The 55,826-nt window shown below is 65.2% G+C and carries 53 protein-coding genes (1 of these 53 running past the window's edge); 34 read left to right on the forward strand and 19 right to left on the reverse strand.

The window, feature by feature from the left end:
* From HALO32_RS08800 to HALO32_RS08810, 3 genes are all read left to right on the forward strand, one after another.
* Positions 1–1,223, forward strand: a 1,223-nt coding sequence (locus tag HALO32_RS08800; RefSeq protein ID WP_151443419.1) for a M48 family metalloprotease, incomplete at its 5' end; no start/stop codon positions are given.
* A gap of 40 nt (positions 1,224–1,263) precedes the next feature.
* Entirely contained in the window at positions 1,264–1,692 is a 429-nt protein-coding gene (locus HALO32_RS08805; RefSeq protein ID WP_151443420.1) for a VOC family protein, read from the forward strand.
* A gap of 70 nt (positions 1,693–1,762) precedes the next feature.
* On the forward strand, positions 1,763–2,545 hold the full coding sequence (locus HALO32_RS08810) for an LptM family lipoprotein (RefSeq protein WP_151443421.1): 783 nt from the start codon (positions 1,763–1,765) through the stop codon (positions 2,543–2,545).
* A gap of 119 nt (positions 2,546–2,664) precedes the next feature.
* On the opposite strand, the gene HALO32_RS08815 is transcribed toward HALO32_RS08810, so the two are convergent.
* Positions 2,665–2,871: a cold-shock protein gene (locus tag HALO32_RS08815; protein ID WP_151443422.1), complete on the reverse strand. Its 207-nt coding sequence runs from the start codon at positions 2,869–2,871 to the stop codon at positions 2,665–2,667.
* Between the two features lie 301 nt (positions 2,872–3,172).
* Here HALO32_RS08815 and HALO32_RS08820 point away from each other — a divergent pair, with 301 nt between their 5' ends.
* Together HALO32_RS08820 and HALO32_RS08825 are read left to right on the forward strand one after the other, a co-directional pair.
* Positions 3,173–3,598: an NINE protein gene (locus HALO32_RS08820; RefSeq protein WP_192576475.1), complete on the forward strand. Its 426-nt coding sequence runs from the start codon at positions 3,173–3,175 to the stop codon at positions 3,596–3,598.
* 4 nt (positions 3,599–3,602) lie between these two features.
* On the forward strand, positions 3,603–4,247 hold the full coding sequence (locus tag HALO32_RS08825; RefSeq protein WP_151443423.1) for a LysE family translocator: 645 nt from the start codon (positions 3,603–3,605) through the stop codon (positions 4,245–4,247).
* Between the two features lie 138 nt (positions 4,248–4,385).
* On the opposite strand, the gene HALO32_RS08830 is transcribed toward HALO32_RS08825, so the two are convergent.
* The gene (locus HALO32_RS08830) at positions 4,386–6,326 is read right to left on the reverse strand and encodes a transglycosylase SLT domain-containing protein (RefSeq protein ID WP_151443424.1); all 1,941 of its coding nucleotides are present in this window, start codon (positions 6,324–6,326) and stop codon (positions 4,386–4,388) included.
* Between the two features lie 159 nt (positions 6,327–6,485).
* On the opposite strand from HALO32_RS08830, the gene HALO32_RS08835 reads away from it, so the two are divergent.
* The 8 genes from HALO32_RS08835 to sixA all read left to right on the forward strand — a co-directional run bounded on the left by HALO32_RS08835 (position 6,486) and on the right by sixA (position 14,794).
* Complete coding sequence (locus HALO32_RS08835) at positions 6,486–6,854, forward strand: YkvA family protein (protein ID WP_151443425.1); 369 nt, start codon at positions 6,486–6,488, stop codon at positions 6,852–6,854.
* Positions 6,855–6,896: 42 nt separating this feature from the next.
* On the forward strand, positions 6,897–7,394 hold the full coding sequence (locus HALO32_RS08840) for a PaaI family thioesterase (RefSeq protein ID WP_151443426.1): 498 nt from the start codon (positions 6,897–6,899) through the stop codon (positions 7,392–7,394).
* Positions 7,387–7,857 carry a PaaI family thioesterase gene (locus HALO32_RS08845; protein ID WP_151443427.1) on the forward strand — a complete coding sequence of 157 codons (471 nt, stop codon included), beginning with the start codon at positions 7,387–7,389 and terminating at the stop codon, positions 7,855–7,857. The genes HALO32_RS08840 and HALO32_RS08845 overlap by 8 nt, the downstream gene beginning before the upstream one ends.
* An 87-nt stretch (positions 7,858–7,944) precedes the next feature.
* Positions 7,945–9,849, forward strand: coding sequence for a molecular chaperone HtpG (gene htpG, locus HALO32_RS08850; RefSeq protein ID WP_151443428.1), 1,905 nt, complete (start codon positions 7,945–7,947; stop codon positions 9,847–9,849).
* 243 nt (positions 9,850–10,092) lie between these two features.
* Positions 10,093–11,664, forward strand: coding sequence for a Re/Si-specific NAD(P)(+) transhydrogenase subunit alpha (locus HALO32_RS08855; protein WP_151443429.1), 1,572 nt, complete (start codon positions 10,093–10,095; stop codon positions 11,662–11,664).
* Between the two features lie 16 nt (positions 11,665–11,680).
* Positions 11,681–13,123: an NAD(P)(+) transhydrogenase (Re/Si-specific) subunit beta gene (locus HALO32_RS08860; RefSeq protein WP_151443430.1), complete on the forward strand. Its 1,443-nt coding sequence runs from the start codon at positions 11,681–11,683 to the stop codon at positions 13,121–13,123.
* A gap of 113 nt (positions 13,124–13,236) precedes the next feature.
* Positions 13,237–14,304 carry an NAD(P)H-dependent glycerol-3-phosphate dehydrogenase gene (locus tag HALO32_RS08865; RefSeq protein WP_151443431.1) on the forward strand — a complete coding sequence of 356 codons (1,068 nt, stop codon included), beginning with the start codon at positions 13,237–13,239 and terminating at the stop codon, positions 14,302–14,304.
* Positions 14,297–14,794, forward strand: a complete 498-nt coding sequence (gene sixA, locus HALO32_RS08870; protein ID WP_225809870.1) for a phosphohistidine phosphatase SixA — start codon at positions 14,297–14,299, stop codon at positions 14,792–14,794. The genes HALO32_RS08865 and sixA overlap by 8 nt, the downstream gene beginning before the upstream one ends.
* Here sixA and HALO32_RS08875 read toward each other — a convergent pair.
* Positions 14,787–15,734, reverse strand: coding sequence for an AEC family transporter (locus tag HALO32_RS08875; RefSeq protein ID WP_151443432.1), 948 nt, complete (start codon positions 15,732–15,734; stop codon positions 14,787–14,789). The two genes, sixA and HALO32_RS08875, sit on opposite strands and share 8 nt — an antisense overlap.
* Before the next feature lie 232 nt (positions 15,735–15,966).
* On the opposite strand from HALO32_RS08875, the gene HALO32_RS08880 reads away from it, so the two are divergent.
* Genes HALO32_RS08880 through HALO32_RS08890 form a run of 3 tightly spaced genes read left to right on the forward strand, consistent with a single transcriptional unit; the run spans position 15,967 to position 18,738 of the window.
* Positions 15,967–16,779 carry an alpha/beta fold hydrolase gene (locus HALO32_RS08880; RefSeq protein ID WP_151443433.1) on the forward strand — a complete coding sequence of 271 codons (813 nt, stop codon included), beginning with the start codon at positions 15,967–15,969 and terminating at the stop codon, positions 16,777–16,779.
* Positions 16,776–17,633: an alpha/beta fold hydrolase gene (locus HALO32_RS08885; RefSeq protein ID WP_151443434.1), complete on the forward strand. Its 858-nt coding sequence runs from the start codon at positions 16,776–16,778 to the stop codon at positions 17,631–17,633. Before HALO32_RS08880 ends, HALO32_RS08885 begins: the two co-directional genes overlap by 4 nt.
* A 28-nt stretch (positions 17,634–17,661) precedes the next feature.
* Positions 17,662–18,738 carry a patatin-like phospholipase family protein gene (locus tag HALO32_RS08890; protein WP_151443435.1) on the forward strand — a complete coding sequence of 359 codons (1,077 nt, stop codon included), beginning with the start codon at positions 17,662–17,664 and terminating at the stop codon, positions 18,736–18,738.
* Positions 18,739–18,770: 32 nt separating this feature from the next.
* Here the strand turns inward: HALO32_RS08890 and HALO32_RS08895 are convergent, their stop codons facing one another.
* Positions 18,771–19,349, reverse strand: a complete 579-nt coding sequence (locus HALO32_RS08895) for a Smr/MutS family protein (protein WP_151443436.1) — start codon at positions 19,347–19,349, stop codon at positions 18,771–18,773.
* Between the two features lie 160 nt (positions 19,350–19,509).
* Here HALO32_RS08895 and prmB point away from each other — a divergent pair, with 160 nt between their 5' ends.
* From prmB to phaC, 5 genes are all read left to right on the forward strand, one after another.
* The gene (gene prmB, locus HALO32_RS08900; protein WP_151443475.1) at positions 19,510–20,424 is read left to right on the forward strand and encodes a 50S ribosomal protein L3 N(5)-glutamine methyltransferase; all 915 of its coding nucleotides are present in this window, start codon (positions 19,510–19,512) and stop codon (positions 20,422–20,424) included.
* 30 nt (positions 20,425–20,454) lie between these two features.
* Positions 20,455–21,540, forward strand: coding sequence for a chorismate synthase (aroC, locus tag HALO32_RS08905; protein ID WP_151443437.1), 1,086 nt, complete (start codon positions 20,455–20,457; stop codon positions 21,538–21,540).
* 57 nt (positions 21,541–21,597) lie between these two features.
* Positions 21,598–22,029 carry a DUF6489 family protein gene (locus HALO32_RS08910; RefSeq protein WP_151443438.1) on the forward strand — a complete coding sequence of 144 codons (432 nt, stop codon included), beginning with the start codon at positions 21,598–21,600 and terminating at the stop codon, positions 22,027–22,029.
* 133 nt (positions 22,030–22,162) lie between these two features.
* Positions 22,163–22,606, forward strand: a complete 444-nt coding sequence (locus HALO32_RS08915; RefSeq protein WP_151443439.1) for a phasin family protein — start codon at positions 22,163–22,165, stop codon at positions 22,604–22,606.
* Between the two features lie 142 nt (positions 22,607–22,748).
* Entirely contained in the window at positions 22,749–24,572 is a 1,824-nt protein-coding gene (phaC, locus tag HALO32_RS08920) for a class I poly(R)-hydroxyalkanoic acid synthase (RefSeq protein WP_151443440.1), read from the forward strand.
* A gap of 109 nt (positions 24,573–24,681) precedes the next feature.
* On the opposite strand, the gene lnt is transcribed toward phaC, so the two are convergent.
* The 5 genes from lnt to miaB form a co-directional block, all read right to left on the reverse strand.
* A complete protein-coding gene (gene lnt / locus HALO32_RS08925) occupies positions 24,682–26,151 on the reverse strand; it encodes an apolipoprotein N-acyltransferase (RefSeq protein WP_225809871.1) in 1,470 nt (489 codons plus the stop codon).
* A gap of 27 nt (positions 26,152–26,178) precedes the next feature.
* Entirely contained in the window at positions 26,179–27,048 is an 870-nt protein-coding gene (locus HALO32_RS08930) for an HlyC/CorC family transporter (RefSeq protein ID WP_151443442.1), read from the reverse strand.
* Positions 27,045–27,545, reverse strand: a complete 501-nt coding sequence (ybeY, locus tag HALO32_RS08935) for an rRNA maturation RNase YbeY (protein WP_151443443.1) — start codon at positions 27,543–27,545, stop codon at positions 27,045–27,047. Before ybeY ends, HALO32_RS08930 begins: the two co-directional genes overlap by 4 nt.
* Positions 27,542–28,639 carry a PhoH family protein gene (locus HALO32_RS08940; RefSeq protein WP_151443444.1) on the reverse strand — a complete coding sequence of 366 codons (1,098 nt, stop codon included), beginning with the start codon at positions 28,637–28,639 and terminating at the stop codon, positions 27,542–27,544. The genes ybeY and HALO32_RS08940 overlap by 4 nt, the downstream gene beginning before the upstream one ends.
* A 76-nt stretch (positions 28,640–28,715) precedes the next feature.
* Entirely contained in the window at positions 28,716–30,059 is a 1,344-nt protein-coding gene (miaB, locus tag HALO32_RS08945) for a tRNA (N6-isopentenyl adenosine(37)-C2)-methylthiotransferase MiaB (RefSeq protein ID WP_151443445.1), read from the reverse strand.
* A gap of 374 nt (positions 30,060–30,433) precedes the next feature.
* Here miaB and HALO32_RS08950 point away from each other — a divergent pair, with 374 nt between their 5' ends.
* Both HALO32_RS08950 and HALO32_RS08955 read left to right on the forward strand, forming a co-directional pair.
* Positions 30,434–31,063, forward strand: coding sequence for a TIGR04211 family SH3 domain-containing protein (locus HALO32_RS08950; protein ID WP_151443446.1), 630 nt, complete (start codon positions 30,434–30,436; stop codon positions 31,061–31,063).
* A 22-nt stretch (positions 31,064–31,085) separates the two neighbouring features.
* Entirely contained in the window at positions 31,086–31,709 is a 624-nt protein-coding gene (locus HALO32_RS08955; protein ID WP_151443447.1) for a class I SAM-dependent methyltransferase, read from the forward strand.
* Between the two features lie 6 nt (positions 31,710–31,715).
* On the opposite strand, the gene HALO32_RS08960 is transcribed toward HALO32_RS08955, so the two are convergent.
* A complete protein-coding gene (locus HALO32_RS08960; protein ID WP_151443448.1) occupies positions 31,716–32,306 on the reverse strand; it encodes a YajG family lipoprotein in 591 nt (196 codons plus the stop codon).
* A gap of 122 nt (positions 32,307–32,428) precedes the next feature.
* Here HALO32_RS08960 and HALO32_RS08965 point away from each other — a divergent pair, with 122 nt between their 5' ends.
* The 3 genes from HALO32_RS08965 to HALO32_RS08975 all read left to right on the forward strand — a co-directional run bounded on the left by HALO32_RS08965 (position 32,429) and on the right by HALO32_RS08975 (position 33,964).
* Positions 32,429–32,854, forward strand: a complete 426-nt coding sequence (locus tag HALO32_RS08965) for a GNAT family N-acetyltransferase (protein ID WP_151443449.1) — start codon at positions 32,429–32,431, stop codon at positions 32,852–32,854.
* Between the two features lie 106 nt (positions 32,855–32,960).
* On the forward strand, positions 32,961–33,659 hold the full coding sequence (rpe, locus tag HALO32_RS08970) for a ribulose-phosphate 3-epimerase (RefSeq protein WP_151443450.1): 699 nt from the start codon (positions 32,961–32,963) through the stop codon (positions 33,657–33,659).
* An 8-nt stretch (positions 33,660–33,667) separates the two neighbouring features.
* Positions 33,668–33,964: a GIY-YIG nuclease family protein gene (locus HALO32_RS08975; RefSeq protein WP_225809872.1), complete on the forward strand. Its 297-nt coding sequence runs from the start codon at positions 33,668–33,670 to the stop codon at positions 33,962–33,964.
* A 26-nt stretch (positions 33,965–33,990) separates the two neighbouring features.
* Here HALO32_RS08975 and HALO32_RS08980 read toward each other — a convergent pair whose 3' ends face one another.
* Complete coding sequence (locus HALO32_RS08980) at positions 33,991–35,289, reverse strand: NAD(P)/FAD-dependent oxidoreductase (RefSeq protein ID WP_151443451.1); 1,299 nt, start codon at positions 35,287–35,289, stop codon at positions 33,991–33,993.
* A 107-nt stretch (positions 35,290–35,396) separates the two neighbouring features.
* On the opposite strand from HALO32_RS08980, the gene HALO32_RS08985 reads away from it, so the two are divergent.
* From HALO32_RS08985 to trpC, 5 genes are all read left to right on the forward strand, one after another.
* Positions 35,397–36,086, forward strand: a complete 690-nt coding sequence (locus HALO32_RS08985; RefSeq protein WP_151443452.1) for a phosphoglycolate phosphatase — start codon at positions 35,397–35,399, stop codon at positions 36,084–36,086.
* Positions 36,087–36,344: 258 nt separating this feature from the next.
* Positions 36,345–37,838: an anthranilate synthase component I gene (trpE, locus tag HALO32_RS08990; protein ID WP_151443477.1), complete on the forward strand. Its 1,494-nt coding sequence runs from the start codon at positions 36,345–36,347 to the stop codon at positions 37,836–37,838.
* 69 nt (positions 37,839–37,907) lie between these two features.
* A complete protein-coding gene (locus HALO32_RS08995; protein WP_151443453.1) occupies positions 37,908–38,492 on the forward strand; it encodes an anthranilate synthase component II in 585 nt (194 codons plus the stop codon).
* Positions 38,493–38,522: 30 nt separating this feature from the next.
* Entirely contained in the window at positions 38,523–39,542 is a 1,020-nt protein-coding gene (trpD, locus tag HALO32_RS09000) for an anthranilate phosphoribosyltransferase (protein ID WP_151443454.1), read from the forward strand.
* A gap of 8 nt (positions 39,543–39,550) precedes the next feature.
* The gene (trpC, locus tag HALO32_RS09005) at positions 39,551–40,357 is read left to right on the forward strand and encodes an indole-3-glycerol phosphate synthase TrpC (RefSeq protein ID WP_151443455.1); all 807 of its coding nucleotides are present in this window, start codon (positions 39,551–39,553) and stop codon (positions 40,355–40,357) included.
* Between the two features lie 58 nt (positions 40,358–40,415).
* On the opposite strand, the gene HALO32_RS09010 is transcribed toward trpC, so the two are convergent.
* The 5 genes from HALO32_RS09010 to ydiJ all read right to left on the reverse strand — a co-directional run bounded on the left by HALO32_RS09010 (position 40,416) and on the right by ydiJ (position 50,284).
* Positions 40,416–40,616 (reverse strand): DUF2905 domain-containing protein, encoded by a 201-nt coding sequence (locus tag HALO32_RS09010; RefSeq protein WP_151443456.1) that lies wholly within the window; start codon positions 40,614–40,616, stop codon positions 40,416–40,418.
* A gap of 59 nt (positions 40,617–40,675) precedes the next feature.
* Positions 40,676–42,760 carry a TonB-dependent receptor family protein gene (locus HALO32_RS09015; protein WP_151443457.1) on the reverse strand — a complete coding sequence of 695 codons (2,085 nt, stop codon included), beginning with the start codon at positions 42,758–42,760 and terminating at the stop codon, positions 40,676–40,678.
* A 12-nt stretch (positions 42,761–42,772) separates the two neighbouring features.
* Positions 42,773–45,937, reverse strand: a complete 3,165-nt coding sequence (locus tag HALO32_RS09020; protein ID WP_151443458.1) for an efflux RND transporter permease subunit — start codon at positions 45,935–45,937, stop codon at positions 42,773–42,775.
* Between the two features lie 15 nt (positions 45,938–45,952).
* Positions 45,953–47,017, reverse strand: coding sequence for an efflux RND transporter periplasmic adaptor subunit (locus HALO32_RS09025; protein WP_225809873.1), 1,065 nt, complete (start codon positions 47,015–47,017; stop codon positions 45,953–45,955).
* A gap of 105 nt (positions 47,018–47,122) precedes the next feature.
* Entirely contained in the window at positions 47,123–50,284 is a 3,162-nt protein-coding gene (gene ydiJ / locus HALO32_RS09030) for a D-2-hydroxyglutarate dehydrogenase YdiJ (protein WP_151443459.1), read from the reverse strand.
* Positions 50,285–50,495: 211 nt separating this feature from the next.
* On the opposite strand from ydiJ, the gene serS reads away from it, so the two are divergent.
* Complete coding sequence (gene serS, locus HALO32_RS09035; RefSeq protein ID WP_151443460.1) at positions 50,496–51,773, forward strand: serine--tRNA ligase; 1,278 nt, start codon at positions 50,496–50,498, stop codon at positions 51,771–51,773.
* Positions 51,774–51,779: 6 nt separating this feature from the next.
* On the opposite strand, the gene HALO32_RS09040 is transcribed toward serS, so the two are convergent.
* Positions 51,780–52,553 carry an SIMPL domain-containing protein gene (locus HALO32_RS09040; RefSeq protein WP_151443461.1) on the reverse strand — a complete coding sequence of 258 codons (774 nt, stop codon included), beginning with the start codon at positions 52,551–52,553 and terminating at the stop codon, positions 51,780–51,782.
* 125 nt (positions 52,554–52,678) lie between these two features.
* Between HALO32_RS09040 and HALO32_RS09045 the strand changes: the two genes are divergently transcribed.
* Positions 52,679–53,773, forward strand: coding sequence for an AI-2E family transporter (locus HALO32_RS09045; RefSeq protein WP_151443462.1), 1,095 nt, complete (start codon positions 52,679–52,681; stop codon positions 53,771–53,773).
* A 78-nt stretch (positions 53,774–53,851) separates the two neighbouring features.
* On the opposite strand, the gene trxA is transcribed toward HALO32_RS09045, so the two are convergent.
* Positions 53,852–54,175 carry a thioredoxin gene (trxA, locus tag HALO32_RS09050; protein WP_151443463.1) on the reverse strand — a complete coding sequence of 108 codons (324 nt, stop codon included), beginning with the start codon at positions 54,173–54,175 and terminating at the stop codon, positions 53,852–53,854.
* A 232-nt stretch (positions 54,176–54,407) separates the two neighbouring features.
* On the opposite strand from trxA, the gene cysB reads away from it, so the two are divergent.
* Positions 54,408–55,379: an HTH-type transcriptional regulator CysB gene (cysB, locus tag HALO32_RS09055; RefSeq protein ID WP_151443464.1), complete on the forward strand. Its 972-nt coding sequence runs from the start codon at positions 54,408–54,410 to the stop codon at positions 55,377–55,379.
* A gap of 84 nt (positions 55,380–55,463) precedes the next feature.
* Here cysB and HALO32_RS09060 read toward each other — a convergent pair whose 3' ends face one another.
* A protein-coding gene (locus tag HALO32_RS09060) for a phosphoadenosine phosphosulfate reductase domain-containing protein (protein WP_151443465.1) crosses the window boundary here: on the reverse strand, positions 55,464–55,826 show its 3' portion. Its footprint extends 258 nt past the window's final position; 363 of the gene's 621 nt are visible here — the last part of the coding sequence; its start codon lies off the right edge, out of view — the gene reads right to left on this strand; the stop codon is at positions 55,464–55,466.

The following is a 55,826-nucleotide window of genomic DNA, read 5'->3' on the forward strand; positions in this document are numbered from 1 at the left end:
GGCTGATGGTGGTGGGCTATGCCGGTACCCTGTGCGGCAACCTGATCAAGGCCGCGGTGAGTCGCCAGCGCGAATTCCTGGCCGATGCCAGCGCCGTGCAGTACACCCGTAACCCCGAGGGCATCGGCGGGGCGCTGAAGGTGCTGGCCGCGCACCGCCCCGGTTCGCGCCTGCTGGGTGCTCATGCCGCGGAGTTCAGCCACCTCTATTTCGGCAGCGGTGTGCGCGCCCTGTCACGCCTTACCGCCACCCATCCCCCTCTGGAGAAGCGGATTCGCCGGGTGCTGCCCCGCTGGGACGGTAGCCTGCCGCCTCCGTCGAGGATTCGTCCGTCATCGCCCCAGGAAACCACCACCCCCACCGCTGGCGAGCGGCAAGGTGCCGCGACTCTGGCCTCAGGGTCCTTGGCCGCCACGGTGGTGGCCAGCGTGGGTCGGCCGAGCGCCGAGGATATCGCCCGTGCTCGTCGGCGCCTCGGGGCGATCGACGAACGCCTGCTCGAGGCCGCCCATGAGCCCTTTGCCGCCCGGGCGCTGGTCTACGGAATCCTGATGGGAGCCGACCCTTTCAGCCGCGAGGCGCAGCGCCAGGCCCTGGAAGGCCAGGCGCTGCCCGAGGTGCTCAGAGAGCTCGAGGCCCTCGACGCCTCCCTGTCCGGGCTGGCACCCGGCCAGCGCCTGCCGCTGATCGAGCTGGCGCTCCCGTCACTTCGCCAGCTCTCCACAGCCCAGCATGCCCGCTTCCAGGCCTGCCTGCGCCGGCTGATGGCCCTGGAGACGGATGCCGGTGCCCTGCAGTGGGCCCTTCACCGGTTGGTGATTCAGGGGGTTCAGGGGGAGCGGCGAGCCCGCCGTAATCGTCACCTGGTGGATCTGGCCGGGCCGCTGTCACTGCTGCTCTCGACGCTGGCGCGGGCCGGCCAGCAGGATGAGGATCAGGCCCGGTCCGCTGTCGAGCGGCTTTCCTCGGCGCTGGGCGTGAGACTGGATTTTGTCGGCAAGCCGGCCCTCGCCAGCGAACTCGACTGGGCCATGGCACGGCTGGTACGCCTGGTTCAGGCCGAGCGGAAGCCCTTGCTGGTGGCGATGAGCTGCTGTGTGGAGCACGACGGCCGGATCGATCCCGAGGAGGCAGAACTGCTAAGTGCCGTGGCCTGGACCCTGGGTTGCCCATTGCCCTCAACGGAACGCTCCGCTGGCCAGGCGGGTACCGGGACGGCATGATGAAGGCCCCTGACCCGCTCACCAATCGGAGGACTCCCTGATGCTCACTCCCTTCCATCTGGCCGTACAGGTCCGCGACCTGGCCGAGGCGCGGCGCTTCTATGGTGAACTGCTGGGCTGTCCGCAAGGACGCGCCAGCGATACCTGGGTCGACTTCAACCTCTATGGCCATCAGTTCGTCTGTCACCTGAACCCTGCTCTGGGGGAAAAGGGAATCGACGATCATCGCAACCCGGTGGATGGCCATGGGGTACCGGTACCACACTTCGGAGTGGTGCTGGAGATGGCCGACTGGGAGGCGCTGGTCGACCGCCTCACCGCGGCGGGAGTGCGCTTCGAGATTGAGCCCTATATCCGCTTCCGTGGTGAGCCCGGCGAGCAGGCCACCATGTTCTTCCGCGACCCCAGCGGCAATGCGATCGAATTCAAGGCATTCCGCGACATTGCCGGCCAGCTGTTTGCCACCTGAGGCGCTATGCCGGCTTGCGAGAGCAGGGGGGCTCTGGTGCAATGTCGTTCCTTTCGTCAGGAGCAAGAAAATGGCAATGAAACCCTGGATCCCGCTGGTCGCCGCCATGGCATTGGTCGTGGGGCTGGCCGGCTGCGGCAACGGTGATGACGAGCCTGCTCCGGCCGAGGTCGAGGAGACGCAGGAAGAGCCCTCTCAGCCGGTTGCCGACGCGGAAGAAGAGCCAGCCGCCGAGGAGGCCGAATCGCCCGCGGAGGATCAGCCTGCCACGGCGGATGAGGTGGATGTCGCCGACGAGATGGATGTCGACGCCGAGGGTGAGATAGACCTGGAGGCCGAGGGTGAGGTGGATGCCGAGGCCGAGGCCGAGACGCTGGGCGAGTCACCGGCCGATACCCTGGAGGAGGGCGCGGCCCTGCCCGGCGAGACGACCCGCTCCGATGTCGATGCCATCATCGAGGAAACGGAGCGGCGCTTCGAGGAAGCCAGCCGTCGCATCGACGAGCAGTTCGAAAGCGTCGAGGAGGGGGCGTCTGACCTCGAGCCCATGGAGGGGTCGCCCGAGTTCGAGCCTATGGAGTCACCGGAGCTCGAGCCCATGGAGTCGTCCGATCTAGAGTCGGATATCGGGATCGACGTCTCGCCCAGTAGCGACCTGGATGAACAAGAGGCAATGCCAGGGGAGAGTACCAGCTCGGATATCGATGCGATCCTCGAGGAAACCGAAAAACGCTTCCAGGAGGCGAGCCGCCAGATCGACGAACAGTTCGAGGAGGCGGAGCGCCAGGCACCGGAGGCATCGTCGGAGCTCGATTCGCTCGAACGCGATGACACGGATGGCTCGGACAATTGAGATGCCCTCGACGAGGCTTGCTTCGAACTCGTCCGGAATGAAAAAGGCCCACCGAGGTGGGCCTTTCTACTGGCATTCGATCGGCAGAGCCAACCGGATGCTTCCGGATCAGCCGAGGATCAGTCGGCGGCCCGAATGTTGGAGGCCTGAAGGCCTTTCTTGCCCTGGGTCACCTCGAAGGAGACCTTCTGGCCGTCCTGCAGGGACTTGAAGCCTTCAGCCTGAATTTCGGAGAAGTGAGCGAACAGGTCATCACCGCCGTCGTCCGGAGAGATGAAGCCGTAGCCTTTGGTATCGTTGAACCACTTGACAGTGCCAGTTGCCATCGTCGATTTCCTTAACTAACTAAATAATGGTGCTGGGTCGGGCAGGGAGTCTCCCCACCACGAACCCGTCATGCGTGGGCAAGGCAAGAAGGAAGTACGCACCGAGTGTATCGAAGGAATCGAAGTACCACTGACGACTTTTCTGCTTGCAAACCAACGCAACGGATAGTGCAGCAGCGCCAGGGTTGCGTCAACAGGGTGGCACAGAGAGACTGGCGCTGTGCCCGCAGAATCACTTTAGATGCAAAGCCGGTGAGCGTCCAGCCTCCATCCCTAGGTTTCACACATGCAAGAGAGACCCATGACCGATACCCGAATCGCCTCCCTGGATACGCACAGCAAACTGATCGGCTACCTGTTGTGGCTATTCGGTTTTCTCGGTGCCCACCGCTTCTACTATGGAAAGCCGGTCACCGGCACGATCTGGTTCTTTACTCTGGGGCTGTTGGGAATCGGCTGGCTGATCGACCTCTTCCTGATCCCGTCCATGGATCGCCAGGCCGACCTGCGCTTCCAGTCTGGCCCCATCAACTACACCCTGGCTTGGCTACTGCTCACCTTCCTCGGGGTGTTCGGCATACACCGCTTCTACCTCGGCAAGTGGCTGACCGGGATTCTCTACCTGCTGACCTTCGGGCTCTTCGGTCTCGGGGTGCTCTACGATTTCTGGACGCTCAACGATCAGATCTCCCTTCGCCATGCCCGTCGCGGCATCTTCAACGGCTGAACTGATGTTCTTCGATGCACAGTTCTGGCCCTTTCTGTTGGCCATCACCCTGCTGAGCATGAGCCCGGGGGTCGATACCCTGCTGGTGATTCGCAATACCACCCGGGGCGGCTGGCGAGACGGCGTGGCGACCAGTCTGGCCATCTGCTGCGGGCTGTTCGTGCACGCGACGGTCTCGGCACTGGGGATTTCGCTGATCCTGCTGCAGTCTGCCTGGGCGTTCAATCTGCTCAAGATGGCCGGTGCCGCCTACCTGGTATGGCTGGGTGTCAACAGCCTACGATCTGCCCGCCGGGGGCAGGGGCTTCCGGTGAGCGGTGTGCAGGTCGATCGCCAGGCCCTGCGGTTGTGGCGATCCGTTCGCGAGGGGCTGCTCTCCAACGTGCTGAACCCCAAGACGGTGGTCTTCTACATGGCTTTCCTGCCCCAGTTCATCGCGCCGGGTGATCCGGCGCTGGTCAAGTCGCTGTGGCTGGCCGGGGTGCACTTCGTGGTCGCTAACCTTTGGCAGGTGACCATCGTGGTAATGGTGGGCAGCGCCGGTCGTTGGCTGGCGAGTCCGGCGTTCTCGCGTTGGCTCAATGGCCTCACCGGCGCGGTGCTGGTCGGCTTCGGCATCAAGCTGGCGCTAACGCGTCAGCCGGTCTAATACTGCTACGAGCTACGAGCTACGAGCTACGAGCTACGAGCTACGAGCTACGAGCTACGAGCTACGAGCTACGAGCTACGAGCTACGAGCTGACGTTTGCATCATGCTGCTCGCAGCCCGAGGCTAGCGGCGCGATGCTCAGTTTCTGGCCAGCAGCGAGCGGTCGTAGCGCACCGTCTTCTCCGTCGGGCTCAGCATCGAGACGCCCTTGCTCTCGCCGCCCCTGGAGAGGCTCTCGAAGATCACCCGATAGGCGAGCACGGCCTGCACATAGTTGCGGGTCTCGCGGAAGGGGATGCTTTCGACGAAGAGGTCGAACGCTTCCGGCGCGTCGCGTAGCCAGCGGTCGACCCGACCGGGGCCGGCATTGTAGGCCGCCGCGGCGGCGAGGCGGTTGCCGCTGTAGCGATCGATCAGCTCGCCCAGGTAGATGCTTCCCAGGCGGATGTTCACCTCGGGTTCGAGGACCCCGTAGGGGCCGGGGTCGCCGATCCCCAGGCGCCGGCCGAGCTGGGCGGCCGTGGCCGGCATCAGCTGCATCAGGCCGCGGGCACCGGCGGGGGAGAGGGCCGCAGGATTGTAGGCGCTCTCGCGTCGGGCGATACCCATCAGCAGGTAGGGGTCGACCTCGGCCACGCCGCCCCAGTGCAGGAAATCATCGCGATAGGCCTCGGGGAAGCGCCACGCTAGGGCGTCCCACATCTCGCCGACGATGGTGGTCTGCACCAGTTCGGGGAGCCAGCCCCGCTGCGCAGCGTAGTCCGCCAGGGCTCGAGCCTCCTCCGGCGTGGCTCGGGCCACGGCCCGGTACCATTCGCTGTTGGCAAGGCCAGGCTCGTCGATCCGTCGCAGCGCCTCGGTGCGTTGCACCGCCGGCCAGTCGGCGACTTCCCGCCGGGTGACCGCGTCGATGGTGTTGCGCTCCAGATTCATGGCGTAGGGGCGATCCAGCCGGTCGGCGGCGGCAAAACCGAAGAAGTTTCTCTCGCCGGCCGCCGCGGCATAGGCCTTTTCCGCGGTGGCGGTGTCGCCCTGCTGCTCCAGGGCCCGGCCCAGCCAGTACTGCCAGCGAGCTTCCCGGCGCGTCTCGTCGGGCATGCGATGCACCCAGTCGATGACCCCCGGCCAGTTCCGCTCGGCCAGGGCCCTGCGCACGCGAAGCTCCAGCAGTTCGGTATCGTCGAGGCGTGCCACGACTTCGTCGCGCCAGCCACCGTGTTGGTCGATGTCGCGCACCATGGCGTAGAAGGCCAGATCACGTTCGATCGCGTCGCGGTGGCGGGCTTCCAGCGAGAGGTGAGGGGCGACCTTGCGCCAGGCTTCCAGGGCCGCTTCGGTGTCGGCGCGGGTGAAGCCGTGCATGGTCGCAGCGAACAGCGGCCCGCTGCCCCGGCAGCCCGGCCCCGTGCAGGCCGGGACCTCGGTCACGGCCGCATAGTCCTTGCGGAGCCGGTCGAGGCTGGCCCTGGCGGACTGCCAGTCAGCGTTCAGCTGTCGGCCCAGGTAGTTCATCAGCCCGCTCTCGCCGGCCTGCCAGGCGAGCATCATGCGCTCCCAGACATGGGCCTGGTCGATCTCGCCCCGGGCGCGCAGGGTGTCGAAGAGAGTGTCGCAGGCATCCGGCTGGGAGCGGCCGACGAGCCAGAGCTCTCGACCGCCCCGGGCGGCGTCCTCCGGCGCACGGTCGAGCAGGGCAGTATAGTAGTAGCACTGGCGGGCAGTGCCCTCGGGAACGCCGTCGGCGACCGCCAGGAGGCTGGCCGGGCGCCTGGCTTTGCCATACTCGGCGATGGCCTGGCCCCGCATCCAGTCGCTGAGCGGAGAATCTTCATGTTGCTCGATGTAGGCCTGCACCCGGTCGGCGTCTACCTGCGGCAGACGCTGGCGCAGCCGGTGATAGTCGACGTAGCCGGCGAGTACATGGCCCTCGATGGCATCCTGGTCGATCTTTTCCCACTGAGCGTTGCGGGCGGCCTCCAGGGCTTCTCGCATGGCGCGGTCGTCCGCCTGGCCGGCCAGAGGCAGGCTGCAAAGAATAGCGGCGATAAGGGTCTTGCAGTGGCCGAGTGACAGGAGCATATCGTGACCTCTTGCGGTTCGCGGTCGTCAAACTGCCATGGTGGCCGATGGCAGGGCACTTGAGTAGTGTTGCTGCTGGCCGAGGGGCAGCGGCTGTCCGTCAGGGTGGGGATACCCTATCGTGTAGCGGTATTTCCGCCTGTCGGCAAGGAGTTCGAGATGGCCAGAATCGGTGGCGGTATGCTGGTGCAGCGTCTGCGTCGTCGCGCTCACGTGCTGAAGCGGATGGGGCGTGCCCTGCGACTGTTCCTGCCCATGATCCGCGATGTGTTGCTGCGACGCTACCGCCCAGTGCCCTGGGGCGCCTTTCTGTGGATGCTGGCGGCGCTGGCCTACCTGGTCTCGCCCCTCGACCTGATTCCCGACATGCTCGTGCTGCTGGGGTTGCTGGATGATGTGGTGATCGTCGGCTGGCTGCTGACGCGGGTCGACCGGCACCTGGCCGGCTATCGGGCCTGGCGGGAACGCCGTGAGGGAGAGGTTCGGCCCTGCGACGAAGATCGGGGCGACGGGGAACCGCCGTCTTGATACGATCGTTTGAAATCTTCTGCTGCCGCCTGCGAGGCCCGGATGACCCATGACCAGACACCGAGCAACGCCGACTGGCGTCGTGCCCTGACGCGTTTCGTCACGGTGATCCCGCACACCCGCGAACTGGGCCTCGAAGTGCTCGAGGTGGCGCCCGCGCTGACCACCATGCGTCTGCCCTGGCGCGATGATCTGCTCGGCGATACCACCCGGGGGCTGGTCCATGGAGGGGTGCTGACCATGCTACTGGATACCGTCTGCGGTTCGGCGGTGTTGCCGGCTCTGCCGGCGCCGGAGGTCTGCCCGACACTGGATCTGCGGGTCGACCATTTCCGGCCGGGGGTGGCAGGGCAGGCCATTTTCGCCGAGGCCCGCGTGATCCGGATCACCGAATCGGTGGTGTTCACCGAGGGCACTCTGTGGCAGGAGACGGGCCGACCGCTGGCAAGGGGTATCGGCAATTTCGTGCGGCTAGGGCCGCGCAATACCCCCGAGGGCTTCGCTGAGGCGCTCTTCGCGGAGGAGAACGGCCATGCGTGAGGGCTTCGGCGATCTCGAATGGCTGGCGAGGACCCGCGCCGAGGGGGATGTCGAAGCCTGGCTGGCGTTGATGCCCTATGCCCGGCGCATCGGTATCTCCGCGCTGCCGGACCCGCAGAGCGAGGGCCTGCTGTTCCGCCTCGAGCCTTGCGAAGGCAATGTCGGCAATGTCCTCTTGCCGGCGTTGCATGGCGGCGTGGTGGCGGCCTTCATGGAGACTGCGGCGACGCTGGACCTGATGCTTGCCACTCGTACACCGCGACTGCCACGCATCGTTGATATCTCCATCGACTACCTGCGCACGGCGCGAGTGACGCCGACGCTGGCCCGCTGCAGCCTGCTGCGCGAGGGACGGCGCATGGGCAATGTGCGGGTCTGTGCCTGGCAGGAGCGTGAGGCGGTGCCGGTGGCCACCGCCCGCCTGCACTTCGTGCTTGGAGATCCTGCCGAAGGAGGCGCTTGAAAAACCGCTACCGGGCCCCATATCGACGACAGTTCCGAACCGGTGGTTCTTGCCACCATGGCACGTCGACAGAGGGGTTCACGCCACATGACCACAGCCACTCATGAGGAAACCCTCGGCTTTCAGACCGAGGTCAAGCAGCTGCTGCATCTGATGATTCACTCCCTGTACTCCAACCGGGAGATTTTCCTGCGTGAGTTGATTTCCAACGGCGCCGATGCCTGCGACAAGCTGCGCTATGCGGCGCTGGACAACGACGCGCTCTACGAGGGTGACAGCGAGCTGCGCATCGAGATCGACCACGATGCCGAGGCGGGCACCGTGACCGTGCGCGACAACGGCATCGGCATGAGTCGCGACGAGGTGATCGAGAACCTCGGCACCATTGCCCGCAGCGGTACCGCTGAGTTTCTCAAGCAGCTCTCCGGTGAACAGCAGAAGGATGCCCGGCTGATCGGCCAGTTCGGTGTTGGCTTCTACTCGAGCTTCATCGTGGCCGATGAGGTGACCGTGCGCACCCGCAAGGCCGGCAGCGACAAGGCCGCCGGCGTCGAATGGCATTCCAGGGGTGAAGGCGAGTTCACCGTCGCCGACATCGAGCATGAGGTCCACGGTACCGAGATCGTTCTGCACCTCAAGGAGGATGCCCAGGAGTTCGCCGACGACTTCCGCCTCAAGAGTCTGGTGCGCAAGTACTCCGACCATATCGAGGTGCCGGTGCGCATGCCGAAGGTCGAGACCGCCAAGGACGAGGACGGCAACGACATCGAGGGCAGTGAAACCACTACCTGGGAGACCGTCAACGAGGCCACCGCCCTCTGGGTACGGCCCAAGAGCGAGATCAGCGACGACGAGTACAAGGCGTTCTACAAGCACGTGGCCCACGACTTCAGCGATCCGCTGATCTGGAGTCACAACAAGGTCGAGGGCAAGCTTGAATACACCAGCCTGCTCTACGTGCCCGGCCGCGCGCCCTTCGACCTCTACGAGCGGGACGGTGCCCGGGGCGTGAAGCTCTACGTGCAGCGCGTCTTCATCATGGACGACGCCGAGCAGTTCCTGCCGCTCTATCTGCGCTTCATCAAGGGCGTGCTGGATACCCGGGACCTGTCGCTGAACGTCTCCCGGGAGCTGCTGCAGAAGGACCCGCAGGTCGACAAGATCAAGGCCGCCCTGACCAAGCGCGCGCTGGACATGCTCAAGAAGCTGTCCAAGGACGATGAGGCCTACCAGACCTTCTGGAACACCTTCGGCAGCGTGCTCAAGGAGGGGCCGGCGGAGGACTTCGCCAACCGCGAGAAGATCGCCGGCCTGCTGCGCTTCTCCACCACCCATACCGACAGCGCCACCCAGGACCAGTCGCTGGCCGACTACGTCTCGCGCATGAAGGAAGGGCAGGAGAAGATCTACTACATCGTCGCCGAGGGCTTCAATGCGGCCAAGTCGAGCCCGCACCTGGAGATCTTCCGCAAGAAGGGCATCGAGGTGTTGCTGCTGCACGATCGCATCGACGAGTGGCTGATGAGTCATCTCGATGAGTTCGAGGGCAGGCACTTCGTCGATGTCGCCAAGGGCGATCTCGATCTGGGCGACGTCGAGGACGAGGAGGAGAAGAAGGCCCAGGAAGAGACCGCCAAGTCCAAGGAGGACCTCGTCAAGCGCGTCAAGGAGGCACTGGGCGATGAGGTCCAGGAGGTCAAGGTGACGCATCGCCTGACTGACTCCCCGGCCTGTGTGGTGTTGCCCGAGCACGAGATGGGCTTCCAGATGCGCCGCATCATGGAGGCGGCCGGCCAGAAGATGCCCGAGGTCAAGCCGATTCTCGAGCTCAACCCCGACCATGCACTGGTAGCGCGACTCGAGGGCGTCGAGGGTGAGGGCTTCGAGGACCTGGCACGGATCCTGCTTGACCAGGCGATCATCGCCGAAGGCGGTCATCTCGATGATCCCGCCGCCTACGTCAAGCGTCTCAACGCCCTGCTGAGCGCCTGATCTTCCAGGTATCCAGGCTTCTTTGAAGTAAGTTGTCGCTAACCCTGCCGGCCTTTCATGCTGGCAGGGTTTTTTCTTTCCAGAGCCCGGTGGTGTGCCGTCGTTGGCGAGCGGTTCGCTAAGTCACCTTGATCCGGTGGCTGCGTTGTGGTGCTCTATAGCGTTCTGGTTCTCGGCACCGGGCATTGCACCGGTTCAGTCACCGTGGGGCCGCCAAGGCGGCCTTGAGCATGGAGGTCCAACGTGAAAATAGGCGCACCGAAGGAGAGTGCCCGGGGGGAAGCGCGTGTCGCGCTGACCCCCGAGAGCGCGAAGCAGATACAGAAACTGGGGCATGAGTGTCTCGTCGAGACCGGGGCCGGGGTGGCCGCGGGTTTCAACGATGACGTCTATCGCGAGGCCGGGGTTACCGTCGTCGACGGGGCCGAGGCGCTGTGGACCCAGGCCGAGGTGGTCATCAAGGTTCGCGAGCCCTCCGAGGAGGAGGCGCGTCGGCTACGCGATGGCCAGACCCTGATCGCCTTCTTCTGGCCGGCCCAGAACGAGGAAATGCTCGAGCTGTGCAAGGCCCAGGGGGCCACCGTGATCGCCATGGACATGGTGCCGCGTATCTCCCGGGCGCAGAAGATGGATGCGCTCTCGTCCATGGCCAACATTGCCGGCTACCGGGCGGTGATCGAGGCCGGCAACAACTTCGGGCGCTTCTTCACCGGCCAGGTGACCGCCGCGGGCAAGGTACCGCCGGCCAAGGTGCTGGTAATCGGTGCCGGCGTGGCGGGCCTCTCCGCCATCGGTACCGCCACCAGCCTGGGAGCCGTGGTGCGTGCCTTCGACGTGCGCCCCGAGGTGGCCGAGCAGATCGAATCCATGGGCGCCGAGTTCCTGTTCCTCGAGTTCGAAGAGAGTCAGGACGGTTCGGAGAGCGGCGGCTACGCTGCGCCCTCCAGCCCCGAGTTCCGCGAGAAGCAGCTCGAGTGCTTCCGTGAGCAGGCCCCGGACGTCGACATCGTCATCACCACGGCGCTGATCCCCGGCAAGCCAGCGCCCAAGCTGTGGCTGGAGGACATGGTGGAGGCCATGAAGCCCGGCTCGGTGATCGTCGACCTGGCCGCCGAGAAGGGCGGCAACTGCGACCTGACCAAGCCCGACGAGAAGGTGGTGACCGACAACGGCGTGACGGTCGTCGGCTATACCGACTTCCCCTCGCGCATGGCCACCCAGTCCTCGCTGCTCTATTCCACCAACATCCGCCATATGCTTACCGATCTGACGCCCGAGAAAGACGGGGAGATCGTGCATGACATGGAGGATGACGTGATCCGCGGCGCCACGGTGACCCACCAGGGCGAGATCACCTTCCCGCCGCCGCCGCCCAAGGTCAAGGCCATCGGTGCCTCCAAGCCCAAGCCCAAGGAGAAGGAGCCGACGCCGGAGGAAAAGAGGGCGGCGGAACATGCCACCTTCAAGGCGCAGACCAAGCGTCAGGTCACCCTGCTCGCCGTGGGTGGCGCGCTGATGCTGCTGCTCGGTCAGGTGGCCCCGACGTCCTTCATGCAGCACTTCATCGTTTTCGTGCTGGCCTGCTTCGTCGGCTTCCAGGTGATCTGGGGCGTCAGCCATTCGCTGCACACGCCGCTGATGGCGGTAACCAACGCGATCTCGGGCATCATCATCCTCGGGGCGGTTCTGCAGATCGGCTCCGGCAGCGTCATCGTCGGCGTGCTCGCGGCGATCTCGGTGCTGATCGCGTCCATCAATATCGTGGGTGGCTTCCTGGTGACACGCCGGATGCTGGCCATGTTCCAGAAATCCTGAGCGGCGGAGACACGACATGTTGGGTCAAGGATTCGTATCTGCCGCGGCGATCGCGGCAAGTGTATTATTCATCCTCTCGCTGGGGGGACTGAGCAACCAGGAAAAGGCCAAGCGGGCCGTCTGGTACGGCATTGTCGGCATGGCCGTGGCGGTGTTCTTCACCGCCTTCGGACCGGGCATCGGCGGCTACTGGTGGATGATCCCGATGATGATCATCGGCGCCGTGATCGGCTGGTATGTGGCCAATAAGGTCGACATGACCGAGATGCCGCAGCTGGTGGCGGCGCTGCACAGCTTCGTCGGCCTGGCTGCGGTCTTCGTGGCCTGGAACGCGGACCTGGAGCGTCGCCGGGTGCTGGCCGTTCAGGCCGTGGAAGGCGCCACCGAGCAGTTCTCGGCCTTTGCCGCCCTGGTGGCCACCAAGGCGCCCGACGAACTGATGTTCCTGCAGATCGAGGTGGTGTTTGCCATCTTCATCGGTGCGGTGACCTTCACCGGCTCGGTGATCGCCTTCGGCAAGCTGGCCGGCAAGGTCGACGGCAAGTCCAAGCAGCTGCCGGGCGGACACCTGCTCAACGCCGGTGCCGCGGTCCTCTCGCTGCTGCTGGCCATTCTCTACCTCAACGGGGCCGGCTTCTGGACCCTGTTGGTGCTGGCGGCGCTGGCCTTCTTCATCGGCTACCACCTGATCATGGGCATCGGCGGTGCCGACATGCCGGTGGTGGTGTCGATGCTCAACAGCTATTCCGGCTGGGCGGCGGCGGCCGTTGGCTTCACGCTCTCCAACGACCTGCTGATCGTTACCGGGGCCCTGGTGGGCTCCTCCGGTGCCATCCTGTCGTACATCATGTGCAAGGCGATGAACCGCAATTTCATCAGCGTCATCCTGGGGGGATTTGGTGGCACCCAGGGGCCAGCAGCCGATATCGAGGGCGAGCAGGTGGCCATCGATGCCGGTGGCGTGGCCAGTGCCCTCAATGATGCCGACAGCGTAATCATCGTGCCGGGCTACGGCATGGCGGTGGCCCAGGCCCAGAATGCGGTCAGCGAGCTGACCCGCAAGCTGCGCAGCGCCGGCAAGAACGTGCGCTTCGGCATCCACCCGGTGGCGGGTCGCCTGCCGGGGCACATGAATGTGCTGCTCGCCGAGGCCAAGGTGCCCTACGACATCGTGCTGGAAATGGACGAGATCAACGACGATTTCCCCACCACCGACGTGGTGATCGTCATCGGCTCCAACGACATCGTCAATCCGGCCGCTCAGGAAGATCCCAACAGCCCGATCGCCGGCATGCCGGTGCTTACTGTGTGGGAGGCCAAGCAGGTGTTTGTCTGCAAGCGTGGCCAGGGTACCGGCTACTCCGGCATCGAGAACCCGCTGTTCTTCAAGGAGAACACCCGGATGTTCTATGGCGATGCCCGTGAGAGCATCGACTCGCTGTTACCGCTGGTCGACTGAGGCTGATTCTGGGCCCAAGGGGCCTGTGCCTCAACGCCTTCAACGGGGGTCTCCCTCGTTGAAGGCGTTTTTCGTTACACTGTCTGCCAACCTTTTCGAGTCTCGGGGCGACCATGTCAGACGAACCCATGCGCGTGGCGGTGCTCGGCGGCGGCAGCTTCGGCACTGCTCTGGCCAGTATCGCGGCCGACAACGGGGCCCAGGTGCGCCAGTGGATGCGCGATGCCGATCTGGCGGCGCAGATCAACCGTGAGCATCGTAACGGCCGCTACCTGCCCGACTATGCCATCAATCCCGCTTTGATGGCCTCCACCGAGATGGCCGAGGTCCTCGAGGGTGCCGACCTGGTGCTGGTGGCCATTCCCTCCAAGGCCTTCCGCGAGGTGGTGCGCCAGGCGCGCCCCTATCTGCATGAACAGCAGATACTGGTCAGCACCACCAAGGGCATCCAGGAAGAGGGCTTCAAGCTGATGAGCCAGATTCTCGAGGAGGAGACCGGCTTTCCCCATATCGGCGTGATTTCGGGGCCGAACCTGGCCGCTGAAGTCGCCGACAAGCAGCTTACCGCCACGGTGATCGCCAGCGATGATCCGCAGACCCGTACCTTTGTGCAGACCGCGCTGGGCTGCGACTACTTCCGGGTCTATGCCAGCAACGACCGCTATGGGGTGGAGCTGGGCGGTTCGCTCAAGAACATCTATGCCATCGCCGCCGGCATGGCGGCGGCACTCGGCATGGGCGAGAACACCCGCAGCATGCTGATGACCCGGGCGCTGGCCGAGATGAGCCGCTTCGCCGTGGACCAGGGGGCCAACCCCATGACCTTCCTGGGCTTGGCGGGGGTGGGCGATCTGATCGTCACCTGCTCCTCCGCCCTGTCACGCAACTACCGGGTGGGTCAGGCCCTGGGGGAGGGCAAGACACTGGACGAGGCGGTGGCGTCGCTGGGCCAGGTTGCCGAGGGAGTCAACACCGTACGCCTGGTGCGCGACAAGGCTCACGAGGACGGTGTCTACATGCCGCTGGCCGAGGGTCTCTACCAGGTGCTGTTCAAGGGCGTGCCGGCCCGGGACATGGCAAGGCTGTTGATGCTCGGCGAACAGAGCAGCGACGTGGAATTCGTGTTGCCCCGCAAGCACGTGCAGCAGGATCGTCGCGACAGGGGCGACCGCCGTGACTGAGCGACTGCTGATCATGCGCCACGGCGAGGCCGCACCGGGCCGCCCTGACCACGAGCGCGAGCTGACTTCGCGCGGGCAGGAGGAGGTGCGTTGCATGGGCCGCTGGCTTGCTGCCCGCGAGGACCGGGGCTTCCCGCGCCTGCGACTGCTGGCCAGTCCCTATGTGCGGGCCCGACAGACGGCGCAGCAGATCGCCGAGCCCCTGGGGCTTGTGGTCGAGTCCCTGCCGATCATCACTCCCGACGCACCCCCCGAGGGGGTGGTGGAGTGGTTGCTGAAGCAGCCGGAGGGGCAGCCCTTGATGCTGATCAGCCATATGCCACTGGTCGCGGCCCTCACAGGCCTGCTGGTGGAAGGACGGAGCGAGCGCGGGGTCGGCTTCCCCGCGGCCGCCGTAGCGGAGCTCGAGTCCGAGGTGTGGGCGGCAGGCTGCGCCCGCCTTCGCGGGTTCACCAGTCCAGCAGGGCTGAGATCAGCCGATCCTAGATAAGCCCGGCGGCCCTGAGCATGAAGGCCCCCAGGGTGATGGTCAGGCTGGCCATCAAGGTGGTCAGGGCGATGATGTTGGCGGTGAGGGCGGCATTGCCGCCCATTGCCTTGGCCATCACGAAGGCCGCGGCGGCGGTAGGGCTGGCGAAGAACAGGAACATGACGCCCAGCTCGCGTCCTTCGAATCCGAAGAGCCAGGCGGTGCCGGTGGCCAGTGCGGGCAGGGTGACCATCTTCATCAGGCTGGCGCTGATCGCCAGTCGACCCGAGTGGCGGATCTCGCCCAGCGAGAGGGTGGCGCCGATGCAGATCAGGGCCAGCGGCAGGGTCAGGGAGGCAAAATAGTCGCCGGAGGTCATCAGCCACCCGGGCAGGGGTACGCCAGCGGCGGCCACGGGTATGGCGGCAACCACGGCGAGGATCAGCGGGTTGGTGATGATATGCCCGAGGATGCTGCGCCAGTCGGTGTTCCGGTTCACCTGGTAGCTGGCCAGGACGATCACCGAGAAGATGTTGTAGCTGAGGATCACCACCCCCAGCAGCAGGCCGCCGGCGGACAGTCCGTAATCCCCGTACATGCCGGCGGCAAGCGCCAGGCCGACGATGCCGCAGTTGCCGCGGAAAGCGCCCTGGACATAGACGCCGCGCGCCTCTCGGGGGACGCGCAGCAGCGCCCAGCCCCAGCTGAACAGGAAGCTGCCGAGAGTCGCCAGGGCGAAGACGCCGAGCAGCGCCGGGTTCAGGGTGGCCACCAGGTCAGCACGGATGATGCTGAGAAAGATTAGCGTGGGCAGGGTGGCCTTGAAGACCAACATCGAGGCGGTGGCGACGAAGGACTGGTCGATCCAGCCGGCGCGCTTCAAGCCGAGGCCGATGAAGACCATGGCGAAGACCGGCAGGGTGATCTCCAGGGTCTGCAGGAAGAGGGCGGAGAGCTCCATGGGGGCTGGCCTAGCGCATCAGCCAGAAGCCGACGACAAGGGCGGCCACCACGGTCACCAGGAACATGCGATTGCGGGTGCGGGTACCCTGGACGGGCTTGCGGGGGTCTTCCATGAAGGGCTCCTGTCGGTTCGCCTGTTGCCGCCGCGCGACTTGGCGAATCATGGTAATCCCGTTAGCCTGCTATCGCCAGAAGGGTGTCGGCCAGGCACCCGCCAGCCGGAAGAGTCCATGAGCAGATCCGACCACGCCTTACCCCCCCTTGTCTTCGCCCATGCCAACGGCTTCCCGGGGCAGAGCTATCGCAGTTTTCTGGCGCCGCTGGCCGAGCGCTTCGACCTTCACCCCCTGGACCGTCTGGGTCATCATCCCGACTTCCCCGTCGGCCACAACTGGCTGGCGCTGCGCGACGAATTGCTCGACCACCTGACCCACCTCCCGGCCCCGGTGGTCGGCGTGGGCCACTCTATGGGGGGTGTGCTGATGGCCATGGCTGCCGAGCACGCTCCCGAGCGGTTCCGCTGCGTGGTGATGCTCGATCCACCGCTGATGCTGGGCCTGTCGGCCTGGGTCATGAAGGCGGCCAAGCGCCTGGGTCTGGCCGACCACATCACTCCGGCCGGCAGGACCCTGGGACGTCGTGACAGCTGGCCCAGCCAGGAGGCCATGTTGCATTATCTGCGTCGGCGGGGGCTCTTCCGGCGCTTCACCGAGGCCGCCCTGCACGACTACGTGGCTGGCGGCACCCGGGAACTGGACGACGGTCGCGTGGTGCTGCTCTACGATCCCGATATCGAAGTACAGATATTTCGCCACCTGCCGGACCACCTCGGCGATCTGCCTGGCCGCGTCAGGGTGCCCCTGGGCGTTCTGGCCGGTGCCGAGTCCGACCTTCTCACGGTGCGGCGACGTCGCCAGCTGCAACGGCGGGGCGTCAGCGTGGCCCAGGTCCCGGGTGGGCACATGTTTCCCATGGAGTTTCCCGACCAGACTCGCTCGGCCCTGCAGGTCATGCTCGACGAGCTGATGGAGTCGCCGGCATGAGTGAACCCCGATCCCTGCGGTTGGCCGAGGGTCGCCTGGCGGCGCTGGCCTGGGGCGAAGAGCAGGCCCCCACCTGGCTGGCGCTGCACGGTTGGCTGGACAACGCCGCCAGCTTCTCTCGCCTCGCCCCGCGGCTGGTCGCGGCGCTCGGCATCCAGGTAGTGGCCATCGATTTCTCCGGTCATGGATTATCTCACCACCGCCGAGGTGACTATGCACTGTGGGACTACTGTCACGACCTCCTCGATGCCTGCGACCACCTGGGCCTCTCGCGGGTGACGCTTCTGGCCCACTCCATGGGAGCCGGCGTGGCCTGCCTGACGGCCGCTGCCCTTCCGGAGCGCGTCGAGACACTGGTACTGCTCGACGGTCTGGGCGCCTTGACCACCGAGGCCGATGAAGCGCCTGCCCAGCTGCGCAAGGGCCTGCTCGCCGATCGACGCCCCCTCTCGCCGGCGCCGCGCTATCCTGATAGTGAGACCGCCGTGGCGGCCCGTGTGGCCGGTGGGGCGACACCCATCGATGCCGAAACGGCGCGCCCACTGGTATCACGCAATCTCGAGGTCTTGCCCGACGGTCATGTGCAGCTGCGGACCGATGCACGCTTGCTGCGGCCGTCCCTGGTGCGGCTCGCTCCCGAGCAGATCGGGGCCATGCTGACGGCGATCCGTTGCCCGGTGCTGCTGGTGGAAGGCGAAACCGGTATTCTGGGAGACCGGGAACGGGCGCGCCGCGCCCGGACGGCGGTGACCAGGCTGACTCGTTGCGTGCTGTCGGGCGGGCACCACCTGCATCTGGAGCCACCGGCCGTCGCTGGGGTGGCAGCGACCATCGTGAGGTGGCATGAAAGCTGATCGTGGGAGTCGAGAAGGGGGGCGCGTCATGAGCCGGCAGCGAGAAGCCGACAAGGCAGGGCAGAAGACCGTGGCCCTGGTGCTGGGCAGTGGTGGTGCACGAGGCTATGCCCATATCGGGGTCATCGAAGAGCTCGAGGCACGGGGCTACCGAGTGGTGGCGATCTCCGGCTGTTCCATGGGCGCCCTGGTCGGTGGCGTCTACGCAGCGGGGAAACTGGCCGCCTACCGCGACTGGGTGTGCCAACTGGACTATTTCGATGTGCTCAGGCTGGTCGATGTCACCTGGAGTCCCATGGGGGCCATGAAGGCCAGCAAGGTGATGGACAAACTTGATCATCTTATCGGCGATACTCTCATCGAGGATCTGGCGATTCCGGTGACCACCGTGGCGACGGATCTTACCCGTCAGCGCGAGGTCTGGTTCCAGGATGGCCCGCTGCTCGAGGCGATTCGCGCGTCCATCGCTGTCCCCGGAGTCATCACGCCGGTGCATCGCGGTGACCAGGTGCTGGTGGACGGGGGGCTGCTCAATCCGCTGCCGATCATCCCCACGGTGTCGGCCCAGGCGGACTTCGTGCTGGCGGTGAATGTCACCGCCCACAGCCCGCGGCCGGTGACCCTGGAGGAACTGCTACCTCCCGAGGAAGCCGCCCAGGAGCAGGCACGGGAAACATCCCGAGATGCCGGTGGCGTCGACTTCAACCACTGGATCGACGGGGTTCGTGGCGCTGCCCGACGACTGCTCGATGGTTTCGGCAACCACGATGAGGCCGACACCGCCGACAAGAGCGAGATGGAAGAGGCCATGGAAGGTGGTCGACGCCAGTGGGGGCGCATGGACATGGTGCTGGCCTCCTTCGATATCACCCAGGCGGCCCTGGCCAAGTACAAGGTGGCGGGTTATCCGCCGGATGTGCTCATCGAGGTGCCCAAGACGGTCTGTGGTGCCTACGAGTTCCACCGTGCCGAGGCGCTGATCAGCCTCGGCAGGCACCTGGCCGGGGAGGCGCTGGACCGCTTCGAGGGACATGTCGACCATGGCGGGGGCGGGCCTTCCATCCTCCTGGAGGCGCCGGCCGAGAAAAGTCAGGAAGGGGAGTAGGGGATGGAGGGGAGCGCGCATCCTGAGTCGTGTCAGGCTCGACCGCCACGACGCCTGAGCAGTACATAGACTGCTCCCGTGCCGCCATCGATGGTGGTGGCCGAACAGAAGGCCAGTACGCTGGGCCACTCCCGCAACCAGGCATTCACGTGGCTCTTGATCATCGGGTAGTCGCTGGTGGTTCCCCAGGCCTTGCCGTGTACGATCAGCACGCAGCGTCGCCGGCGGCTTGTGGCATCACGCAGGAAGGCCTCCAGTTCCTCGCGGGCCTCTTCAAGGGTATGGCCATGCAGGTCGAGTCCTGCCTCCCAGCCGATGCGTCCTCGTTTGAGCTGCTGGCGCGTGCGCCATGGCAGGTCGGGCAGCGCGAAGTCGAGGAATTCGGAGGGGCGTACCGGCTCTACCCGGCCGTCCGAGGTGCGGCCGACCGTCGCGAGATCGTCAGTGGCCGCGGTCGCGGCGGCCCGTCGTTCGGCTGCGGCCGGGTCTCCCCGGCGCCGACGGCCGGGATCGGCCCTATTGCTGGCGATCGGGCGTACCCCGGCGTCCCGCAGGGCCTGACGAAAGGCGCTGATCTCTTCCTCTTCCAGCGGATGGCGGTCTCGACTCATGGGGCATTCGGCTTGTGACGCAAAGCGCCAGTATACCGCCCCTGCCGTGGCTGTGAACCGCGGGCCCGGTTACAATCGGGTCTCGTGCTATCCGAATTCCTCGACTCCAGGATGTCCCGTGGCTGATTCTCTCGCTGAAGCGTCTTCCTCCACCCTCGTCATGCATGATGAGGCCCTTGCCGATGGCCTGGTCACCCTGCGCGATTGCCTGCGCTGGGCAGCCAGCGAGTTCCATCTGGCGGGCCTCTTCTACGGCCACGGCACCGATTCCGCCTGGGACGAGGCGGTGGCACTGACTCTCGGCGCTCTGCACCTGCCCTGGAACGTCGACCCGGCGGTACTCGATGCGCGGCTGCTGCCCATGGAGCGCATTCGCATCGTCGCCCTGGTGCGAGCCCGCATCGAGACCCGCCGCCCGTTGCCCTATCTGCTGGGCGAGGCCTTCTTCGCTGGTATCCCCTTCAGCGTCGACGAGCGGGTCTTGATTCCCCGCTCACCCATCGCCGAACTGATCGAGCATGGCTTCGCCGCCTGGTTCCCCGTCGAGCCGCCGGCTCGGGTGCTGGACCTCTGTGCCGGCTCGGGCTGCATCGGCATCGCCACGGCGCTGCACCTGCCCGGCTGTGAGGTCGACCTGGCCGACATCAGTTCCGATGCTCTGACCGTGGCCCGCGAGAACATCTCTCGCCATGATGTGGGCGAGCGAGTGCGTGCCGTGGAATCTGACCTCTTCGCGGGTCTTGCCGGTCGACGCTATGACCTGATCGTCTGCAACCCGCCCTACGTGGATACCCACGACCTGACTACCATGCCTGTCGAGTTCCGCCATGAGCCGGCATTGGCGCTGGGCGCCGGCACCGACGGACTGGACATCGTGCGGCGTATCCTGCGCGAGGCGCGCGACCACCTTACGGACGAGGGCGTATTGATCGTCGAGCTCGGTAATTCCGACCACCACCTGGAGGCCGCCTTCCCCGAGGTGCCCTTCCTGTGGCTCGAATTCGAGCGCGGCGGCCAGGGCGTGTTTGCCCTGACCGCTGCAGAACTCGACGCCCATGCGGCGTCCTTTGCCTGATCTCCATTTTCCGACCCGGGAGGAGCGCCCATGTCCGGCAACACCTTCGGCAAAGTCTTTACCGTCACCACCTTCGGCGAGAGCCACGGCCCCGCGCTGGGGGCTACCGTCGATGGCTGCCCGCCGGGACTGCCGCTCACCGAGGAAGATCTGCAGCGTGACCTGGATCGTCGCCGCCCCGGCAGTTCTCGCCACACCACTCAGCGGCGAGAGTCGGACCGGGTGCAGATTCTCTCCGGGGTCTTCGAGGGGGTGACCACCGGTACGCCCATCGGCCTGCTGATCGAGAACACCGACCAGCGCTCCAAGGATTATTCGAAGATCAAGGACCAGTTTCGCCCGGCTCACGCCGACTACAGTTATCACCACAAGTACGGTATCCGCGACTACCGAGGCGGCGGTCGCTCCAGCGCCCGCGAGACCGCCATGCGAGTCGCGGCCGGAGCCATCGCCAAGAAGTATCTTGCCGCCCAGGGAGTCACCATCCGCGGCTACATGAGCCAGCTCGGTCCGATCGCCATCGACTTCAAGCAGTGGGAGTCCGTGGACGAGAATCCCTTCTTCTGCCCCGACCCGGATCGCGTGGCGGAGCTCGAGACCTACATGGACCAGTTGCGCCGTGATCAGGACTCGGTGGGGGCAAGGATCAGCGTGGTGGCCGAGGGCGTGCCGCCGGGGCTTGGCGAGCCGGTATTCGACCGCCTGGACGCCGAACTGGCCCACGGTCTGATGAGCATCAACGCGGTGAAGGGCGTGGAGATCGGGGACGGCTTCGCCGTCGTGGCAAGCCGCGGCAGCGAGCATCGCGACGAGATGACCCCTGAGGGCTTCCTCTCCAATCATGCCGGCGGGGTGCTCGGCGGCATCTCCAGCGGCCAGGCGATCATCGCCCACCTGGCCCTCAAGCCCACCTCCAGCATCACCACGCCCGGGCGCAGCATCGACATCCATGGCAACCCGGTGGAGGTGGTGACCAGGGGGCGCCATGATCCCTGTGTCGGCATCCGTGCCACGCCCATTGCCGAGGCGATGATGGCGCTGACGCTGATGGATCACCTGCTGCGCCACCGCGGTCAGAATGCCGATGTCCGGGTATCGACACCTTGGCTGCGCTGAACCGCACCATCCGTCATGGCTGCTACACTTCTCCTGACCACCAACAAGAGTGACACCATGAAGATCAACGTCGATTTCGACCTGACCCCCGAGGAGTTTCGCCGCGCACTTGGCCTGCCGGATGTGGAGGCCTTTCAGAAAGATCTGATGAACCGCATCTACAAGCAGATGGAGTCGGGCACGGAAGGCTATGACCCGATGAGCCTGATGCAGCCTTTCCTGCAGCAGCCCGGCTTGTCGCAGAACGTTTCCCAGAACCTCTCCCAAGGGTTGTCGAGTTTTGGCAACTACCAGCAGATGATGCTCGACATGCTGACCAAGGCCGCCAGTTCTTCTAGTACCGGTAGCGGGACGTCGAGCAATGACCAGAGCGACCAGAATTCCGAATCGGGGGACAGCGGCAAATCCTCCAGTGGCTCTGCTGGAACCTCCAGTACCTCTCGAAAGTCCTCGGCAAGCGCCCGTTCCCGCAGCAAGCGCGACAGCTGATAGCGGAAATCGCCCGGCCTTGTTCGACCTTCGCGAGGGCGTTATGAATACGGTTGCAACGGGGAAGGTTGAAGACTAGGATTTGTGCAGTGCAACAAGCCGTTTACTATCGATCCTCCAGGAGGAATTCGACATGCAAGACCAAGACAAGATGATCAACGCATTCAACGAGCAGACCCGCCAGTTCTTCGAGCCGATGCGCAAGCTCAACTCCCTGATGCTGAACAATATGGAGAAGATGACTCAGTATCAGATGGAGTCGATGAAGCGCTACAGCCAGATGGGCACCGAGCGCATGCGCGATGCCAGCGAAGTCAGCGATGCGGACAGCATGCGCGACTTTGGTACTCGCCAGGCCGAGATGATGAACGAGCTCTCCAAGCAGATGCTCGAGGATGCCAAGGCGATGAGTGAAATGAGCCTCGAGTTCAAGGCCGAGCTCGAGAAGCTCTACGCCGAATCGGGCAAGCAGCTCGCCGAGCAGGCTGAAAAGGCCGGGCAGGCTGCCAAGGGCGAGGCATCGAAGTCGGATGAACCCGCCAAGGCGACCAGCCAGTCCACGTCGCGCAAGCGCTGATATCGCGACAATCTAATGGCGACTATCCGGTCTCCGGTTCACGGGGACCGGATATTGCCGTTGTTAGTCGTATCGAAACCTAGGTCGGTTTCAGTGTTCGCCCGTCAAAAACACCGGCCTTCATGAATGACAGGAGGGGTCAATGCAGTCAGGGGTGCAAGCACCGACACAGGTCGAGCTCGAGGCCTGGAACACTCAGCTCGCCGCGATCAGCGAGGAATACAAGGCCTTGATGCAGGATCTGCTGGCGCGCATGGTGCCCAGCGATGCAGCGGAATCAGTCCATCAAGACATGCGCCAGTGCTTCCAGGCAGGTGCCCAATCGCTGATGCAGAACCCGCCCCTGCTGTGGCAGACCCAGTCGCGGCTGCTCCAGGATCAGTTCCAGCTATGGCAGCAATCGCTGCGCAGCTTCTCCGGCGAGGACATCGAGCCGTTGATAACGCCGAGCAAAGGCGATCGCCGCTTCAAGGATGATGCCTGGTACGACGATCCCTATTATCAGGCGATCATGCAGCAGTACCTGATGTTCTCGCGCACGGTGGAAGAGCTCATCGAGAACCTCGATGGCCTTTCGGAGGATCAGAAGCGCAATCTCGGTTTCTACGCGCGCCAGTTGGTCAATGCCATGGCGCCGACCAATTTCGTCACCACCAATCCCGAGGTGATGCGCAGGACCATGGAAACCCGCGGCCAGAACCTGATTGAAGGCCTGGCACGCTTGCGCGAGGACCTGGCCAACTCCGCCGAGGGCCTCAATGTCACCATGACCGATCGCAGCGCCTTCGAGATCGGTGAGAACATTGCCGTCACTCCCGGGGCAGTGGTCTACGAGAACGAGTTGATCCAGCTGATCCAGTACACGCCGACCACTGAGCAGGTCTACAAGACCCCGTTGCTCGTGGTGCCGCCCTGGATCAACAAGTACTACATCCTCGACCTCCGCCAGGATAACTCTCTGGTTCGGTGGCTGGTGGAGCAGGGCCATACCGTTTTCCTGATCTCCTGGCGCAATCCAGGTCCGGAACAGCGAGATCTGAACTGGGCCGACTATATGCAGCTGGGCCCCATCGACGCCATGGGAGCCATCGAGCAGGCCACCGGCGAGAAGTCGGTCAACCTGATGAGCTACTGCATCGGCGGGACCCTGGCCGCCTCGACCATGGCTTACCTGACCAGCACCCGGCGTGGTCGCAAGGTCAAATCAGTAACCTATATGGCCACCCTGCAGGACTTTCGTGATCCGGGCGAGATTGGTGTCTTCCTCTCCGAAACGGTGCTCGACGGCATCGAGGCCAAGCTCGAGCGTGACGGCTACCTGGACGGTCGGGTGATGGCCTACTCCTTCAACCTGCTCCGTGAGAACGATCTCTTCTGGTCCTTCTACATCAATAATTACCTGAAGGGTGAGGCACCGGCGCCTTTCGACCTGCTCTACTGGAACACTGACGGCACCAACTTGCCGGCCGGTACCCACGCCTGGTACCTGCGGCACATGTATCTGGAGAATCGTCTGGTCCAGCCGGATGGCATCGAGCTTGACGGTGTGAAGATCGATCTGCGCAAGATCTCCACGCCGAGCTACTTTATCTCTCCCCGTGAGGATCATATCGCCAAGTGGAACAGTACCTACTATGGGGCGCTGCTGCCCAAGGGGAAGGTCAAGTTCGTGCTGGGTGGCTCCGGCCATATCGCTGGAATCGTCAATCCGCCCAGCAAGAACAAGTACGGTTACTGGACCAACGATGCGCTTCCGGAGACTCCCGAGGAGTGGCTCGAGGGTGCCGAGCAGCATGAAGGTTCCTGGTGGCCCCACTGGCAGCAGTGGATCACCGAGAATGGCTATGTGGACACCGAGAAGCTGGTACCGGCTCGACAGCCCGGCGACGGTGAGCTCGACATCCTTGAACCGGCGCCGGGGCGCTATGTGCGCATGACCATCCCTGAGGTGCTGGGCGAGAAGTAAGCGCCGAGCTACAAGTGAACCCCGAGGCCATGACCTCGGGGTTTGCTTTTTTCAGGAGCAGCACACACTGATGGCTGCTTGGCTGCTTGGCTGCTTGGCTGCTTGGCTGCTATTGGCTCGGCGCTCGGCGCTGAATCCCCGGCAGCACCAGCAGGGCGGCCAGCAGCCAGGCTGGCCAACTGCCCGTGCGGGTGAAAGGGGTGAGGCCTTGCATGGGCGTAACCTCGTCTTCGAGCATCGTGGTCTCGAACTGAGGTGCCCGGGCGGTGACTTTTCCCTGTGGGTCGATGAAGGCGGTGACCCCGTTGCTGGTGGCACGCACCACCGGACGACCGTTCTCCAGGGCTCGCAGGCGTGCCATCTGCAGGTGCTGCAGAGGTCCGATGGAGGCGCCGAACCAGGTGTCGTTGGAGACCGTGAGAAGCACCTCGGCATCGCGGGCGCGCGAGGCCACCAGGTCGGCATAGATGATCTCGTAGCAGATGGCAACGCCGAGGGTCAGCTCGCCGACGCGCATCGGCGGTTGATCGGAGGGTCCCGGCGTCATGGTCGGCGCCGGCAGATCGAAGAAGGCGATCGCCCCGCGCAGCAGGTTCTCCAGGGGCAGGTATTCGCCGAATGGCACCAGGTGGGCCTTGCGATATTCGCCCTCGACGTCGCCCCGGCCGACGACGCTGTTGTAGTAGAGACCACTGTCGTCACGCTGGAGAATCCCGGTGAGCAGGTCGGTACCCGTCGGCAGGCTGGACTGGGCGCGGTCGAGCATGGGCGCCGCCTGGTCCTCGAACATGGGCAGGGCGGCCTCGGGCCAGATCACCAGGTCGACATCCTCCTCCAGATCCCGCGTCATCGAAAGATAGGTGTCGACAGCGCGCCTCTGTCCCTCGGGGGTCCACTTGATCAGCTGGGGGAGGTTGCCCTGCAGAAGGGCGACGCGCACCGGCTCGCCGGCGGGGGAGGTCCATTGGACGGGCATTACAAGTGGTACCAACCACAACACCGTAACGGGTGCGACGGCCCACCAGCGGCGGCGCAGGAACTCCACCCCTAGACTGCCCGTTAGGACGGTGATCAGTGACAGCAGGTAGACGCCGCCTACCGGGGCCCAGGCAGCGAGAGGCGAGTCCACCTGGCCACTGCCCAGCAGGAGCCAGGGGAAGCCGGTGAATAGCCAGGTACGCAGCCATTCGCCGAACACCCAGGCACCCGCAAAGCTCAGTGCCGCCAGGCGAGGACCGCACAGCCGCCGATAGAGCCAGAGGGTGGCCGCGAAGAATAGTGCCAGGCCGGCGACGAACAGCGCAGTGAGGAAGAGTGCCAGGGGCACGCCGGTATAGCCGTAATCATGAATCGAGACATAGACCCAGGAAGCGCCGGACCCGAATAGTCCCAAGCCATAGCACCAGCCGCGAAGTGCCGCCTGGGCGGGCGTCAGGGAATGAAGGCCCAGATAGACAAGCCCGGCGGCGACCGGTCCCAGCCACCAGAGCTCGAAGGGGGAAGCGGTCAGTGTGGTGAGGCCACCGGCCAGCAGAGCCGCCAGGCAGCCCAGCGCCGGGGTCAGACGAGCGTCAGCCATGGTGTCCATCCGTGGTGAGGGGCCGCATTACTCCTCGGGGGTTTCCTCGCAGGGCTCGGCCTCGAGCAGGCGGATGCGGCGATTGTCGGCGTTGAGCACCGTGAAACGCCAGCCACCGATATCGGTGTGCTCGCCGCGCCCCGGCAGGTGGCCGAACCGCTGCATCACTAGTCCGCCCAGGGTGTCGAACTCGTCGTCGGAGAAACGGGTGCCGAAGCGATCGTTGAAGTCCTCGATGGTGGTCAGGGCGCGAATCGCATAGCGATCGTCGCCGAGCTCGCGGATATCGATCTCCTCGTCGATGTCATGTTCATCTTCGATTTCGCCGACGATCTCCTCGAGGATATCCTCGATAGTGACGATGCCTGCCGTGCCCCCGTACTCATCCACCACCACCGCCATGTGGTTGCGAGTATCCTGGAACTCCTTGAGCAGGCTATTGAGACGCTTGGATTCAGGGACGAACATCGCCGGACGCAGTACCTCGTCGAGCTGGAAGGGCATGCCGTTGCCTTGGCCGCTGCGCAGCAGGGGCAGCAGATCCTTGGCTAGCAGGATGCCCTTGACCTCATCCAGGTTCTCGCCGATCACCGGATAGCGGGAGTGTCCGGTCTCGAGTATGACCGGCAGGTACTCCTCGAGGGGCTGGTCGAGGGCGATGGCGGTGATCTGGGAGCGCGGGATGAGGACCTCGCGCACCTGCTGGTCGCTGATGTTCAGAGCGCCCTCGATGATCATCATGGCGTCCTGGTCGAGCTTGAGGCGAGAGCCCGCCTGGCGCAGGAATTCCAGCAGCTCATCGCGGGAGCTGGGTTCATCGCTGTCGCTGGACAGGGCGCTGAACAGTTTGTCGAGCCAGGACTTGCTGCCCTGGCTGCTCGATCGATCTTCGCTCATGCGTCGGCTCTCTCGTCCTCGGTATCGGAATCGCGATTCGACGGCGCATAGGGGTCGGCGATCCCCAGCGACGCGAGTATCTCACGCTCAAGGGCCTCCATGGCCTCGGCTTCGGCCTCTTCCTCATGGTCATGACCCAGAAGATGCAAGGTGCCGTGGACTACCATGTGAGCGTAGTGAGCGCGCAGCGACTTGTCCTGTTCCGCGGCTTCGCGGATCACCACCGGGTGGCAGATCACCAGGTCACCCAGCAGTGGTAGCTCGACATCCGGCGGGCTCTCGAAGGGGAAGGAGAGCACGTTGGTTGGCTTGTCCATGCCGCGGTAGCTGAGGTTGAGGGCCTGGCTCTCGGCGTCATCGACGTAGCGTATGGTGAGCTCGTGGCGTGATTCATCGGTATGCCGTGCCAGCACCCCGGCCACCCAGGCCTCGAGCTCGGCTTGGGATGGCAGATCTTCCGCCTCCAGGGCGATCTGGCGATCTACGAGGGGGCTCATGAATCCGCGGATCCTGGGGCGTCGTGGCGCTGCTTGTTCTGCCGGGAACGCTCCAGGCGTTCCTGTCGCTGGGCCTCGCGTTCCTCGCGCTGGGCGCGTTCGGAGGCTTCCTGTTCGGCCTCGAAGTGGTCATAGGCCTCGATGATGCGCTGCACCAGTGGGTGACGTACCACATCCTTGGCGGCAAAGTGGGTCACGCCGATGCCGGGGGTTCCCTTGAGCACCTCGAGCACCTGGATCAGCCCCGAACTCTGGCCGCGGGGCAGGTCGACCTGGGTGATGTCGCCGGTGATCACCGCGGTGGAGCCGAAGCCGATGCGAGTCAGGAACATCTTCATCTGTTCGCGAGTGGTGTTCTGGCTCTCGTCGAGGATGATGAAGGCGTTGTTGAGGGTGCGTCCGCGCATGTAGGCCAGCGGGGCGATCTCGATGACCTGGCGTTCGATCAGCTTGGCCACCTGCTCGAAGCCGATCATCTCGTAGAGAGCGTCGTAGAGCGGGCGCAGGTAAGGGTCGATCTTCTGGGCCAGGTCGCCGGGCAGGAAGCCGAGCTTCTCGCCGGCCTCCACGGCCGGACGCACCAGCAGGATGCGGCGCACTTCCTGCTGGTTGAGGGCCTCTACCGCCGCCGCCACGGCCAGGTAGGTCTTGCCGGTACCCGCCGGGCCGATGCCGAAGTTGATGTCATGCGCGCGAATGCTCTGCACATAGTTCTGCTGGTTCAGGCCGCGTGGCTTGATCAGCGTGCGCGGCGTGCGCAGCAGGACTTCGTCGTCAGGTTCTCCGCCTTCCTCTTCATCCAGCGCCTCCAGGCCCGATTCCTGCAGGAAGAGGTGCACGGTATCCGGGTCCAGGTCGCTGACCTCGGCCTCGCGGTAGAGGTGTTCCAGTACGTTGGCGGCTGCCTTGACGCGATGAGACGGTCCCGCGAGCTGGAAGATGTTGCCGCGGTTGCGAAGGGTGATGCCGAGTCGCGACTCGACCAGCTTGAGATTCTCGTCGCGCTGGCCGCAGAGGTTGGCCAGGCGACGGGGGTCGTTGGGCTCGAGATTCAGAGTAATGATGCGGTTGGCCTGGGAGGCTGGTTGGGTCAAGTCGGGGTGGTCCGTGGCTGATGGGTTTAGGGCCAGCTTACTGCCCCGGTGCTGGCCGGGGCAACGGCAGAGCAACTCAGTAGCGCGCGGGGGAAGCGAGCTCGCCACGCAGCGAGTTGGGCAGCGCCTCGCTGATCTCCACGTCGACGAAATAGCCGATCAGCTCCGTCGGGTTGGGCGCACGGAAATTGACCACCCGGTTGTTCTCGGTACGTCCGGAGAGCTGGCCCGGATCCTTCGCCGAGAAGCCGGTGACCAGAATGCGCTGGGTGGAGCCCACCATGCGGCGGCTGATCTGCATCGCCTGCTGGTTGATGCGCTCCTGAAGAATGGCCAGGCGCTGCTTCTTGACGCTTTCCGGGGTGTCGTCTTCGAGATTCGCGGCCGGCGTGCCGGGGCGCGCCGAGTAGACGAAGCTGAAGGAGTGATCGAAGCCGATGCGGTGGATCAGATCCATGGTGGCCTCGAAGTCCGTCTCGGTCTCGCCCGGAAAGCCGATGATGAAATCCGACGAGAAGCTGATGTCCGGCCGCAGTTCGCGGATACGCTCGAGTTTCTCGACATACTCCTCAACGCCATGGCCGCGCTTCATGGCCGCAAGTACGCGATCCGAGCCGGCCTGCACCGGGAGGTGCAGATGGCTGACCAGCTCGGGAATCTCCCCATAGGCCTCGATCAGGCTGTCGGAGAACTCCACCGGGTGGGAGGTGGTGAAGCGGACACGATCGATGCCTTCAACGGCCGCCACGCAGGCGATCAGCTCGGCCAGGTCTATCTCATCGCCCAGCTGGTTGGCGCCGCGGTAGGCATTGACGTTCTGTCCCAGCAGGTTGATCTCGCGCACGCCCTGGTCAGCCAGATGGATCACCTCGTCCATCACCGGCTCGAAGGGGCGCGAGACCTCCTCGCCGCGGGTATAGGGCACCACGCAGAAGGTACAGTACTTGGAGCAGCCTTCCATCACCGAGACGAAGGCGGTGGCGCCGTCGGAGCTTGGCTTGGGCAGGTGATCGAATTTTTCGATCTCGGGGAAGGTGACGTCGACCACCGAGATCTGGTCCTGCTGGCGCGAGTCGAGCATCGATGGCACCCGATGCAGGGTCTGCGGGCCGAATACCATATCGACATGGGGGGCGCGCTTGCGCAGCGCCTCGCCCTCCTGACTGGCCACGCATCCGCCGACGCCGATCAGCAGGTCGGGGTTGGCCTCCTTGAGCTTCTTCCAGCGCCCCAGCTGATGGAACACCTTCTCCTGGGCTTTCTCACGGATGGAGCAGGTGTTGAGCAGGATGACGTCGGCATCACGCTCGTCGTCGGTGAGCTCGAGCTGATGGGATTCGCCGAGTAGATCCGCCATGCGTGCGGAGTCGTACTCGTTCATCTGGCAGCCGTGCGTCTTGATGAAGAGTTTCTTCGCCATAAGAATAGGTCGCGGCATCTGGCGCGACGGTGCACCGGTGGATGGATGTTGGCAGATGGCCGAATGGCCATCCGGAGAAGACCTACCATTATACGCCGCTGCCCCCAACCGGGCCAGCGGCCGGCGGGTGCGACTGTGGTACCCTGTGCGGTTTGCAGGGACGAGAGCAGAGGCCCGCTCTGGTCAGAAAGTGAGCGACAGCGGCACGAGTCGGTTGGTATGCCGGCTGTCGGCAACTTTCCAGCGGTTTTCCCGATGGTTGTCCACAGTCGCTGTGGGTAACCTTCACCACGAACATCAACGTCGCCGCCACGGTCTTTCGTGGGTGGTGCATCTTTCGCGACACGCGAGCCTTGGACAGCCAGGACAACGGCATGACGATACATAAACTCAAGATTCTGACACTGGGCGTGGCGCTCGCGACGCTCCCCCAAGCTCTGCATGCTCAGGAGGAAGCCGACGGCACCGCCTGGGTGTCGGATGAGCTCACCACCTATGTGCGCAGTGGCCCGACCGACGGCTATCGGATCATCGGCACCCTGACCGCCGGCGAGCCGGTCACGGTGCTCGAGACCAGCGGCGACTACAGCCGGGTGGAGGACGCCGATGGCGACGACGTCTGGGTGCTCAGCAGCGAGCTGCAGGAGGACCCCAGCGCCCAGCAGCAACTGCCCGCACTGGAAGCCCGGGTGAATGAGCTGACCGACGAGCTTTCCGGTATCAACGACACCTGGGAGAGCCGTACCGCGTCGATGACCGAGACCCTCGAGGTCCGCGAGCGGCGCATCGCCGAACTCGAGGCGCGCAACTCGGCGCTCGAGGGGGAGACCGAGCAGTCGCGCTCCACCATCCGCGAACTCCAGGCTCGCCTGGATACCCAGGAGGAAGACCTGCTGATGCGCTACTTCATGTACGGTGGCGGAGTCGCCGGCGCCGGCCTGCTGGTGGGGCTGATCGTGCCTCATCTGCCGCGTCGTCGCCGCAAGCGCGATCGCTGGTTCTGATGCCGGCCCGGCAGGAGGCATGATGGCCAATGAATGGCGGGAGCGCTGGCGCGAGGGGCGCATCGGTTTCCATCGTGACCGGCCCCATCCGCTTCTGGTCCGCTACTGGCCCGGTCTGGGGGTCCGAGCCGGCACCAAGGTGCTGGTGCCGTTGTGCGGCAAGAGCCTGGACATGCGCTGGCTGGCGCATGACCATCCGGTGCTGGGCATCGAGCTGGCTGGGCAGGCCATCGAGGCCTTCGTCGCCGAGGGCGTGGGGGAGGTAACCCGCTATCGCCAGGCCGGTTTCGACATCTGTCGCCAGGGCAGCGTGGAGCTCTGGAGCGGCGACTTCTTCCACTTCCATATCGAACAGGCGGCGGAGATCGGGGCCTTCTATGATCGCGCCGCCCTGATCGCCCTGCCGGCGGCCACCCGCCAGCGCTACGCCTTCCACCTGGCCCAGCTGATCCCACCCGGTGCTCGAGGGCTGCTGATCAGCCTGACGCGTGACCCCGGCGGGCCGCCCTTCAGCGTGTCCGCCGAGGAAGTGCTCGAGCTGTTCGAGCCCAACTTCCGCGTCACGCATCTGGAGGACGGCGAGCCGGAGCCTAACGGCTTTCGTGAAACCGCCTGGGCGCTGGAGCGTCGTGGCCCGCTGACCTGAACAGATTCAGCGTGCCAGCAGCTGACCCAGCTCGGGGTCGCGGAAGGCGCGGTCGAGACCGTCCGAGAGCAACTCGTTGACCATGCGGGTGTTGGCCTCCTTGCCCGGGCGCACAGCATAGCTCTGGGTGCGACGCGAGGTGTAGGTGCCGGTATAGGTGTTGCCATCGTTGGTCGCCTCGGCGATCAGCACCGATTCGAGTCGTGCCTCGTCGATGACGGGACGGCTCTTGCCACGCTCGTAGCCCAGGTGATCCAGGGTCAGTGTCAGGCTGGGTCTTCCCTCGGCTTGCTCGGCCGTGGGAGTGAAGCCCATTTCCCGCAACGCACGTTCCGCTTCCGCCTGCAGTCGAGGCACCAGCTCATGGGCATTCACGGTGATCACCGCGGTGGACATGGCGCTGCCGGTTCGGGTACCGATGACCTCGCTGTCGCGACCGTCCACGGCCGTCACCGTGACCGCCTGGCCGTTACCGCTCTGCGGCACCTGGGCCGTTCGCTTGGGATCGAGTTGCAGGTAGTGAGGGCTGGAACAGCCGGCCAGCCACCCGGTGGCGAGCAGCAGGGCGCAGGCACCCAGGACATGACGACGCTGCATGGAGAGTCTCCTGAAGATGGCGGGGCATCGAGTATAGCCTCCGGCCCTGATGGCGGGAACCGGTGGCGCGACCCGTTCCCGGCTAGGCGTTACACTGCAGGGACAGCCACAGGAGCCACGACATGATCCGACCCGCCACCCGGGAGGAGTACCCGCATCTTGTCGACATCTGGCTGCGTGCCTCCCGGCAAGCCCACCCCTTCATTGACGAGGCCTGCTGGAGGGCGCGTGCCGATGACATGGCGCTTCGCCGTCTACCCGCCTGCGAGGTGCAAGTGCTGGAGGCCGGCCGGCGCGTGATCGGCTTCTATGCCATGCACGATGATCATCTCGAGGCCCTGTTCGTGGATCCCGAGGTGCAGAGTTTCGGGCATGGCAGCGGCTTGATGGCCCACGCCATGACGGGCCACTCTTCCATCACCCTCTGGGTCTATTCGCGTAATGTGCGTGCCGTCTCCTTCTATCGGCGGCTGGGTTTCAGCATTGTCGATGAGCGCGAAGACCCCGAAACCGGGGAACCAGAGTCGCTCATGGCCTGGTCACGCTGACAGCACGCGGCGTCATGCTTGCATGCGCGGCCCAGAGCCTCGCGAGGCTCTGGTAGAATGTTCCGGATCGCGCGATCGCCTGCACACCCTCATGACGGACGACTCCATGACTGACCCGACCCGCGACTTCCTGATCGCTCCTTCCATCCTCTCCGCCGATTTCGCCCGACTTGGTGCCGAAGTGGATGATGTACTGGCCTCCGGCGCGGACATTGTTCATTTCGACGTGATGGACAACCACTACGTGCCCAACCTCACGATCGGGCCGATGGTCTGCGAGGCCCTGCGCAAGCACGGGGTGAGCGCACCCATCGACGCCCATCTGATGGTCAAGCCGGTGGACCGGCTGATCGGTGATTTCATCGACGCCGGGGCCAGCTATATCACCTTTCACCCGGAGGCCTCCGACCACATCGACCGCTCGCTGCAGCTGATCCGTGACGCTGGCTGCCAGGCCGGTCTGGTCTTCAATCCGGCCACGCCGCTCTCCTTCCTTGACTACGTGATGGACAAGGTCGACATGATCCTGCTGATGAGTGTCAACCCAGGCTTCGGTGGTCAGTCTTTCCTGCCCGGCACGCTGGACAAGCTGCGCGAGGCCCGGCGGCGCATCGATGCCTCGGGTCGCTCGATCCGCCTGGAGATCGACGGTGGGGTGAAGGTCGACAACATCGCCGAGATCGCCCGGGCCGGCGCCGATACTTTCGTGGCCGGATCGGCCGTGTTCAAGGCGCGCAACGAGGCTGATCCGCATCGCTACGATAGCGTGATCCGCGATTTTCGCGACCAGCTGGCCAGGATATAGGCCGCCCCTTGGATGAGACGCCCCCCACGCGCTTGTGGCACCTCTACGTGGTGGAGACGGCCGGCGGCGCGCTTTATACAGGGATCACCACCGACGTGGTCCGCCGCCTGGCCGAGCACCGTGCCGGCCGGGGAGCCAAGGCGTTGCGTGGCAAGGGGCCGCTGGTGCTTCGCCATCAGGAGCCCGTCGGCAGCCACGCTGAGGCGTTACGCCTGGAAGCACGCCTGAAGCGCCTGCCCGCGGCGGCCAAGCGCACCTGGCTGGCAGGGCGGAGGGCGATGACGGCAGCGGACCCGATGGCCTGAGGGTCTGCCCGCATGAAGTGCCTGGCTCAGTGAAGCTTCATGCGGGGCTTGAGGAAGCGGTTGATGCCATCCACCACCACGATGAGGCCTGTCTTGAGCGTGCCGTGGATGGCACGCTGGTGCATGCGGTAGAGCGAGGCATAGAAGAACTTCGCCAGGTGGCCCTCGATGAACAGGCTGCGTGTCGAGGCGCCTCGCATCAGGCTCCCGACGGCCTCGAAATGCGCCAGTGAGATCAAGGATCCTCGGTCCCGGTAGACGAAGGGCTTCAGCGGCTTGCCGTTCAGTTGGGCCCGCAGGTTGTGATAGAGCGTCGAGACCTGCTGATGGGCGGCCTGGGCGCGGGGTGGCACCGTGCTGCCATCCTCCTGTGGGCAGCTGGCACAGTCTCCCATGGCGAAGAGATGCGGGTCCGCCGTGCTCTGCAGGCTCTGGTGGACCTTGAGTCGGTGGTTGGATTCCGTCGGTAGGCCCAGCTCCGAGAGGAAGGGCGGGGCCTTGATGCCTGCGGCCCAGACGCCGAGATCCGTGTCGATGCGCCTGCCATCGGCGGTATGGATCGCGTTGGCCTCCACCCGGGTCACGCGGGTGTCGGCATGGATTCGCACGCCGAGGCCCTCGAGCTCCTGGTGGACCGACTGGCTGATGCGCTCGGGCAGGGGCGGCAGGATCCGCGGGGCGGCTTCGATCAGATGAACCTCGAGGTGGTCGCTGTCCAGATCCGTGACTCCGTAGCTTTGGAGCATTCGCGATGCTTCATGGAGTTCCGCCGCGAGTTCAACGCCGGTGGCGCCGGCGCCGACGATGCCGACGACCATGCGGGTATGTCCCTCACTGCCCGGATTGCTGTGGCGCAGGAAGGTGTTGAGCATGTCCCGACGGAACGCCTCAGCTTGTTGCGGGCTGTCGAGGAAGTGGCAGTGCTCGCTGACGCCCGGTGTATCGAAATCATTGCTGACACTGCCAACCGCCAGCACCAGGAAGTCATACCCCAGTGTGCGGGATGGCAGCACTTCGCTGCCCTCCTCGTCGAGGATGGGGGCCAGGGTCAGGGTGCGGCCTTCGCGGTCGATACTACACAGGGTGCCGCGCTGGAAGCGGTAGCCATGGACAGCGGAGTGCCCCTGGTAGGAGATCTCGTCGAGCCCCGAGTCCAGTGCCCCGGTAGCGACCTCATGCAGCAGCGGCTTCCAGATATGCGTCACATTGCGATCAACCAGCACGATCTCGGCTTGCCCACGCCGGCCGAGCTTGCGGCCTAGCCGCGTGACCAGCTCGAGGCCGCCGGCACCACCCCCGACCACGACGATTCTTGGCACACTCATGCAGCGACTCCAGATAAGTGACGGGCCTCCAGCATAAGCCCTTGCCCGATTTTCTGCCCATGGCCTGTCCGGCATAATGTTCGCCCGACCGTATTGCGAGAGGCCTCATGCACCCCATATTGAACGACATCCGTCTGGTGACCTTCGACCTGGACGGGACTCTCGTCGACTCCGTGCCCGACCTGGCCCTGGCCGTGGATGCGGCGCTGGCCGAGCTGGGCCTGCCCGCCGCGGGTGAGGAGAATGTGCGCGACTGGGTGGGCAACGGTTCGCTTGTCCTGATGGAGCGTGCGTTGCGGTCCGCAATTAAGGCTTATGGCGAGGTTTCCCCTAAGGAGGTGCCGGACGGTGCCTTGTTGGAGCGCGCCCACGTCGCTTTTCTTGACCACTACGGTCGTGACCCCGGCGCCCATACTCGGCTTTATCCCGGGGTACGCGAGGCGCTGGATGCCCTGCGCAACCGCGGGCTGATCCTGGCGCTGGTGACCAACAAGCCCTACGCCTTTATCGCCCCGCTGCTGGAAGGGCTGGGGCTTGCCGAATACTTCGCGCTCTGCCTGGGTGGCGACAGCCTGCCCGAGAAGAAGCCCGACCCGGCCCCGCTGCGGCATGTTGCGGCCCACTTCGACGTCTCGGCCGCGTCCTGCCTGATGGTCGGTGACTCGCGCCATGACATCGAGGCCGGACGCGCCGCGGGGTTCCGGACCCTGGCCGTGCCCTACGGCTACAATCACGGCGAACCGGTGCACGACAGCGCCCCGGATGGCGTGGTTGAATCGCTGGCGGAACTCGTTTAACGTGATTTCGGCTAATGCTATAAGCGCGGCCCAATCAATATGTTATTGCTATAAGACAAGACGCGGAAACCCTTCGATGATCAGCCGCATGAAGCCGGAAACCCTCTCGACCGCCGGTGGCATAATGGCCGCCGTTCGACGCCTGCCCCGTTCGCCTGCCCGCTGCGGCTGGCGATGGTGATGCTCGCCTCGCGAGCCTGACCCGCGGCGCTGCTGCGCCTGCCATCGCCAACCCGTCACATCGAGGATCCGGGCATGATGACTCCCGAACGTTTCCACGAGCTGGCCGCCGCCGGTTACAACCGTATTCCGGTTACCCGCGAAGTGCTGGCCGATCTCGACACGCCGCTCTCTACCTACCTCAAGCTGGCCGACGCCCCCTGGACCTTTCTGCTGGAGTCCGTTCAGGGCGGCGAGAAGTGGGGGCGCTACTCGATCATCGGGCTGCCCTGCCGCGAGCGTATCGAGATCCGCGGCTTCACCGTCAGCCATATCGTCGATGACGAGCTCCTCGGCGCCGGCGAGGTGGAGGATCCGCTCGAATGGCTCGAGGAGTTCCAGGCCCGCTTCCAGGTGCCGCGCCTCGATGACCAGCCGCGCTTCGACGGCGGCCTGGTGGGGTATTTCGGCTACGACACCATCCGCTATATCGAACCTCGCCTGCGCAGCGAGACCGCCGTGAAGCCTGACCCGCTGGGCGTGCCGGATATCCTGCTGATGGTCTGCAATGACCTGGTGGTGTTCGACAATCTCTCGGGCCGTCTGACCCTGTGGACCCATGCCGACCCGACCGAGGTCGGCGCCTACGCCGGTGCCGTCGAGCGACTGGAAGCCCTGGAGATTCGCCTGCGCAGTGCCACCCTCAACACCATCAGTCCCGGCACCGGACGCGCGGCGGTGGAGGAGGGGCACTTCACCTCGGGCTTCACCGAGGAGGGCTTCAAGGCGGCCGTGGAGACGATCAAGGAGTATGTGCTGGCCGGCGATGTCATGCAGTGCGTTCCCTCCCAGCGCATGTCGATTCCCTACCAGGCACCGCCGCTGGATCTCTACCGGGCCCTGCGCAGCCTCAATCCCTCGCCCTACATGTTCTACCTGAACCTGGGCGATCATCAGGTGGCGGGTTCCTCGCCGGAGATCCTCACGCGCCTGGAAGACGGCGAGGTCACGGTGCGGCCCATTGCCGGTACCCGTAAGCGGGGCCACAGCGAAGAGGAAGATCGTGCCCTGGAGGCTGATCTGCTGGCCGATCCCAAGGAACTCGCCGAGCATCTGATGCTGATCGATCTGGGGCGCAACGACGTGGGACGCATCAGCGAGACCGGCTCGGTGAGGGTGACCGACCGGATGGTGGTCGAGCGCTACTCTCACGTGATGCACATCGTCTCCAACGTCGTCGGGCGCCTCAAACCGGGCCTTTCCGCCATGGACGTGCTGCGCGCCACCTTCCCGGCAGGCACGGTGTCAGGCGCACCCAAGATACGCGCCCTGGAGATCATCGACGAGTTGGAGCCGGTCAAGCGCGGTGTCTACGCCGGCGCGGTAGGTTACCTCTCCTGGCACGGCAACATGGATACCGCCATCGCCATCCGCACTGCCGTGATCAAGGACGGTGAGCTCCATGTCCAGGCCGGGGGCGGAGTGGTGGCCGACTCCGTACCCGAGCTGGAGTGGCAGGAGACCCTGAACAAGGGCCGCGCCATCTTTCGTGCCGTGGCCATGGCCGAGCGCGGCCTCGACAACCTCGAGTGATACGCCACCCCTGAATGCCCTGCGTCTGGTCTTGGCCGGGCGAGCGCCCCGCGGCGGGAGAGAACGACCATGAAAGTCTGCATGATCGATAACTACGACAGCTTCACCTTCAACGTGGTGCAGTACCTGGGGGAACTGGGCGCCGAGGTGGTGACCCACCGTAACGACGCCATTACCCTTGAGGAGATCGAGGCCCTGGCCCCGAGCCATCTGGTGATATCCCCGGGGCCCTGTACGCCTGACGAGGCCGGGATCTCCATGGCGGCCATTCGTCGCTTCGCCGGTCGTATCCCTGTGCTGGGGGTCTGCCTGGGTCACCAGGCCATCGGGCAGGTATACGGCGGCAAGGTGGTCCGTGCCCCCCAGGTGATGCACGGCAAGACCTCGCGGATTCGTCACCGCGGCCAGGGCGTCTTCGAGGGCCTCGAGGACCCGCTGGAGGTGACGCGCTACCATTCGCTGGTGGTGGAGCGCGAGAACCTTCCCGACTGTCTCGAGGTCACCGCCTGGTGCGACGACGATGACGTCACCCCGGGGCTGATCATGGGGCTGCGCCATCGAGAGCTGGATGTCGAGGGGGTGCAGTTCCACCCCGAGTCGATCCTGACCCGCCAGGGCCATGAGCTGCTGGCCAACTTCCTGAAACGTCGCTGAACCGTGCCCATGCCAGAGGAGAGCAACATCATGCAGATGCGAGAGGCCATCGGTGCGGTGATGCGCCGTGTGAACCTGAATTTCGCCGAGACCCATGAGGTGATGCGCCAGATCATGACCGGCGAGGCCAGCGATGCCCAGATCGCCGCCTTCCTGGTGGGCATGGCCATGAAGGGCGAGACCGCCGAGGAGATCAGCGCCGCGGCCCAGGTGATGCGCGAACTGATGAATCCGGTCCGGCTGCAGGCCGACAACGTGGTCGACATCGTCGGCACCGGGGGTGATGGCGCCAACCTCTTCAACGTCTCCACGGCCGCCAGTTTCGTGGTCGCCGCGGGCGGTGCCCATGTCGCCAAGCACGGCAATCGCGGCGTCTCCTCGTCGTCGGGCAGTGCCGATCTCTTCGCTGTGGCGGGCATCAATCTGAACCTGGATGCCGAGCAGGTGGGCCGCTGCATCGAGCAGGTGGGCGTGGGCTTCATGTTCGCCCCCAACCACCACCCGGCGATGCGCTATGCGGTGGGCCCGCGTCGCGAGATGGGCGTGCGCACCCTGTTCAATATCCTGGGGCCGCTGACCAACCCCGCCGGCGCCCCCAATCAGGTGCTGGGGGTCTATGCCCCCGAGCTGGTGCCGCTGATGGCCGAGGTGCTGCGGCGCCTGGGCAGCGAGCATGTGCTGGTGGTGCATGCCGAGGATGGCCTCGACGAGATCTCCCTGGCGCAGCCGACGCTGGTGGCCGAACTGAGGAACGGCGAGATCCGCGAGTACACCATCACCCCCGAGACCTTCGGCATCGAACGCCAGTCCCTGGACCCGCTGCGGGTGAAGACCGCCGAGGACAGCCTGCGACTGGTCGAACAGGCCTTGGTGGGCGATGGGCCGGCAGCGGACATCGTGGCGCTCAATGCCGGTGCCGCTCTGTACGCCTCGGGCGTTTCCGACAGCCTCGGTGAAGGCGTCGCCATGGCCCAGGACGCCCAGGCCTCGAAACTCCCGCTCGAGAAGCTCCGGGAACTCGCCAACTTCACCCGCGTGTTCAATCAGTGAGGTCCGACATGACCGATGCTCGCCGTCTTCCCACCATCCTCGAGCGTATTCTGGCCCGCAAGGAGGAGGAAGTTGCCGAACGGCGCCGCGTCGTTTCCGAGCAGGAGTTGCTGCGGTTGGCTGCCGAGCAGTCCGACCCGCGGGGCTTCGTTGTCGCGCTCCACCGCGCCATCCAGGCCGACGAGCCGGCGGTGATCGCCGAGATCAAGAAGGCCTCGCCCTCCAAGGGGGTGATCCGCGAGGACTTCCGCCCCGGCGAACTCGCCGCGAGCTATGCCGAGGGCGGTGCGACCTGCCTTTCGGTGCTTACCGATGCCGACTTCTTCCAGGGCCACGAGGACTTCCTGATCGAGGCACGGGACGCCTGCACGCTTCCCGTGATCCGCAAGGACTTCATCACCCACGGCTACCAGGTCAGCGAGGCGCGCGCCCTCGGCGCCGACTGTATCCTGCTGATCGTCGCCGCCCTCGATGATGCCCGCATGGCGGACCTGCATCGCCAGGCCGTGGCGCTGGGCATGGACGTGCTGGTGGAGGTGCACGACGCCCAGGAACTCGACCGTGCCCTCAAGCTCGACCTCGCCCTGGTGGGCATCAACAACCGCGACCTGCACACCTTCGATACCCGCCTGGAGACCACCCTGGAACTGCTGCCGCGCATTCCCGCCGACGTCACCGTGGTCACCGAGTCCGGCATCCATACCCGCGACGACGTGCTGCGCATGCGCGAGCACGATGTCAATGCCTTTCTGGTGGGCGAGGTCTTCATGCGCGAGGCCGACCCCGGCCAGGCGCTGCGCCGGCTCTTTTTCTGAGTGAGCGGTGGGAGGAAGCGAGAGGGGCCGGCGAATGCCGGCCCCTCTGGTTTGTGCATCAGCGATTCAGCAGCCACATCACCGCCGAGAGCACCACGCTGATGATAATCATGGTGGTAATCGGGAAATAGAACGAGAAGTTCTCGCGGCGGATGGCGATGTCACCGGGGAGCTGGCCCAGGGGCAGCCTGGAGAGCCAGGGCCAGAGCAGGCCCACGGCGATAATGAGCAGGCCGATCAGGATCAGGGTTCGGTTCATGGGTCGCCTCCTGTCGCCATGATCTCACGAGTGCAGCAGAAGGCCCAAAGTCGCCTTCTCTAGAAGCTCAGCTCGAGACCGGCGAAGTAGGTGCGTCCCGCGGCGGGTTCATAGTAGCGACCCCCGAAGGCGTTGATGCGCACGTTCTCGTAGTAGTCCTCGTCCAGCAGATTGCGGATCCCCAGATTGGCGCCCAGCCGGGCATTGACGCCGCCGAGCCGCCAGCTGTCGCCGGCCTTGAGGTTGAACAGCCAGTGGTCGTCGATCTTCACGTCGTTGGCGTTGTCGGCATAGTAGTCGCCGGTGTACTGGGCCTCGAGGGTGGCGAAACGGTCACGGCTGCCGTACCAGGTCAGGGCATTGTGCCAGACCTGCCGCGGCTGACCGGGCAGGCGGTTGCCGGCGAAGTCGTTTTCGCCGTCATCGAAGCGGTCGAAGCGGTAGTCGGTCAGCGTCAGGGCGCTGGTCCAGCGCCAGTCCAGCGAGAAGCTCCAGTCCAGTCCTAGTTCGATCCCGTCGCGGGAGGTCCTGCCGGCATTCTCGTAGTAGGTCCTGCCATCGGTCGCCTCGAAACCGATCAGCTCATCGTCGACATCCACCGAGAAGGCCACCAGCTCGTAGCCCAGGCCGTTGCCGAAGATGCCGCGCAGTCCCATCTCGCGGTTCAGCGCCTTCTGGGGATCGATCTCGGGGTTGAAGCCGCCGCGGCCGTCGGGACGGGCGAACTCGGTGAAGGTCGGCGTCTCGAAGGCGTTGCCGACCGTGGCATAGACCTGGTGGTCGGGCCGGTAGCGGTAGCTCAGTCCCAGGCTGCCGGTCCATTCACGAAAGGTGCGCTCGCCGCTGTCGTCCTGGTCGTCGGCGAAGAGACGGTCGTCGATGTCCATGCGTACCCGGTCATGGCGGATACCCGCGCTGAGCTCCAGTTTCTGGGTGAGCCCCAGCTCTGTCTGCAGGAAGACACCCGTCGAGGTGGCGTTCTGCTGCTCATCGGCGGTGATGCCGGTCACCTCACCCTGCGAGTTCACGGAACGCCGACCACGATCGTCTTCCTGGCGCGCCAGGTCGACACCGGTGACATAGCGTAGCGGCATGTCACCCAGGGTGAGTGCCCCCGTGTAGTCGGCGCCTCCGCCATAGTAGTTGCGCTCATAGTCGATCAGGCTGCTGCCCGGGAAAGGCAGCTGCTGTTCGAAATTCCGGCGGCTGGCGAAGCCTCGGACATTGAACTCGCCGCCCAGGGCGTCGAGGTCCTCGTAGTGCAAGCCGACCAGCTGTTGTTCCACGCTCTGCCCGGAGTCCAGCGGGACGGCCACATCGCGGGCCTGGCGGCGATCCTCCTTGACCTCCTCGAGGGTCAGGGCACTGGGATCCTCGGCAGTGGGCAGGTCGAGGATGTTGACCAGCGCCGAGAGGGTCCGGGTGTCGTCCAGGCGGTAACCGACGCGCGCATTGAGCAGCCGCTTCTCCACCTCGCTCTGCTCGCGGTAGCCCTCGAAATCCAGCGCCGAGACACTCACGCTGTGCACCCAGTGGTCTGTTTCCCCGCCACTGCGTACTGAAAGCTTGCGAAAGTCGTCGCTCCCGCCCTGAAGCTTCAGGACCGGCGAGCGCTGCATCTCGCTGCCATCGCCGGTGGTGATGTCGATCACGCCGCCGGCGGCATTGCCGTAGAGCACCGACGAAGGACCGCGGATCACCTCGATGCGCTCGGCGCTGTCCAGGTCCACGGCATCGATCTGTGCTTGGCCGTCGGGCAGGGTGTAGGGAATGCCGTCGACACGGATATGCAGGCCGCGGATACCGAACGTGCCCCGGGCGCCGAAGCCGCGGCTGGAGATGCGCTGGCCCTGGGCGAAGTTGTCGCGGTTCTGCAGGAAGACCCCGGGCACCCGGTCCAGGGCCTCATCCAGGCGAACCCCTTGCTGGCCCTGCTGGATATCTTCCCGGGTCAGGGCCGTGACGGCGGCCGGTGTGTCGTAGAGGTCCCGCGCGAGTCGCGACGCGCTCACCGTGATGGTCGGCAAGGCCTCGTCGGCTGAAGGGCCGTTATCGTCATTCAGGTTGCCGAGGCCTTCGGTGGCCTGCGCCCAGGAGAGGGTGCTCCAGCAGGCCAGCAGCAGGAAACTGGAACGATACGGCATGGGCTCCTCCCTTCATTGTGGTTTTGGTGAACGATTGAACCGGCGGCGAGTGGTGCGTGACATCAGGGTAACGGTCAGCGCCGGCAGGAAGGTCACCGTCACGAAAGCGGTGCCGAGCAGGCCGAACAGTACGATGGCACCCACGCCGCGATACAGCTCGGTGCCTTCGCCGGGCAGGAAGACCAGCGGTGAGAGCCCGCCGATGGTGGTCAGGGTGGTCATGGCGATGGGGCGCAGGCGGCTGGCCACGGCATCGCGTACTGCCTGGCGCACGTCGGAGGCGGCGTCGCGCAGGTTCTCGCGCGCCTGGTGCACCACCAGGATGGGGTTGTTGACCACCGTGCCCATCAGGATCAGGAAGCCCAGCATGGTGATCATGTCGAAGGGCTGATGGATCTCGGCGAGCCCGATGCGGGGCAGCCAGCCGCCCACCAGGTTCATCAAGGACAGGCCGACGATGCCGCCGGCGGCCCCCAGCGGGATGGTGGCCAGGATCAGCAGCGGATAGCCCCAGTGGGCGAAGATGGCCACCAGCAGCAGGTAGACGAGAATCAGGGCGATCAGACCGTTGTCCATCAGCGACGCGCGCGTGGCATCCAACTGGTCGCCGGCACCGGTGAGGGTGATGTCGATGTTCCCTTGCAGTTCCCCCGCGGCGCGCAGGTGGTCGATCACTTCGCGGTTCACCCGTCCTATACCGGCCTCCAGGGGTACGTCGCTGGGCGGGATGATGTCGAGGGTCACGCTGCGCCGGCCATCCACGCGGCGCAGCGTGGCGGTGGCGACGGTCTCGCGAATCTCCGCCAGGCTGCCAAGCGGCAATGTGACGCCCAGGGGCGTGTGGATCGGGAGGTCGACGAGGTCGTCCAGGTCGGTGTTCCCGATGCCGGGCCCATAGCCGTACAGGTCGATCTTCTGGTCCTCGAGATAGAAGTCGTCCAGATAGGCCCCGTCGGTCAGGGCGGCCACGGTGGTGCCCAGCGCGTCGGCATCCAGCCCCAGCTCGGCGGCGCGGTCCCAGTCCGGGTACACCTCGATCAGCGGTTGCCCCAGGGCCAGTGCCGACGGCCGAGACTGGATGCGGGGATTGTCGAAAATCTCCCGCGAGCGTTCGTAGAGTCGGTTGGCTGCGGCGTAGAGTTCGGCGAGGTCGTTGCCGGCAATGTCGAGGGTGATGCTGCGCGTACCGCCGTCGTTGCTGGAGATGATCGAGCCACGTGCGGCGAAGGCGCGCATATCGGGATAGGCCTCGAAGCGTTCGGTCAAGGCATTCATCAGCGCCTCGATATGGTCCGGGTCGCGGGTCTCGGCGATGATGCGCAGGCTCTGCGGCCCCACCTGGGTGCCCATGGTGCGCATGGCGGGAACCTCGCTTCGGCCCTCGTCGAAGTCGCGAGGGTCGGCACCCACATGGGGGAGGAGGTCGGCCTGTATCTCCTCGGCTATGGTGGTCATCGTCGAGAGATTGTAGCTCGCGGGGGCGTTCATGCTGGCGAAGGTCTTGGCTTCTTCGCCCTCCGGCAGGTAGGCGGCCGGCGGCGTCAGCCACACGAAGATCGCCAGGCCGCCCGCGATCGCCATGGCCATGGCCGCCCAACGCCGCCCCGTGGAGGCAATCAACACATCGACCAGGTGCAGGCAGCCGCGCATCCAGCGTGGCGTCTGTCCCTCGCCGGATGTGGCGCGACCCCGGAAATCGAGGTGTGCGCCAAGCGTGGGTATCACGGTGATCGCCACCACCAGCGAGGCGAGGATCGAGGTAGCGATGGCCACGGCGATGTCGGAATAGAGCTGGCCGGCCTCTTCCTCGATGAAGAAGATCGGCACGAACACCAGCACGGTGGTCAGGGTGGAGGCGAGCACTGCCGGCCAGACCTGCTGCACTCCCACCAGGGCAGCCTCGAAGCGAACGCGGCCACGCCGGCGCTGGGTCTCGATGCTCTCCAGCACCACGATGGTGTTGTCGATGGTCATGCCGATGGCGAAGGCGACCCCGGCCAGCGAGATCACGTTGAGGGTGCGTCCAGCGAGCAGCAGCCCCAGGAAGGCAGCGATGGTGCAGATGGGGATGCCGATCACCCCGGCCAGGGTGGCACGCGGCGAGCGCAGGAAGGCAAACATCACCAGGGTGGCGAACAGCGCCCCCAAGCCGAGATTGGTCCAGACGTTGGCGATCGAGGCCTCGACATAGCGCGCATCGTCGCTGGAGAGCGTCATGTGCAGGCCCTGCTCGGCGAACAGGCTCTGGTTGAGCGACTCGACCTCGGCGAGCATGCGCCGCTTGATGTCGATGACGTTGGAACCGGGCTCGCGGCTCACCTGGACGCTGAGCACCGGGTCGCCCCGGGAATCGAAGGAACGCGAGGTCAGTTCGGCATGGGAAAGGCGCACCTCAGCGACGTCGGCGAGCCGCACCACGGTATCGCCGCGGCGCGTGAGAACCAGCGACTCGAGTTCGGCGATGTCCTGGAAGCGTCCCACCGTGCGCAGCAGGTAGCGCCGCTTGCCGCTCTCCAGGTCGCCGCCGGAGACATCCTGGTTGCGGGCCTGCAGGGCGGAACGAATGTCATCGATGCCCAACTCATGCTTGGCCAGGGCATCGGGATCGATGAGCAGCTGCATCTGTCGGGCGGCGCCGCCGGATACGCCGATCTCCGAGACACCCTCCACACCCTCCAGCCGTGGACGGACATTGTCCTCCAGGTAGTCGCGCAGCGCCGGCATGTCGAGATCGCGCGGATTGCCCTCACGAGGCGCCACGTTGAAATACATGAAGGCGTTGGCCGAGAAGGAGGTGGCCACGATGCGTGGCTGGTCGACGTTGGCGGGATAGGAGGGCACCTGGCTCAGGGCGTTGTTGACCCGAATCAGCGTTTCGGTGAGGTTGATGCCGAAGGGAAAGTCGAGCTCGATCTCCGCCCCGCCGCTGGTGGCGGTGGATTCCATACGCACCAGGTTGGGCACGTTGCGCAGGTACTCCTCCTGCTCGATGAGGATATCCTTCTCGATGTCCTGGGGTGTGGCACCGGGCCAGCGGGTCTCGATGCCGATGGTACGGACTTCCAGGTCGGGGATCATCTGCACCGGAATTCGCCAGATGGCGGCGATGCCCAGCACCAGCAGGATCAGCACCACGACGCTGACCAGCACGCCATGACGAATGATGGCCGCAAACATGGATTCAGTGCTCCTTCATTCGTCGTCCAGGATGAGTCGCTGCCCTTCCTCAAGGCGCTCGTTGCCCCTCAGGACGACGCGATCATCGGCTTCGATGCCCTGCTGGATGGCGACCCGGCCGGCATGGCTGGCACCGGGGGTGACGCGACGTTCGGTGGCACGCCATTCGCCGTCCTCTTCACGGGCCAGCCACACGCTGATGCTCCCATCCGGGCGTCGGATAAGGGCGTCGCGTGGTACCGCGGGGCCGCTCCCGTTCCTTAGCAGCAGTCGGCCCTGAACGGCCATGCCCGGCAGCATGGTCGGGGGGTCGTCGAGCATGGCGCGCAGCAGAAACTGACGCGAGGCCCCGTCCTCCAGCGGCACATCGGCGATGGGACGGGCAGGGAGCCAGTCGTCGATTCCCGCCGGCAGCCGAACCTCGAGTTCGGCTTGGTCGAGTCGGTGATGCAGGTCGAGGGGGACGGCAAATTCGAGTGTGAGATGTTCGAGGTCGATCAGCGTCAACAGCGGTGTGCCGGGCGTCGCCCATTCCCCAATGGCCACGTCGTGGTGGGTGAGCCTGCCACCGAACGGGGCCCGCAGGTGGTGGCGTTCGAGTCGGACCTCAAGGCGGTCGCGCGCGGCACGGCGGCGCTCGAGCGCCGCCTCGGCGATGGCGACATCGGTCTCGCGCTGGCTCAGCTCGCTGCTGGCGATGTTGCGACCTTCGCCGAGGCGGTTGCCTTCTCGAAGCCGCCGACGGGCGTTTTCAAGCGCTGCCCGGGCTTCGCCGACATCGGCGTCGGCGCTGCGCACCTGGAGGGCGACATCCTCGGCATCGATGCTCAGCAGTCGATCGCCGGCTTGCACGCGGTCACCGAGCGACATCGGAAGCTCGGTGATACGCCCCTCGACATCGCTGGAGAGTTGAGCCGTTCGCGGTGCCGTCACGCTGCCGTTGAGGGCGATCGTCTCCACGATGACGCGCTCCTCGACTCGGGCGGTGGTGACGCGGGCTTCCTGAGCCTGCAGCGGAAGGGTGAGCACGAGCAGCAAGGCCAGGCCGATCAGGAAGCGCAGGGAGTGGATGATGATCACGATTCTCCTTGTCAAATCGGGCGGCAGCCAACTACCAAGGGGTGGCTCGTCTCCGGCTCGGTTCGAGGCATGCCATCAAGCTCCCCTGGCCTGCCGGCTCGCGGTTCACCCTTGAGCGAGGCGCAACTGCTGCAACAACCCCTGGAGCGGGTGGGGCAAGCTGGCGTCGGAGAATCGCTTCGCCTGGCTGCGGCAGGAGTAGCCGGTGGCCAGCAGCCTGCCCAGATTGTTCTCGTCTTCAACTACCGGCTGCCATGACTGGGCGTAGATGGTCCTCGAGGTCTCGCGGTTTCTGGCCTCATGGCCGTAGGTGCCGGACATGCCGCAGCAGCCGGTAGCGACCAGCTCGAGCTCCAGGCCGAAGGCGGCGAAGACCCGTTGCCAGGCCCTGGGACTGCCAGGGGCGTTGGTCTTCTCGGTGCAGTGGGAGAGCAGCCGGTAGCTCTCACTCATCGCCGCCAGCGGGTTCGGGGCGAGGTGACTGGCCTGAGCCACCAGCCACTCCTGCAGCATCAGCACCTCCGGCACGGCCTCAGGCCCCAGCGCCTTCACGTACTCCTGGCGATAGGTGAGGGTCATGGCCGGGTCGATGCCCACCAGCGGCACGCCGAACGCGGCCAGGGCCTTGAGACTTCTGGCTTGCTTCTCGGCGGTACGTTCGAAGGCGCCTAGGAAGCCCTGGACATCGAGCGGCTTGCCGTTGGGCGAGTAGGGCGCGACGAAGACCCGCACGTCGAGACGCGAGAGCAGTTCGACGATGTCCATGACCAGCCTGGCCTCGAAGTGGCTGGTGAAGGCGTCCTGGACAAGCACTACGCTGCGCGCCTTCTGCGTCTCGGTGAGCAGGCCGAGCGACGTCGGCGTCGCTTCTGCCAAGCCCCAGGCCGCCAGCTGCTTCTTCAAGCTGGCGCGGGAGAGCCGTGGACTGTCGACCATGCCGATGGGCCCGGACAGCAGGCGGTTGACGAGTCGGGTGCCCAGGGCGGCGTTGTAGAGCGGTGCCACGCGAGAGAGGGTCGGCACCATGAACTCCAGGCCGCCGATCAGGTAGTCGCGCAGCGGGCGCAGGTAGCGGCCGTGGTAGACCTCGAGGAAGCGCGAGCGGGAGTCCGGCACATTGACCTTCACCGGGCACTGGCCGGCGCAGGACTTGCAGGCCAGGCACCCGGCCATGGCATCGTATACCTGGTGCGAGAAGTCCGCCTCGCCGCGTCGCTTGGCCAGGGTATTCCTCAGCCGAAGCGGAAAATCCTTGACGAAGCCCCAGGCGCCCTCGGCCTTCTTTTTCCGCGACTCCTCGACCAGGTCGATACCGGCCTCGCCCTGCAAGCGGAGCCACTCGCGGATCAGGCTGGCGCGCCCCTTGGGGGAGTGGATGCGGTCGCGGGTGGCCTTCCAGGAGGGGCACATGGCGTCATCGGGGTCGTAGTTGTAGCAGGCGCCGTTGCCGTTGCAGTAGACGGTGGCGGCGTGTGCCTGCCATACCCGTTCGTCGATGGTGCGGTCGAGCTGGCCTCGAGTCTGTACGCCGTCGATGGTCAGCAGACCCGGATCCACCAGCCTGATGATTTCTTGCGGCGTGACGGCGCCGGTGGCGGGTTGGGCAGGGGCTCCCTCCACGGCGTCGGAGGGCTCTAAGGGCGTCGCAATCTTCCCGGGGTTGAGCTGGTTGTGGGGATCGAAAGCGGCCTTGATCCGCTGCAGGCTGGGATAGAGCTCCCCGAAGAATCTGGGTGCGTACTCGGAGCGCACCCCCTTGCCGTGCTCTCCCCACAGCAGGCCGTGGTACTTCTGAGTCAGCTCGACGACTTCGTCGGAGAGCTCGCGAATCAGTCGCGCCTGCTCGGGATCCTTCATGTCGATGGCCGGACGCACGTGCAGCACCCCGGCGTCCACATGGCCAAACATCCCGTATTCGAGGTCTCGGGCGTCCAGGGCGGCGCGGAATTCGGCAATGAAGTCGGCCAGGTGCTCAGGCGGGACGGCGGTGTCCTCGACGAAGGGGATCGGCCGCTTCTCGCCCTTGGCGTTGCCCAGCAGGCCCACGGCGCGCTTGCGCATGGCGTAGACCCGCTGGATCTGCTCGCGCCCCTCCGCCAGGGTAAAGCCGAGGCGCTCGACGCTCGCGTCCGCTTCCAGATGGCGACAGAAAGCGTTGACCCGTTCGGCCAACCGCTGTGGATCGTCGTCGTTGAACTCGACCAGGTTGATGCCGCGAACCGACGTCTCCCCCGAAGGGAAGAATTCCGCCACGCTGTCCCAGACGAAATCCTCCATGGCCAGCGTCAATACGGTGTCGTCCACCGTTTCGATGGAGGTGGGGCGGGCGGAACTCGCCATCAGGGCCTTGGCGTCTTGCAGAGCGTCCATGAAGCCGGCGTAGCGCACATTGACCAGGGTGGAGTGCCTGGGGATCGGCAGCACGTTGAGCACTGCCTCGTCAAGCAGGCCGAGCGAGCCCTCAGAGCCGCACAGCAGGCTGTTGATATCCAGGCGGCCATCCGAATCCCTCAGATGTGCCAGGTCATAGCCGGTAAGACAGCGGTTCAGCGGCGGGAACTTGGTCCTTATCAGCTCGCCCTGGTTGTCGATGACCTCCCGCGCGGTGCGATAGATCACGCCGGTAACGTCCTGGCGTTCGCACTGGCTAGCGAGGTCGGCCTCCTCCAGCGGCTGGCTCGTCAGTCGCTCGCCGCCCAGCAGCAGGGTCTCGAGTTCAAGCACATGATCGCGGGTCTTGCCGTACTCGCAGCTGCCCTGGCCGCTGGCGTCGGTCGAGATCATGCCGCCGATGGTGGCGCGGTTAGAGGTGGAGAGATCCGGCGCGAAGAACAGCCCAAAGGGCTTCAGGGCAGCATTGAGCTGGTCCTTGACCACCCCGGCCTGGACTCGCACCCGGCGGTTCTCTACGTCGATCTCGAGAATCCGGTTCATGTGGCGGGAGACGTCTACCACCAGGCCGTCGGTGAGCGACTGACCGTTGGTGCCGGTGCCGCCCCCCCGGGGGGTGAGCACCACCTGGCGGTGTTCGTCGCGGCCGGCCAGCCGGGCGATGCGCTCCAGATCGACCCCATTCATGGGATAGAGCACCGCCTGGGGCAGGCGCTGGTAGATGGAGTTGTCGGTCGCCAGTACCGTGCGGGCGGCATAGTCCGGGGCGATCTCGCCCGCGAAGCCGGCGGCCTCGAGGGCGTCGAGAAAGCGCAGGTAGCGATCGTCGAGGCCTTCCAGACGGCCCGAGTCGGCGGTGTCCAGTTGTGCGATCATGGTGTCGTTTTCAGTCTTGGCGCCACCACGGCAAGGCCGGGCGGGGAAGAGGAAGATGGCTCTACTTTACCCTGACAGGCCGGTGCGCGCATCCCGGCGCCGGGCGTGCGTGGCGCCCCTGCGGCCTTTTGCCTACAATGGGCGGCCTGTCATCAGCGCCGTCTTCCCGCGGCCGACACCTCCAATCACCGACTGCAACGGACCGGATTCCATGCTCGATCCCAAACTGCTGCGCAGCGACCTTGAAACGGTCGCCCAACGACTCGCCAAGCGGGGCTTTACCCTGGACACCGAGCGCCTCTCGGCGCTGGAGTCTCGGCGCCGTGAGCTGCAGGCCGAGACCGAGTCGCTGCAGAACGAGCGCAACACTCGCTCCAAGGCGATCGGCAAGGCCAAGGCGGGGGGCGAGGATATCCAGCCGCTGCTCGACGAGGTGAGCGACCTGGGCGATCGCCTGGATGCCGCCAAGGCGCGCCTGGCCGAGGTGCAGGCCGAATGGGACGATGCGGTCAGCGGCATTCCCAACCTGCCCCACGAGAGCGTTCCCGAGGGCGAGGACGAGAGCGACAATGTCGAGCTGCATCGCTGGGGAACGCCGCGCGAGTTCCGCTTCAAAGTCCGCGATCACGTCGACCTGGGCGAGCTGAAAGGCGATCTTGATTTCGACCTCGCCGTGAAGCTGACCGGGGCGCGTTTCGCGGTGATGCGCGGACCCATCGCCCGGCTGCACCGGGCGCTTGCTCAGTTCATGCTCGACAAGCAGACCCTCGAGCACGGCTATGAGGAGTGCTATGTCCCCTATATGGTCAACGAGGCGTCACTGCGCGGCACTGGACAGCTGCCCAAGTTCGGCGAGGACCTGTTCAGGCTGGACGATGAGCGCAGCTACCACCTGATTCCCACGTCCGAAGTGCCGCTGACCAATTTCGCCAGGGACGAGATCATCGATGCCAAGGCGCTGCCGATGAGGCTCACCGCCCACACGCCATGCTTTCGCAGTGAGGCCGGCTCCCACGGTCGCGACACCCGCGGCATGATCCGCCAGCACCAGTTCGACAAGGTCGAGATGGTGCAGCTGGTGGTGCCGGAGTCGAGCTATGCCGCGCTGGAGGAGATGCGCGGCCACGCCGAGGCGATCCTCCAGGCGCTGGAACTGCCGTATCGGGTGGTGATCCTGTGCACCGGTGACATGGGCTTCGGCGCCGCCAAGACCTACGACCTGGAGGTGTGGCTGCCCAGCCAGGATACCTACCGGGAGATCTCTTCGGTCTCCAACTGCGAGGACTTCCAGGCGCGACGCATGCAGGCGCGCTTTCGCCCCCCCGAGCAGAAGAAACCCCAGCTCTTGCATACACTCAACGGCTCTGGCCTGGCAGTGGGCCGTTGCCTGGTGGCCGTGCTGGAGAACTTCCAGAACGAGGATGGCTCGATCTCCGTGCCCGAGGTACTGCGGCCCTATATGGGTGGGATCGAGACCATCAACGGCTGATATGGTTTAGGGCGTTATTTCCCAACTGACGCTGACACCCGCCTCGATGGTAATGGTGCCGGGGCGGTATTCGGCCTGGGGGGCGCTCTCCCGTGCATCGGCGCTCATGGCCATCATCCGTGGCTGAAAGACCGGTGACCGTGTCTCGCTCACGGTGATTATCTCACCCAGCTCGATATCCAGTGTCTCGGCCATCAGCCTGGCCTTGCGCCGGGCCTTCTTCAGCGCCTTGACCAGCGCCTCGTCGGTAGCCCCGTCGCGGTCGGCCAGGTCATAGCTCACGCCGTCCAGTGCATCCACGCCTGCCTCCGTCAGGGCATCGAGCAGCCCGGGCAACTGCTCGAGGTCATCGAGCTGGAGGCGAATTGGCCGCTCGAGGCGGGTGCGTACCAGCGTCTCTTGCTCGCCTTCCGTGCGCCGCGCGCCCGGCAGGTGTTCGGGTTGCACGTTGAGCGAGCCGGCACGAATCGCTTCGCGCTCCAGTCCCGCCTCTTCCAGGGTGCGGATCAGGCCGGCGGCACGGGCTTCCAGCCTTTCTCGGGCCTCGCGCAGGGCACCCGGATCGTTCGCGGAGTCCTCGCGCCGGGCGATGGCCGGAGTTTTTTCCCACAGGCGGGCACTGAGCGTGGCGCGATCCGGCACCACCTGCAGCTCGGCCTGGGCCTGGACATCCAGACGGCTCGGTGTCTCTGCGGCGAGCGCGCGGGGCAGCATCGGCAGCGATGCCACGATCATCAGGGCGGCCAGGGCGGGCATAAGTAAGGGACGGGAAATCGGCATGACGTTCTCCTTGTCGCATGGCGGGCACTGGCTTCGAGAACACTGGCCCGGGATGGTTCCCGTGCTTTGCAATTACCATCCGCCCCGTCATCATGAACAGACCAACAATGATCGTGAGTGCGGGCATGCCCCATCCCCAAGACAGTGAAGAGAGTACCCTTCCCCTCAATCTGACCCTGACACTGGCCGCCCTGGTGGTCATCGTCGCGGGCATGCGCGCGGGGTCCAGCCTGCTGGTGCCTCTGCTGCTGGCGTTGTTCATTGCGGTCGTCTGCACGGCGCCCGTGCAGTGGCTGCATCGTCTCGGGCTGAGCATGCGGCTGGCCGTATGGCTGACGCTGGTGGTGATAGGCGGTTTTCTCTCACTTCTCGGCCTGTTGCTGGTCAATAGCTTCGATACCTTCATCGATGCCTTGCCGGGAATCGAGCAGAAGCTCTACCAATACTATCTGGGGCTTCTGGACGGGCTGGCCGGGCTGGGTCTCGCTATCGACACCAATCGTCTGGCCGATCTGCTGGACGCCGAGCAGTTCGGCGACTGGATTCCGGCGGTGCTCGGCGAGGTCGGCAACCTGATGATGCAGAGCATCGTGGTGGCCCTGCTGGTAATGTTCCTGCTCTTCGAGACGCTCAACTTTCGCGACAAGATCTCCCGAGCTCTTGTCAATCCGGCTCCTAGCCTGCGCCGTTTCAGCGAATTCAGCCTTACCCTCAAGCGCTACCTGGCTGTCAAGACGCTGATCAGCATGGTGACCGGCGCATTGATCTGGGTGGCCTGCAAGCTGTTAGGCGTGGAGTTTGCGCTGCTATGGGCGGTGATGGCTTTCGCACTCAACTTCATTCCCAATATTGGTTCGGCCATCGCCGCCTTTCCCCCGGTACTGCTGTTGCTCGTGGCTCCCGATGGCGGTTTGTTCGATGCGACGCTGTTGGCGGCGGCCTATCTGGGCGTCAATTTCGTGATGGGCAATATCATCGAGCCGCGGGTGATGGGCAGAGCTCTGGGGCTGTCGACCTTTGTGGCCTTTCTTTCGCTGGTGGTGTGGGGCTGGATCTTCGGTGCAGTGGGGATGCTGCTCTCGGTAGTGCTGACCATGACCCTGAAGATCGCCCTGGACAGCCATCCCGAGACTCGCTGGATCGCCCATCTGCTGGGGCCGGGGGATGAGTCGACGATCGAGAAGGCTCATCGACCGATCTCGGAACGGGACGAGGAGTAAGTTCGAAACGTTAGAGGGCGCAGGAAACGACATCGCCCCGGTCAAGGCCGGGGCGACAAGCCGTCCAGAGGTTTGGGATCAGGCGTTCTGGTCGATGAACTGGGTCAGCTGTGACTTCGACTGCGCGCCGACCAGTGAAGCGACCTTGGTGCCGGATCTGAACAGCATCACCGTCGGCACGCCGCGCACACCCTGCTCAGCGGCGATTTCGGGGGCATCGTCGACATTGATGCTGACGACCTTGAGGTTGCCGTTGCGCTCCTCGGCGACCTCGTCGACCACCGGTGCCATCACCTTGCAGGGACCACACCAGGGGGCCCAGAATTTGAGCAGGACCGGCGTGTCGGCCTTGAGGACTTCCTGCTCGAAGTTGGCATTGGTGACATCGACGTTATTGGCCATGTGATTCTCCAGTTTCGTTGCGCTGCATCGAGCGGATAGGTGACATGCAGGGCATGCCCGGTCGGACGATGGTAGCGGCCGACTGAAGTGCTGGCAAATCCCCGCTGGGTGGCAGTGCGTAGGAAAGCGGTTGCGCCTGCCCGGTCAGGTTATGCTATAAAGCGATCATGAGTAATTTTCTTATGTCATCCGGGTATTTTAAAGATCCCGCGATACGCGAGGGAGAGTGGCCATGAAGCTTCAGCAGTTGCGCTATATCTGGGAGGTGTCGCGCCACAACCTCAACGTGTCGGCCACTGCCCAGAGTCTCTTTACTTCTCAGCCTGGAATCTCCAAGCAGATCCGCCTGCTCGAGGACGAACTGGGCGTCGAGATCTTTGCCCGCAGCGGCAAGCATCTGACTCGCGTTACGCCTGCAGGGCAGGCGATCATCGAACTGGCCGGGCAGGTGCTGAGGCTTGCCGAGAACATCAAGGAGGTTGCCCAGGAGCACAGTGACGAGCGTCGCGGCAGCCTGGCGATCGCGACGACCCACACCCAGGCGCGTTATGCGCTGCCGCCGGTGATCCGCGAGTTCACCCAGGAATATCCGGATGTGGCGCTGCACATGCAGCAAGGCACGCCCAAGCAGATCGCCCAGATGGTCAGCGACGGCCAGGCCGATTTCGCCATCGCCACGGAGTCTCTCGAACTCTTCAATGATCTGGTGCTGCTGCCCTGCTATCGCTGGAATCGCTGTATCCTAGTGCCGCAGGGGCACCCGCTGGCCGAGATGCCGACCCTGACCCTGGAGGCTCTGGCGGCCTATCCGCTGGTCACCTATGTGTTTGGCTTCACCGGGCGTTCCCAGCTCGACGATGCCTTCCGTGCTCAAGGGCTGACGCCCAACGTGGTGCTTACAGCGGCCGATGCCGATGTGATCAAGACCTACGTGCGTCTGGGAATGGGGGTAGGCATCGTCGCCCACATGGCCGTGGATGCCGAGTACGATTCCGATCTGGTCGCGCTGGAGGCCGATCACCTCTTCGCGAGTTCCACCACCAAGATCGGGATTCGTCGCGGCACCTTCATGCGCGGTTACATGTATGATTTTCTTGAGGGTTTTGCCGGCCACCTGACGCGGGACCTGGTCGACGCGGCCCTTGTCGCCGGTCCCCGGCACGAAGAGACGCTCTTCAAGGATATCGAGCTGCCCGAGCGTTGAGCGCCTGCTCGTTTTTCTGTCCTTCGTTTCTGTCATTACCTACCTGTCGCGGGAGCTTTCTCCCGCGATGCCATCCCCAGATCATCAATGCTGCAGATGCAGCCCGCACTCGCGCTTCTCCTCGACCTTGGTGGGATCGAAGTAGTCGAAGTTGTTCGGCAGGTCATGCTCCTGCAGGTAGCGATGGAGGTCGCGGGCCGTCCAGTGCAGCAGGGGCGAGACCTTCAACAGGCCGTCACCGTTGCGACTCACCGCCGCCATGCGGGCACGTTCGGGAGTGTCCTCGGCCCGCAGCGCGGTGAACCAGACATCCGGTGCCATTTCGCGCAGGGCCCGCTCGAAGGGTTCGAGCTTTACCTCGCGGGTGAAGGCCTCGTGACGCGGGTCGTCTATCCCCGGCGCCGGACCTTCCAGCGCCTCGCGATGGGCACGCGAGCGCCGTGGCAG

Source organism: Halomonas lysinitropha (genome assembly GCF_902500215.1).
In the GTDB taxonomy this organism is placed as follows: domain Bacteria; phylum Pseudomonadota; class Gammaproteobacteria; order Pseudomonadales; family Halomonadaceae; genus Halomonas; species Halomonas lysinitropha.

Coding starts and splice junctions, on each gene's coding strand:
- HALO32_RS09040 (WP_151443461.1), bottom strand. CDS start 52,553: ATGCCGATTTCCCGTCCCTTACTTATGCCCGCCCTGGCCGCCCTGATG.
- HALO32_RS08880 (WP_151443433.1), top strand. CDS start 15,967: ATGAGCAGATCCGACCACGCCTTACCCCCCCTTGTCTTCGCCCATGCC.
- HALO32_RS09010 (WP_151443456.1), bottom strand. CDS start 40,616: ATGAACCGAACCCTGATCCTGATCGGCCTGCTCATTATCGCCGTGGGC.
- HALO32_RS08995 (WP_151443453.1), top strand. CDS start 37,908: ATGAAAGTCTGCATGATCGATAACTACGACAGCTTCACCTTCAACGTG.
- HALO32_RS08875 (WP_151443432.1), bottom strand. CDS start 15,734: ATGGAGCTCTCCGCCCTCTTCCTGCAGACCCTGGAGATCACCCTGCCG.
- HALO32_RS08845 (WP_151443427.1), top strand. CDS start 7,387: ATGCGTGAGGGCTTCGGCGATCTCGAATGGCTGGCGAGGACCCGCGCC.
- HALO32_RS08950 (WP_151443446.1), top strand. CDS start 30,434: ATGACGATACATAAACTCAAGATTCTGACACTGGGCGTGGCGCTCGCG.
- HALO32_RS08895 (WP_151443436.1), bottom strand. CDS start 19,349: ATGAGTCGAGACCGCCATCCGCTGGAAGAGGAAGAGATCAGCGCCTTT.
- HALO32_RS08930 (WP_151443442.1), bottom strand. CDS start 27,048: ATGAGCGAAGATCGATCGAGCAGCCAGGGCAGCAAGTCCTGGCTCGAC.
- serS (WP_151443460.1), top strand. CDS start 50,496: ATGCTCGATCCCAAACTGCTGCGCAGCGACCTTGAAACGGTCGCCCAA.
- HALO32_RS08910 (WP_151443438.1), top strand. CDS start 21,598: ATGAAGATCAACGTCGATTTCGACCTGACCCCCGAGGAGTTTCGCCGC.
- HALO32_RS08890 (WP_151443435.1), top strand. CDS start 17,662: ATGAGCCGGCAGCGAGAAGCCGACAAGGCAGGGCAGAAGACCGTGGCC.
- HALO32_RS08915 (WP_151443439.1), top strand. CDS start 22,163: ATGCAAGACCAAGACAAGATGATCAACGCATTCAACGAGCAGACCCGC.
- miaB (WP_151443445.1), bottom strand. CDS start 30,059: ATGGCGAAGAAACTCTTCATCAAGACGCACGGCTGCCAGATGAACGAG.
- aroC (WP_151443437.1), top strand. CDS start 20,455: ATGTCCGGCAACACCTTCGGCAAAGTCTTTACCGTCACCACCTTCGGC.
- HALO32_RS08955 (WP_151443447.1), top strand. CDS start 31,086: ATGGCCAATGAATGGCGGGAGCGCTGGCGCGAGGGGCGCATCGGTTTC.
- trpE (WP_151443477.1), top strand. CDS start 36,345: ATGACTCCCGAACGTTTCCACGAGCTGGCCGCCGCCGGTTACAACCGT.
- htpG (WP_151443428.1), top strand. CDS start 7,945: ATGACCACAGCCACTCATGAGGAAACCCTCGGCTTTCAGACCGAGGTC.
- HALO32_RS08825 (WP_151443423.1), top strand. CDS start 3,603: ATGTTCTTCGATGCACAGTTCTGGCCCTTTCTGTTGGCCATCACCCTG.
- HALO32_RS08860 (WP_151443430.1), top strand. CDS start 11,681: ATGTTGGGTCAAGGATTCGTATCTGCCGCGGCGATCGCGGCAAGTGTA.
- ydiJ (WP_151443459.1), bottom strand. CDS start 50,284: ATGATCGCACAACTGGACACCGCCGACTCGGGCCGTCTGGAAGGCCTC.
- trpC (WP_151443455.1), top strand. CDS start 39,551: ATGACCGATGCTCGCCGTCTTCCCACCATCCTCGAGCGTATTCTGGCC.
- HALO32_RS08865 (WP_151443431.1), top strand. CDS start 13,237: ATGTCAGACGAACCCATGCGCGTGGCGGTGCTCGGCGGCGGCAGCTTC.
- HALO32_RS08830 (WP_151443424.1), bottom strand. CDS start 6,326: ATGCTCCTGTCACTCGGCCACTGCAAGACCCTTATCGCCGCTATTCTT.
- HALO32_RS08985 (WP_151443452.1), top strand. CDS start 35,397: ATGCACCCCATATTGAACGACATCCGTCTGGTGACCTTCGACCTGGAC.
- rpe (WP_151443450.1), top strand. CDS start 32,961: ATGACTGACCCGACCCGCGACTTCCTGATCGCTCCTTCCATCCTCTCC.
- HALO32_RS08815 (WP_151443422.1), bottom strand. CDS start 2,871: ATGGCAACTGGCACTGTCAAGTGGTTCAACGATACCAAAGGCTACGGC.
- HALO32_RS09015 (WP_151443457.1), bottom strand. CDS start 42,760: ATGCCGTATCGTTCCAGTTTCCTGCTGCTGGCCTGCTGGAGCACCCTC.
- HALO32_RS08965 (WP_151443449.1), top strand. CDS start 32,429: ATGATCCGACCCGCCACCCGGGAGGAGTACCCGCATCTTGTCGACATC.
- cysB (WP_151443464.1), top strand. CDS start 54,408: ATGAAGCTTCAGCAGTTGCGCTATATCTGGGAGGTGTCGCGCCACAAC.
- HALO32_RS08840 (WP_151443426.1), top strand. CDS start 6,897: ATGACCCATGACCAGACACCGAGCAACGCCGACTGGCGTCGTGCCCTG.
- trxA (WP_151443463.1), bottom strand. CDS start 54,175: ATGGCCAATAACGTCGATGTCACCAATGCCAACTTCGAGCAGGAAGTC.
- prmB (WP_151443475.1), top strand. CDS start 19,510: ATGCATGATGAGGCCCTTGCCGATGGCCTGGTCACCCTGCGCGATTGC.
- HALO32_RS08960 (WP_151443448.1), bottom strand. CDS start 32,306: ATGCAGCGTCGTCATGTCCTGGGTGCCTGCGCCCTGCTGCTCGCCACC.
- phaC (WP_151443440.1), top strand. CDS start 22,749: ATGCAGTCAGGGGTGCAAGCACCGACACAGGTCGAGCTCGAGGCCTGG.
- trpD (WP_151443454.1), top strand. CDS start 38,523: ATGCAGATGCGAGAGGCCATCGGTGCGGTGATGCGCCGTGTGAACCTG.
- HALO32_RS08805 (WP_151443420.1), top strand. CDS start 1,264: ATGCTCACTCCCTTCCATCTGGCCGTACAGGTCCGCGACCTGGCCGAG.
- HALO32_RS08980 (WP_151443451.1), bottom strand. CDS start 35,289: ATGAGTGTGCCAAGAATCGTCGTGGTCGGGGGTGGTGCCGGCGGCCTC.
- HALO32_RS08810 (WP_151443421.1), top strand. CDS start 1,763: ATGGCAATGAAACCCTGGATCCCGCTGGTCGCCGCCATGGCATTGGTC.
- ybeY (WP_151443443.1), bottom strand. CDS start 27,545: ATGAGCCCCCTCGTAGATCGCCAGATCGCCCTGGAGGCGGAAGATCTG.
- HALO32_RS08885 (WP_151443434.1), top strand. CDS start 16,776: ATGAGTGAACCCCGATCCCTGCGGTTGGCCGAGGGTCGCCTGGCGGCG.
- HALO32_RS09020 (WP_151443458.1), bottom strand. CDS start 45,937: ATGTTTGCGGCCATCATTCGTCATGGCGTGCTGGTCAGCGTCGTGGTG.
- HALO32_RS09045 (WP_151443462.1), top strand. CDS start 52,679: ATGCCCCATCCCCAAGACAGTGAAGAGAGTACCCTTCCCCTCAATCTG.
- HALO32_RS08835 (WP_151443425.1), top strand. CDS start 6,486: ATGGCCAGAATCGGTGGCGGTATGCTGGTGCAGCGTCTGCGTCGTCGC.
- HALO32_RS08820 (WP_192576475.1), top strand. CDS start 3,173: ATGACCGATACCCGAATCGCCTCCCTGGATACGCACAGCAAACTGATC.
- lnt (WP_225809871.1), bottom strand. CDS start 26,151: ATGGCTGACGCTCGTCTGACCCCGGCGCTGGGCTGCCTGGCGGCTCTG.